The sequence below is a fragment of the Ensifer sp. genome (genome assembly GCF_031989085.1).
Classification (GTDB): Bacteria; Pseudomonadota; Alphaproteobacteria; order Rhizobiales; family Rhizobiaceae; genus Ensifer.
This window is the reverse complement of record NZ_DALZXU010000005.1, coordinates 112937-168164: the sequence shown is the minus strand read 5'-3', so window position 1 is coordinate 168164 and position 55228 is coordinate 112937. Positions and strand designations below refer to the sequence as shown.

General features: G+C 62.4%; 57 protein-coding genes and 1 tRNA gene (2 of these 58 cut by a window edge). 27 read left to right on the top strand and 31 right to left on the bottom strand.

Going from position 1 to position 55228, the window contains the following annotated elements; all coding sequences use genetic code 11:
- From araD1 to chvE, 4 genes are all read right to left on the bottom strand, one after another.
- On the bottom strand, nucleotides 1-663 hold the 5' portion of the coding sequence (gene araD1, locus RTP54_RS21355) for an AraD1 family protein (RefSeq protein ID WP_312365721.1). Its footprint begins 333 nt before the window's first position; the window shows 663 of its 996 coding nt (coding positions 1-663); it begins with the start codon at nucleotides 661-663; its stop codon lies beyond the left edge, outside the window.
- Nucleotides 664-835: 172 nt separating this feature from the next.
- Entirely contained in the window at nucleotides 836-2044 is a 1209-nt protein-coding gene (gene mmsB / locus RTP54_RS21350) for a multiple monosaccharide ABC transporter permease (protein WP_112810678.1), read from the bottom strand.
- Nucleotides 2044-3579 carry a multiple monosaccharide ABC transporter ATP-binding protein gene (gene mmsA / locus RTP54_RS21345; RefSeq protein ID WP_112810677.1) on the bottom strand — a complete coding sequence of 512 codons (1536 nt, stop codon included), beginning with the start codon at nucleotides 3577-3579 and terminating at the stop codon, nucleotides 2044-2046. Before mmsA ends, mmsB begins: the two co-directional genes overlap by 1 nt.
- A gap of 97 nt (nucleotides 3580-3676) precedes the next feature.
- Entirely contained in the window at nucleotides 3677-4744 is a 1068-nt protein-coding gene (gene chvE, locus RTP54_RS21340) for a multiple monosaccharide ABC transporter substrate-binding protein (protein WP_112810676.1), read from the bottom strand.
- 278 nt (nucleotides 4745-5022) lie between these two features.
- On the opposite strand from chvE, the gene RTP54_RS21335 reads away from it, so the two are divergent.
- Both RTP54_RS21335 and RTP54_RS21330 read left to right on the top strand, forming a co-directional pair.
- Nucleotides 5023-6006: a LysR family transcriptional regulator gene (locus RTP54_RS21335; RefSeq protein ID WP_112810704.1), complete on the top strand. Its 984-nt coding sequence runs from the start codon at nucleotides 5023-5025 to the stop codon at nucleotides 6004-6006.
- 63 nt (nucleotides 6007-6069) lie between these two features.
- Nucleotides 6070-6504 (top strand): hypothetical protein, encoded by a 435-nt coding sequence (locus tag RTP54_RS21330; RefSeq protein ID WP_312365720.1) that lies wholly within the window; start codon nucleotides 6070-6072, stop codon nucleotides 6502-6504.
- A 7-nt stretch (nucleotides 6505-6511) separates the two neighbouring features.
- On the opposite strand, the gene RTP54_RS21325 is transcribed toward RTP54_RS21330, so the two are convergent.
- Nucleotides 6512-6766: a hypothetical protein gene (locus tag RTP54_RS21325; protein WP_312365719.1), complete on the bottom strand. Its 255-nt coding sequence runs from the start codon at nucleotides 6764-6766 to the stop codon at nucleotides 6512-6514.
- A gap of 349 nt (nucleotides 6767-7115) precedes the next feature.
- Between RTP54_RS21325 and iolG the strand changes: the two genes are divergently transcribed.
- Entirely contained in the window at nucleotides 7116-8108 is a 993-nt protein-coding gene (gene iolG, locus RTP54_RS21320; protein WP_312365718.1) for an inositol 2-dehydrogenase, read from the top strand.
- Between the two features lie 77 nt (nucleotides 8109-8185).
- Here iolG and RTP54_RS21315 read toward each other — a convergent pair whose 3' ends face one another.
- Both RTP54_RS21315 and RTP54_RS21310 read right to left on the bottom strand, forming a co-directional pair.
- On the bottom strand, nucleotides 8186-10552 hold the full coding sequence (locus RTP54_RS21315; protein ID WP_112810703.1) for an EAL domain-containing protein: 2367 nt from the start codon (nucleotides 10550-10552) through the stop codon (nucleotides 8186-8188).
- A gap of 103 nt (nucleotides 10553-10655) precedes the next feature.
- Nucleotides 10656-11876: an ROK family transcriptional regulator gene (locus tag RTP54_RS21310; RefSeq protein WP_112810702.1), complete on the bottom strand. Its 1221-nt coding sequence runs from the start codon at nucleotides 11874-11876 to the stop codon at nucleotides 10656-10658.
- Between the two features lie 574 nt (nucleotides 11877-12450).
- On the opposite strand from RTP54_RS21310, the gene xylF reads away from it, so the two are divergent.
- The 4 genes from xylF to RTP54_RS21290 all read left to right on the top strand — a co-directional run bounded on the left by xylF (nucleotide 12451) and on the right by RTP54_RS21290 (nucleotide 16304).
- A complete protein-coding gene (gene xylF / locus RTP54_RS21305) occupies nucleotides 12451-13488 on the top strand; it encodes a D-xylose ABC transporter substrate-binding protein (RefSeq protein ID WP_112810672.1) in 1038 nt (345 codons plus the stop codon).
- Between the two features lie 238 nt (nucleotides 13489-13726).
- Entirely contained in the window at nucleotides 13727-15055 is a 1329-nt protein-coding gene (locus RTP54_RS21300; protein ID WP_112810671.1) for a sugar ABC transporter permease, read from the top strand.
- A 15-nt stretch (nucleotides 15056-15070) separates the two neighbouring features.
- A complete protein-coding gene (locus RTP54_RS21295; protein ID WP_025428054.1) occupies nucleotides 15071-15856 on the top strand; it encodes an ATP-binding cassette domain-containing protein in 786 nt (261 codons plus the stop codon).
- Nucleotides 15857-16227: 371 nt separating this feature from the next.
- A tRNA-Arg gene (locus RTP54_RS21290) sits at nucleotides 16228-16304 on the top strand.
- Between the two features lie 195 nt (nucleotides 16305-16499).
- Here RTP54_RS21290 and RTP54_RS21285 read toward each other — a convergent pair.
- Nucleotides 16500-17399, bottom strand: coding sequence for a LysR family transcriptional regulator (locus RTP54_RS21285; RefSeq protein WP_312365717.1), 900 nt, complete (start codon nucleotides 17397-17399; stop codon nucleotides 16500-16502).
- A 102-nt stretch (nucleotides 17400-17501) separates the two neighbouring features.
- Here RTP54_RS21285 and RTP54_RS21280 point away from each other — a divergent pair, with 102 nt between their 5' ends.
- The gene (locus RTP54_RS21280) at nucleotides 17502-17888 is read left to right on the top strand and encodes a VOC family protein (RefSeq protein WP_312365716.1); all 387 of its coding nucleotides are present in this window, start codon (nucleotides 17502-17504) and stop codon (nucleotides 17886-17888) included.
- Between the two features lie 3 nt (nucleotides 17889-17891).
- A complete protein-coding gene (locus RTP54_RS21275; RefSeq protein ID WP_312365715.1) occupies nucleotides 17892-18578 on the top strand; it encodes a glutathione S-transferase family protein in 687 nt (228 codons plus the stop codon).
- A 165-nt stretch (nucleotides 18579-18743) separates the two neighbouring features.
- On the opposite strand, the gene RTP54_RS21270 is transcribed toward RTP54_RS21275, so the two are convergent.
- Complete coding sequence (locus RTP54_RS21270; RefSeq protein ID WP_312365714.1) at nucleotides 18744-20210, bottom strand: MFS transporter; 1467 nt, start codon at nucleotides 20208-20210, stop codon at nucleotides 18744-18746.
- Nucleotides 20211-20340: 130 nt separating this feature from the next.
- Between RTP54_RS21270 and RTP54_RS21265 the strand changes: the two genes are divergently transcribed.
- A complete protein-coding gene (locus RTP54_RS21265) occupies nucleotides 20341-20970 on the top strand; it encodes a TetR/AcrR family transcriptional regulator (protein WP_312365713.1) in 630 nt (209 codons plus the stop codon).
- A gap of 32 nt (nucleotides 20971-21002) precedes the next feature.
- Here the strand turns inward: RTP54_RS21265 and RTP54_RS21260 are convergent, their stop codons facing one another.
- The gene (locus tag RTP54_RS21260) at nucleotides 21003-21908 is read right to left on the bottom strand and encodes an AraC family transcriptional regulator (RefSeq protein ID WP_312365712.1); all 906 of its coding nucleotides are present in this window, start codon (nucleotides 21906-21908) and stop codon (nucleotides 21003-21005) included.
- A 97-nt stretch (nucleotides 21909-22005) separates the two neighbouring features.
- On the opposite strand from RTP54_RS21260, the gene RTP54_RS21255 reads away from it, so the two are divergent.
- The gene (locus RTP54_RS21255; protein WP_312365711.1) at nucleotides 22006-22749 is read left to right on the top strand and encodes an SDR family oxidoreductase; all 744 of its coding nucleotides are present in this window, start codon (nucleotides 22006-22008) and stop codon (nucleotides 22747-22749) included.
- 15 nt (nucleotides 22750-22764) lie between these two features.
- Here the strand turns inward: RTP54_RS21255 and RTP54_RS21250 are convergent, their stop codons facing one another.
- Nucleotides 22765-24477, bottom strand: coding sequence for an adenylate/guanylate cyclase domain-containing protein (locus RTP54_RS21250; protein ID WP_312365710.1), 1713 nt, complete (start codon nucleotides 24475-24477; stop codon nucleotides 22765-22767).
- A gap of 369 nt (nucleotides 24478-24846) precedes the next feature.
- Here RTP54_RS21250 and gmd point away from each other — a divergent pair, with 369 nt between their 5' ends.
- Genes gmd through RTP54_RS21235 form a run of 3 tightly spaced genes read left to right on the top strand, consistent with a single transcriptional unit; the run spans nucleotide 24847 to nucleotide 28040 of the window.
- Nucleotides 24847-25899, top strand: a complete 1053-nt coding sequence (gmd, locus tag RTP54_RS21245; protein ID WP_112810663.1) for a GDP-mannose 4,6-dehydratase — start codon at nucleotides 24847-24849, stop codon at nucleotides 25897-25899.
- 40 nt (nucleotides 25900-25939) lie between these two features.
- Nucleotides 25940-26863: a GDP-L-fucose synthase gene (locus RTP54_RS21240; RefSeq protein ID WP_312365708.1), complete on the top strand. Its 924-nt coding sequence runs from the start codon at nucleotides 25940-25942 to the stop codon at nucleotides 26861-26863.
- A 1-nt stretch (nucleotide 26864) separates the two neighbouring features.
- The gene (locus RTP54_RS21235) at nucleotides 26865-28040 is read left to right on the top strand and encodes a DegT/DnrJ/EryC1/StrS family aminotransferase (RefSeq protein ID WP_312365706.1); all 1176 of its coding nucleotides are present in this window, start codon (nucleotides 26865-26867) and stop codon (nucleotides 28038-28040) included.
- A 201-nt stretch (nucleotides 28041-28241) separates the two neighbouring features.
- Here RTP54_RS21235 and RTP54_RS21230 read toward each other — a convergent pair whose 3' ends face one another.
- Nucleotides 28242-29108, bottom strand: coding sequence for an alpha-1,2-fucosyltransferase (locus RTP54_RS21230; RefSeq protein WP_312365704.1), 867 nt, complete (start codon nucleotides 29106-29108; stop codon nucleotides 28242-28244).
- Nucleotides 29109-29167: 59 nt separating this feature from the next.
- The gene (locus RTP54_RS21225) at nucleotides 29168-29950 is read right to left on the bottom strand and encodes a glycosyltransferase family 25 protein (RefSeq protein ID WP_312365703.1); all 783 of its coding nucleotides are present in this window, start codon (nucleotides 29948-29950) and stop codon (nucleotides 29168-29170) included.
- A gap of 415 nt (nucleotides 29951-30365) precedes the next feature.
- On the opposite strand from RTP54_RS21225, the gene RTP54_RS21220 reads away from it, so the two are divergent.
- Nucleotides 30366-31103 (top strand): hypothetical protein, encoded by a 738-nt coding sequence (locus RTP54_RS21220; protein WP_312365701.1) that lies wholly within the window; start codon nucleotides 30366-30368, stop codon nucleotides 31101-31103.
- Between the two features lie 160 nt (nucleotides 31104-31263).
- Here RTP54_RS21220 and RTP54_RS21215 read toward each other — a convergent pair whose 3' ends face one another.
- The 6 genes from RTP54_RS21215 to RTP54_RS21190 are packed head-to-tail and all read right to left on the bottom strand — an operon-like array spanning nucleotide 31264 to nucleotide 37616.
- Nucleotides 31264-32028, bottom strand: coding sequence for an ABC transporter ATP-binding protein (locus RTP54_RS21215; protein ID WP_112810656.1), 765 nt, complete (start codon nucleotides 32026-32028; stop codon nucleotides 31264-31266).
- Nucleotides 32025-32858 (bottom strand): ABC transporter ATP-binding protein, encoded by an 834-nt coding sequence (locus tag RTP54_RS21210; RefSeq protein ID WP_112810655.1) that lies wholly within the window; start codon nucleotides 32856-32858, stop codon nucleotides 32025-32027. The genes RTP54_RS21215 and RTP54_RS21210 overlap by 4 nt, the downstream gene beginning before the upstream one ends.
- Nucleotides 32855-33787 (bottom strand): nickel transporter permease, encoded by a 933-nt coding sequence (gene nikC / locus RTP54_RS21205; RefSeq protein ID WP_112810654.1) that lies wholly within the window; start codon nucleotides 33785-33787, stop codon nucleotides 32855-32857. Before nikC ends, RTP54_RS21210 begins: the two co-directional genes overlap by 4 nt.
- Nucleotides 33784-34827: an ABC transporter permease gene (locus RTP54_RS21200; RefSeq protein ID WP_112810653.1), complete on the bottom strand. Its 1044-nt coding sequence runs from the start codon at nucleotides 34825-34827 to the stop codon at nucleotides 33784-33786. The genes nikC and RTP54_RS21200 overlap by 4 nt, the downstream gene beginning before the upstream one ends.
- A 42-nt stretch (nucleotides 34828-34869) precedes the next feature.
- On the bottom strand, nucleotides 34870-36510 hold the full coding sequence (locus RTP54_RS21195) for an ABC transporter substrate-binding protein (protein WP_112810652.1): 1641 nt from the start codon (nucleotides 36508-36510) through the stop codon (nucleotides 34870-34872).
- A gap of 50 nt (nucleotides 36511-36560) precedes the next feature.
- Nucleotides 36561-37616, bottom strand: a complete 1056-nt coding sequence (locus RTP54_RS21190) for a dipeptidase (RefSeq protein WP_112817626.1) — start codon at nucleotides 37614-37616, stop codon at nucleotides 36561-36563.
- 335 nt (nucleotides 37617-37951) lie between these two features.
- Here RTP54_RS21190 and RTP54_RS21185 point away from each other — a divergent pair, with 335 nt between their 5' ends.
- Together RTP54_RS21185 and RTP54_RS21180 are read left to right on the top strand one after the other, a co-directional pair.
- On the top strand, nucleotides 37952-39175 hold the full coding sequence (locus RTP54_RS21185) for an alpha/beta hydrolase (RefSeq protein ID WP_162703593.1): 1224 nt from the start codon (nucleotides 37952-37954) through the stop codon (nucleotides 39173-39175).
- 65 nt (nucleotides 39176-39240) lie between these two features.
- Nucleotides 39241-40257 carry a substrate-binding domain-containing protein gene (locus tag RTP54_RS21180; RefSeq protein WP_112817625.1) on the top strand — a complete coding sequence of 339 codons (1017 nt, stop codon included), beginning with the start codon at nucleotides 39241-39243 and terminating at the stop codon, nucleotides 40255-40257.
- A gap of 7 nt (nucleotides 40258-40264) precedes the next feature.
- Here the strand turns inward: RTP54_RS21180 and RTP54_RS21175 are convergent, their stop codons facing one another.
- The 4 genes from RTP54_RS21175 to RTP54_RS21160 form a co-directional block, all read right to left on the bottom strand.
- Nucleotides 40265-41308 carry a Gfo/Idh/MocA family oxidoreductase gene (locus RTP54_RS21175; protein WP_312365694.1) on the bottom strand — a complete coding sequence of 348 codons (1044 nt, stop codon included), beginning with the start codon at nucleotides 41306-41308 and terminating at the stop codon, nucleotides 40265-40267.
- A gap of 5 nt (nucleotides 41309-41313) precedes the next feature.
- Complete coding sequence (locus RTP54_RS21170) at nucleotides 41314-42099, bottom strand: ThuA domain-containing protein (RefSeq protein ID WP_312365692.1); 786 nt, start codon at nucleotides 42097-42099, stop codon at nucleotides 41314-41316.
- A gap of 134 nt (nucleotides 42100-42233) precedes the next feature.
- Complete coding sequence (locus RTP54_RS21165; RefSeq protein ID WP_112810649.1) at nucleotides 42234-42575, bottom strand: DMT family transporter; 342 nt, start codon at nucleotides 42573-42575, stop codon at nucleotides 42234-42236.
- Between the two features lie 16 nt (nucleotides 42576-42591).
- Nucleotides 42592-43152, bottom strand: coding sequence for a TetR family transcriptional regulator (locus RTP54_RS21160; protein WP_312365689.1), 561 nt, complete (start codon nucleotides 43150-43152; stop codon nucleotides 42592-42594).
- A gap of 140 nt (nucleotides 43153-43292) precedes the next feature.
- On the opposite strand from RTP54_RS21160, the gene RTP54_RS21155 reads away from it, so the two are divergent.
- Nucleotides 43293-43685, top strand: coding sequence for a globin (locus RTP54_RS21155; RefSeq protein ID WP_112810647.1), 393 nt, complete (start codon nucleotides 43293-43295; stop codon nucleotides 43683-43685).
- Nucleotides 43686-43687: 2 nt separating this feature from the next.
- On the top strand, nucleotides 43688-44056 hold the full coding sequence (locus RTP54_RS21150; RefSeq protein ID WP_112817623.1) for a DUF423 domain-containing protein: 369 nt from the start codon (nucleotides 43688-43690) through the stop codon (nucleotides 44054-44056).
- A 31-nt stretch (nucleotides 44057-44087) separates the two neighbouring features.
- On the opposite strand, the gene RTP54_RS21145 is transcribed toward RTP54_RS21150, so the two are convergent.
- The 5 genes from RTP54_RS21145 to RTP54_RS21125 all read right to left on the bottom strand — a co-directional run bounded on the left by RTP54_RS21145 (nucleotide 44088) and on the right by RTP54_RS21125 (nucleotide 46779).
- Nucleotides 44088-44402, bottom strand: a complete 315-nt coding sequence (locus tag RTP54_RS21145; protein WP_112817622.1) for an antibiotic biosynthesis monooxygenase family protein — start codon at nucleotides 44400-44402, stop codon at nucleotides 44088-44090.
- An 11-nt stretch (nucleotides 44403-44413) separates the two neighbouring features.
- Nucleotides 44414-44683, bottom strand: coding sequence for a hypothetical protein (locus RTP54_RS21140; protein ID WP_112817621.1), 270 nt, complete (start codon nucleotides 44681-44683; stop codon nucleotides 44414-44416).
- A gap of 65 nt (nucleotides 44684-44748) precedes the next feature.
- Complete coding sequence (locus RTP54_RS21135; protein WP_112810643.1) at nucleotides 44749-45159, bottom strand: DUF2325 domain-containing protein; 411 nt, start codon at nucleotides 45157-45159, stop codon at nucleotides 44749-44751.
- Nucleotides 45160-45391: 232 nt separating this feature from the next.
- The gene (locus RTP54_RS21130) at nucleotides 45392-46309 is read right to left on the bottom strand and encodes an energy transducer TonB (RefSeq protein ID WP_112810642.1); all 918 of its coding nucleotides are present in this window, start codon (nucleotides 46307-46309) and stop codon (nucleotides 45392-45394) included.
- 62 nt (nucleotides 46310-46371) lie between these two features.
- On the bottom strand, nucleotides 46372-46779 hold the full coding sequence (locus tag RTP54_RS21125; protein WP_312365683.1) for a hypothetical protein: 408 nt from the start codon (nucleotides 46777-46779) through the stop codon (nucleotides 46372-46374).
- Nucleotides 46780-46974: 195 nt separating this feature from the next.
- Between RTP54_RS21125 and hemP the strand changes: the two genes are divergently transcribed.
- The 7 genes from hemP (at nucleotide 46975) to RTP54_RS21090 (ending at nucleotide 52193) form a co-directional block, all read left to right on the top strand.
- Nucleotides 46975-47202, top strand: a complete 228-nt coding sequence (hemP, locus tag RTP54_RS21120) for a hemin uptake protein HemP (protein WP_312365681.1) — start codon at nucleotides 46975-46977, stop codon at nucleotides 47200-47202.
- A 10-nt stretch (nucleotides 47203-47212) separates the two neighbouring features.
- Complete coding sequence (locus tag RTP54_RS21115; protein WP_312365679.1) at nucleotides 47213-48274, top strand: ChuX/HutX family heme-like substrate-binding protein; 1062 nt, start codon at nucleotides 47213-47215, stop codon at nucleotides 48272-48274.
- A gap of 10 nt (nucleotides 48275-48284) precedes the next feature.
- Nucleotides 48285-49235, top strand: coding sequence for a hemin ABC transporter substrate-binding protein (locus RTP54_RS21110; RefSeq protein WP_312365677.1), 951 nt, complete (start codon nucleotides 48285-48287; stop codon nucleotides 49233-49235).
- Nucleotides 49222-50346: a FecCD family ABC transporter permease gene (locus tag RTP54_RS21105; RefSeq protein ID WP_112810638.1), complete on the top strand. Its 1125-nt coding sequence runs from the start codon at nucleotides 49222-49224 to the stop codon at nucleotides 50344-50346. Before RTP54_RS21110 ends, RTP54_RS21105 begins: the two co-directional genes overlap by 14 nt.
- A 9-nt stretch (nucleotides 50347-50355) precedes the next feature.
- The gene (locus RTP54_RS21100; protein WP_312365675.1) at nucleotides 50356-51147 is read left to right on the top strand and encodes a heme ABC transporter ATP-binding protein; all 792 of its coding nucleotides are present in this window, start codon (nucleotides 50356-50358) and stop codon (nucleotides 51145-51147) included.
- Nucleotides 51148-51314: 167 nt separating this feature from the next.
- On the top strand, nucleotides 51315-51683 hold the full coding sequence (locus RTP54_RS21095) for a DUF883 family protein (protein WP_112810636.1): 369 nt from the start codon (nucleotides 51315-51317) through the stop codon (nucleotides 51681-51683).
- 78 nt (nucleotides 51684-51761) lie between these two features.
- Nucleotides 51762-52193 (top strand): hypothetical protein, encoded by a 432-nt coding sequence (locus tag RTP54_RS21090; protein ID WP_312365669.1) that lies wholly within the window; start codon nucleotides 51762-51764, stop codon nucleotides 52191-52193.
- 84 nt (nucleotides 52194-52277) lie between these two features.
- On the opposite strand, the gene RTP54_RS21085 is transcribed toward RTP54_RS21090, so the two are convergent.
- The 3 genes from RTP54_RS21085 to RTP54_RS21075 all read right to left on the bottom strand — a co-directional run bounded on the left by RTP54_RS21085 (nucleotide 52278) and on the right by RTP54_RS21075 (nucleotide 54690).
- Complete coding sequence (locus RTP54_RS21085) at nucleotides 52278-53786, bottom strand: sensor histidine kinase (RefSeq protein ID WP_312365663.1); 1509 nt, start codon at nucleotides 53784-53786, stop codon at nucleotides 52278-52280.
- A 146-nt stretch (nucleotides 53787-53932) separates the two neighbouring features.
- Nucleotides 53933-54487, bottom strand: a complete 555-nt coding sequence (locus tag RTP54_RS21080) for an RNA polymerase sigma factor (RefSeq protein ID WP_077503295.1) — start codon at nucleotides 54485-54487, stop codon at nucleotides 53933-53935.
- A gap of 8 nt (nucleotides 54488-54495) precedes the next feature.
- Complete coding sequence (locus tag RTP54_RS21075) at nucleotides 54496-54690, bottom strand: NepR family anti-sigma factor (protein ID WP_077503294.1); 195 nt, start codon at nucleotides 54688-54690, stop codon at nucleotides 54496-54498.
- Nucleotides 54691-54825: 135 nt separating this feature from the next.
- On the opposite strand from RTP54_RS21075, the gene RTP54_RS21070 reads away from it, so the two are divergent.
- Nucleotides 54826-55228 carry the 5' portion of a response regulator gene (locus tag RTP54_RS21070; protein WP_112810633.1) on the top strand. The gene runs 392 nt beyond the window's last position, so only the first 403 of its 795 coding nucleotides appear in the window; it begins with the start codon at nucleotides 54826-54828; its stop codon lies beyond the right edge, outside the window.

Sequence of the window (55228 nt, the reverse complement as noted above, 5' to 3'; positions counted from 1 at the left end):
CTCCGGTCCGAAGCTCGCCTGGCGCAGTTTCGAATGGGCGAGCCAGAGATAGTTGACCCGCTCTGTCTTGTGGTCGGAAAACTCGTTGGCGACGGCAAAGCCGATGCGGAACGGCACGCCCTTGTCGGAGATCACGTAGATGCCGGCCATCTCCGGCTCCTCGCCGCCATCCTCAGCGAAGGCAGGCGAGACCAGCGCCGAACCGGGCGCGACGGCAGACGTACCGTTACCCTTGTAGAACCATTCGGGCTGGGCGCCGATTTCGCCTTGTTTCGGCTTGCCGCCCTCGAGCCCCATGCGGAACATCTTCATCGAGTCGGTCAGCGTCTCCTCGGCCGTCTCGTTCGCCTTCTTGTGCATGGCGTCGCGGGTGGCGGCAGAGCCCAGATGCGTAAGCCCCGTGCCGGTCAGATGCAGATGGGCCGGATCGGCATGGGTGATCGGCGGCAGCAGGCGGCCGTCGTTATATGCCTGCTCGAGATCGATCGGAGCGCCAAGCCCCCTGGCCTCGATCGTCTCCTTGAGGCTGCGCCCGGCATTGGCCGCTTCCATCGCAAGCGTGTAGACGCTCGCCGCGCCGTTGACGGCACGAGCGGTTTCGCCCGCAGCACGCACGGCCACCGTTATCGATCCGTCTTCGTTTCTGACCTGAGAAATCAGCACGATCCTGTCCTTCCTTGCATCCAATGGGCCTGTTGCTTTGCCCGATCCCAGGCAAACCGCCGCCCCTCGGGTGGCTCACGCCACCCAATCCTGACAGTCCGGGCTGTCACTCCCGGCAGCCGGAGCTGCCCTTTCAATGGTACTGGTTCGATCCGGGCCGTTCGGTCGTTCGTCAGCCCTTGTTCTTGTTGTAGACGTCGAAGAATACGGCCGCGAGCAGCACCAGCCCCTTGATCAGCTGCTGGTAGTCAATGCCGATGCCCATGATCGACATGCCGTTGTTCATCACGCCCATGATGAAGGCGCCGATGACCGCGCCGGTGATCTTGCCGACACCACCCGAGGCCGAGGCGCCGCCAATGAAGCAGGCGGCGATGACGTCGAGCTCGAAGCCGACACCGGCCTTCGGCGTCGCCGAGTTCAAGCGCGCGGTGATGATCATACCGGCAAGTGCCGCCAGAACACCCATGTTGATGAAGGTGTAGAAGGTCAGCCGCTCGGTGTTGATACCCGACAGCTTCGCCGCCTTGACGTTGCCGCCCATGGCATAGATGCGACGGCCGACCGTCGAGCGCGTGGTCACGAACGTATAGAGCGCGATCAGCACGCCCATGGCGATCAGCACGTTGGGCAGACCGCGATAGGTCGAAAGCTGGTAGCCTATGAACAGCGCGACGACGGCGATCACCGCCATCTGGATGGCGAAGAAGACGAAGGGCTCGTTTTCGCTACCGTGCTGCTCGTTGACACGGCGATTGCGCACACCGGCATAGACGGCGTAGGCGACGAGAGCCAGTACCGCCACCAGAGCCACCATGTTCTGGATCAGGTCAGGCTTGGGATTGAGGAAGTAGAGAAAATCCGGGACGAAGCCAGTCGAAAGCAGCTGGAATTCCTTGGGGAACGGTCCGATCGGACGGCCGCCGAGCACCACATAGGTCAATCCGCGGAAGACGAGCATGCCGGCGAGCGTGACGATGAAGGACGGAATCTTCTGGTAGGCGACCCAGTAGCCCTGTGCCGCCCCCATGATACCGCCGACCACAAGACAGGCGGGAATGACGATGATCGCCGGCAGGCCCCACTTGACCAGCATGATCGCCGATATCGCACCGATGAAGGCGACGATCGATCCGACCGAAAGGTCGATATGCCCGGCGACGATGATCAAGAGCATGCCCAGCGCCATGATGACGATGAACGAGTTCTGCAGCACCAGATTGGTGATGTTGACCGGACGGAACAGCACGCCATTGGTGACGAACTGGAAGAACAGCATGATGACCACCAGCGCGACCAGCAGGCCGTATTCGCGGATGTTGTTCTTCAGATAGTCCCCGATCGAGGGTTTGTTGGGTTGGGTGCTCGTATCGGCGACCATTAGTGTTTCTCCCCTGAACGCATGATGGCACGCATGATGGACTCCTGGCTCGCTTCCGCCTTCGAAAGCTCGGCGACGATGCGGCCCTCATTCATGACGTAGATGCGGTCGCAGGTTCCAAGCAGCTCCGGCATCTCCGATGAAATCATCAGGATGCCTTTGCCCTCGGCTGCAAGCTGGTTGATGATGGTGTAGATCTCATACTTGGCGCCGATATCGATACCGCGTGTCGGCTCGTCGAGAATGAGGACTTCCGGATTGGTGAACAGCCACTTCGACAGCACCACCTTCTGCTGGTTGCCGCCGGAAAGGTTGACCGTTTCCTGATAGATCGAGTGCGAACGGATGCGCAGCTTCGAACGATAATCGGAGGCGACCTTGACCTCCTTGCGATCGTCGATGACGCCGTTTTTGGCCACCGCCTTCAGGTTGGAAAGCGTGGTGTTCTCCTTGATGTTGTTGATCAGCACGAGACCCAGTTGCTTGCGGTCCTCGGTGACATAGGCAAGGCCGGCGTCGATGGCGCGCGGGATGGTGCTGACATCGACCGGCTTGCCGCGCATCAGCACGTCGCCGGTAATCTTGTGGCCCCAGGACTTGCCGAAGATGCTCATCGCCGTCTCGGTGCGCCCTGCCCCCATCAGCCCGGCAATGCCGACGACTTCGCCGGCGCGCACCGTGAAATTGACGTTGTGGAGGAACTGCCGGTCGCGGTGATGCTGGTGGAAGACGTTCCAGTTCTTCACTTCCAGCAGCGTCTCGCCGATCTTGGGCTCGCGCGGCGGATAACGGTCTTCCATGGCGCGGCCGACCATTCCCTTGATGATCCTGTCCTCGCCGACATCCTCGGTCTGACAGTCGAGCGTCTCGACGGTGCCGCCATCGCGCAGGATGGTGATCTGGTCAGCGACCTTGCGGATCTCGTTCAGCTTGTGGGAAATGATGATCGACGTCATGCCCTGGGTGCGAAACTCCATCAGGAGCTTCAGAAGCGCGTCGGAATCGTTCTCGTTGAGCGACGCTGTCGGCTCGTCGAGGATCAGAAGGCGCACCTTCTTCGACAGCGCCTTGGCGATCTCGACCAGCTGCTGCTTGCCGACGCCGATGTCGGTGATCAGCGTCGCCGGCGGCTCGCTGAGGCCAACCTTCTTCAGGAGTTCCTGGGTGCGGGCAAAGGTCTGCGGCCAGTGGATCACGCCATTGGTGGCAATCTCGTTGCCGAGAAAGATGTTTTCGGCGATCGACAGCAGCGGCACCAGCGCCAGCTCCTGGTGGATGATGATGATACCAAGATGTTCGCTGTCGGAGATGGTCGAGAAGCGGCGTGGCTCGCCGTCGTAATAGATCTCGCCGTCATAGGTGCCGGCGGGATAGACGCCGCTCAGGACCTTCATCAGCGTCGACTTGCCGGCGCCGTTTTCGCCGACCAGCGCGTGGATCTCGCCTTCGCGAACCTTGAAGCTGACATTGTCCAGCGCCTTGACGCCCGGAAACGTCTTGGTGATGCCACGCATTTCGAGAATGATATTGTCCATGATCAGTCATTCCAGCGGCAGGCGGCAAGAGAATACAGGCTCCCTCACCCGGATAAAAGGGCCCGCGACGGATCGCGGACCCCGATGCTTGGCCTGATCAGTTGTTGATCTGGTCTTCGGTGTAGTAACCGGACGAGACGAGCACATCCTTGATGTTGGACTTGTCGACGGCAACCGGCTTCAGGAGGTAGGACGGAACGACCTTGACGCCGTTGTCGTAGGTCTTGGTGTCGTTCACTTCCGGCTCCTTGCCTTCCATGATCGCGTTGACCATGCCGACGGTGACCTTGGCGAGTTCGCGCGTGTCCTTGAAGATCGACGAGTACTGTTCGCCGGCAAGGATCGACTTGACCGACGGCAGCTCGGCGTCCTGGCCGGTGACGGCAGGCATAGCCATGTCGCCCGAGCCGTAGCCGACGCCCTTCAGCGCCGAGATGATGCCGATCGAAAGGCCATCATAGGGCGACAGAACGCCATCGACCTTGGCGTCGGTGTAGTTCGACGACAAGAGGTTCTCCATGCGGGCCTGGGCAACGGCACCGTCCCAGCGCAGCGTACCGACCTGATCCATGCCCTTCTGGCCGGACTTGACGACGATCTTATTGCTGTCGATCAGCGGCTGCAGAACCGACATCGCGCCATCGTAGAAGAAGAAGGCGTTGTTATCGTCAGGCGAACCGCCGAACAGCTCGATGTTCTTCGGCTCGGTCGCGCCGTCGAGCTTCAGGCCCTGAACCAGCGAGGTTGCCTGCTGCACGCCGACCTGGAAGTTGTCGAAGGTGGCGTAGTAGTCGACATTGCCCGAATCGCGGATCAGGCGGTCATAGGCAATGACCTTGACGCCGGCGTCGTGGGCCTTCTGAAGGATGTCCGACAGCGTCGTGCCGTCGATGGCGCCGATGACCAGAACCTTGGCGCCCTTGGTCACCATGTTTTCGATCTGGGCGAGCTGGTTCGGGATGTCATCGTCGGCAAACTGCAGGTCCGGCGTGTAACCGGCTTCCTTGAACAGCTTCTCCATGGTCTCGCCATCGGAGATCCAGCGGGTCGATGTCTTCGTCGGCATCGAGATGCCGACCGTGCCCTTGTCCTGCGCGAAGACAGGCGCCGCAAACGAAGCGACGGAGATCGCAGCCGCTGCGAGAAGCGAGGTAATTAGTTTCATCAGGTCTCTCCCAAATGTGTTGAAGCCGGCAGGCCCGCAGCCTCCCCGTCCTATGCGCAGCGATCCACCGGCCCGGAGCTCTTGGTCTCCGGCGGTAGATCCAGGTGAAGGAAATCCTCCCCGCCCGCATGCTCCCACATGCACTGGCATATGAGCAAAAACTGGAATCAAAACCCATAACTGTCAAATACAATAACGCTTTGCTTGCATACCATTATTGATATAATACTCAAAAACAGTGTGATTTTTGAAACATTCTGAAAACGGGATTGGGAATGATGCTGAAGGACGCAAAGCCCGGCGCGACAGGGATTGCCGGCGAAGAGTTCGACAGCGGGCTGTTTCGTTCGGGGCTGAAGATCAATCACCTCCGGCTGATCCTGGCGATCGACGATCATCGTCGCATCAGCGCAGCCGCCGAGACGCTCGGCATCTCGCAGCCCGCCGCCTCACGCATGCTGGCCGAGATCGAGACGATCCTGAAGGCGCCGATCTGCGAGCGGGTGGCGCGCGGGGTCGAGCTGACGCGCTATGGCCAGGCGCTGGCGCGGCGTGCGCGCACGATCTTTCTGGAGCTGCGTGAAGCCTCGCGCGAGATCAGCGAGCTGAAGACCGGCAGCGGCGGCTCGGTGTCGATCGGCTCGGTGACCGGTCCGGCGATCAACCTCGCCGTGCCGGCGATCCGCCAGGTCATCACCGCCTATCCCGGCATCGAGATCAATATCCAGATCGAAAACAGCAACGTGCTGACGCGCGAACTGCTCGCCGCCCGCCACGACTTCGTCGTCGGACGCATCCCTGACGACCTCAACCCGAGGCTCTTCAACATGGTCGAGATCGGCTATGAGGAGGTCTGCCTGATCGTGCGCGACGGCCACCCCCTGCTCGAAAAGCCTGTGGTCGATGCCGAGGATCTGCCTGCCTATGACTGGGTGTTCCAGCCGCCGGGTACGCTGCTGCGCCGCGCCGTCGAGGACAGCTTCATCTCCGCCGGCGTCCGTCTGCCGGCGACCGTCATCAACACGTCCTCAATCATCCTGACGTTGTCCATCGTGCGCAACACCAATGCGATCGCGCCGGTGGCGCTCGACGTCGCCAACCTCATCGCCGGCAACGGCACGCCGGCAGGCGAGATCCGTATCCTCAAGACCGAGATCCCGATCCGCATCAAGCCCTACGGATTGATTACCGCCGAGGGCCGCGCCTTGCCGCCAAGCGCCAAGCTGCTCTACGACCTCATCCTGAAGCAGGGGCGAGCATGATGTGGATGATCAGCCCGGCATAATCTCCATCCGGCATTTTGCGCCGGGAAAAAGGGGGGCTGCATGTTCGCAATGTCGGTGTTTCAGTCGGTTCTCGAACGGCTGAAGACGGAGGAAGAAGAGACCGTTGTGACGGACGTCGCAACGACCCTGCACGTGCCTTCGTTCGCAAGCCCGTTCATCGCCCGTGCCAATGAGCGTGCGTCCGCTGCCCGCAGCACCGTCGAGCGCGCCTATTTCGATGCATCCTTCATCGAGCCACCGCCGGTAGAGCCGATGCCGGCGTTTCTCAATCGCATCAGCCTTGAGGAGGTTGCCGAGGAGCTGGACCTCGATGAACGGGAAACGCTGGCGACGCTTGCCGCCAAGCGGCGAAGCTTCGCCGCCACGAACCATCCCGACCGGCTGCCGCAGGACTACCGCGCCAATGCCACCGTGCGCATGAAGCTCGCCAACATGCTGATCGACGAGGCATCGCGCATCGTGCAGGCCGCCTGAGCGCCGCTCACGCGTCGTTGTCGGCCTTCGGGGGCTCGTCCTTTGATGCCGATCCGTCGACGGTCGCGGCCTTGTCGCTCGGCTTGTAGAACAGCAGGAGCGAGGAGCCGACATAGGCGGCGATCGCAAGCGCAATGATGCTGAAGAAGGGCTGGTCGTGATAGAACTCGAGCGCCGCCCAGCCGGCGCAGACCAGGAATATCAGGATCCGGCGCCACAGCGGTCGGTAAAAGGCGTGGTCCGGGTCGATGAGTTTGATCATCCTGTCCTCTGGCTGCTGGCGCTGGTAATCTCAAGAGCATGTCTTGTAGGGGCGATTCGCCTGCCGCCGCAAGCCCGCGACCATCTCACGCTCTTGACGGACAGCCAGAAAATAGAATAAAAATTCCGAAATTGATTTCATCGACCATTTCATTCCGAACGATGGTACTGAGCGCATCGGTGGGGGAAAGGTCGAGCAGGGAGAGGAAAGCGCGCGGCATCCGCCGGCGCAGCATGCCAACACACCCATCAACCGATTCGCGGAATTGCCGTCCGCGGCGCCTTTGCGCGATGAGCGCCGATCATCACGCCCCTTCCCGGTCGCGTACCGGAATTCGAGAGAAACTGAGATGACAGTGAGATTTGGTCTTCTGGGCGCCGGACGCATCGGCAAGGTTCACGCAAAGGCCGTCAGCGCCAACCCCGACGCCGTGCTCGTCGCCGTGGCCGACGCCTTCCCGGCGGCCGCCGACGCCATCGCCAAGGCCTATGGCTGCGAAGTTCGCACCATCGAGGCGATCGAGAAATCGGCCGACATCGACGCCGTCGTCATCTGCACCCCGACCGATACCCATGCCGACCTGATCGAGCGTTTCGCCCGTGCCGGCAAGGCAATCTTCTGCGAAAAGCCGATCGATCTCGATGTCGACCGCGTCCGGGCCTGCATGAAGGTGGTGGCCGAGACCAAGGGCAAGCTGATGGTCGGCTTCAACCGCCGCTTCGACCCGCATTTCATGGCCGTCAAGAAGGCGATCGACGCCGGCAAGATCGGCGATGTCGAGATGGTGACGATCACCTCCCGAGACCCGGGCGCGCCGCCGGTCGACTACATCAAACGTTCGGGCGGCATCTTCCGCGACATGACCATCCATGACTTCGACATGGCGCGCTTCCTGCTCGGCGAAGAGCCGGTCTCGGTCACCGCGACCGCAGCCGTGCTCGTCGACAAGGCGATCGGCGAAGCCGGCGACTACGACAGCGTCTCGGTCATCCTGCAGACCGCATCGGGCAGGCAGGCGATCATCTCCAACTCGCGCCGCGCCACCTACGGCTACGACCAGCGCATCGAGGTGCACGGCTCCAAGGGCGTCGTCTCGGCCGAAAACCAGCGTCCGGTCTCGATCGAGATCGCCAATGGTGACGGTTACACCCGCCCGCCGCTGCACGATTTCTTCATGACCCGTTACACCGAAGCCTATGCCAACGAGATCGAGAGCTTCATCTCCGCGATCGAAAAGGGCACGGAAATCAGCCCGTCGGGCAAGGATGGCCTCGCGGCGCTGGCACTCGCCGACGCCGCCGTGAAGTCGGTTGTGGAAAAGCGCCAGATCAGCGTCGGCTGACCTTCAGCCGAACACATCGGGAAACCAGCGACCGGGTGCCCTGCGCCCGGCCGTTTGCATTTTGAGGGTCGATACCGTCAGCCGTCGGCGCGCAGTGGCGTCCTTGCCCACTCGCCCGTCTGTTCCTCCTGCCCCGTGCTCGGCGCCACGCCGGGCCGGCCGGTCAGGAACCCCTGAACCTGCAGGCAGCCCTCGTCGACCAGGATCTGCCGTTGGCGCTCCGTTTCCACGCCTTCCGTGACCACGGGCAGGTTGAGGCTGTTGCCGAGCGCGATGATCGCCCTGACGATCGCGTGTGCGGAGGGGTCCTTGTCGATGACTGAGGTGAAGCTGCAGTCGATCTTGAGCTTGTCGAACGGGAAAGTCTGCAGGTTGCTGAGCGAGGAATGCCCGGTGCCGAAATCGTCCATGACGATGCGCACGCCGTGGATCCGCAATCGTCCGAGCGTCGCGAGCACGTCCTCGCGATTGTGCAGCAGCGCCGCCTCGGTGATTTCGAGCTCCAGCCTGCGCGGCTCGAGACCCGTGCGCCTGAGGGTGCTGAAGATCTGGTCGAACAGGTTGGGAAGCAGGAACTGCACCGGCGAGATATTGACCGAGACCGGCAGCGGCTCGTTCCATTTCGTCGCCTCGCGGCAGGCCTCTTCCAGCACCCATTCGCCGATCTGGATGATCGAGCCGCTTTGCTCGGCGATCGGGATGAAGACATCGGGGCTGATCAGGCCGCGCTCCGGATGCATCCACCGAAGCAGCGCCTCGTAACCGAGGATCCGGTCGCCGCGCAGGTCGACCAGCGGCTGGTATTCGAGGAAGAACTGACGGCGCACCACGGCATGGCGCAGGTCGTTTTCGATCTGCCGGCGCGTGCGGACGGCCTCGTCCATCTCCGTGTTGAAGAAGCAGGCGATCCCCTTGCCCGACTGTTTCGCCCTGTAGAGAGCCGTGTCGGCATTGTTGCGCAGCCGATCCGCCGTGTCGCCGTCGGCAGGGTAGATCGCAGCGCCGATGCTGACGCCGACGGCGGTCGGATCGCGGTTCGTGTCCATCTCGGCGGCGAAATACGTCAGGATGCGGTCCGACAGGTGGCGTGCCGCCTCCGGCTGAGCGCCGCCCACCTGGAGAATAGCAAATTCGTCGCCCCCCAGCCGGGAGACGGTATCACCCTCGCCGGCCGCCTTGCGCAGGATGTCGGCGACCTTTTTCAGGATGCGATCGCCCTCGCCATGGCCGAAGATGTCGTTGACCGCCTTGAAGCGGTCCAGGTCGAGGCAAAGGATGGCGATCTGCTCATTCTTCGCCGCCGCGGCAGCCATCACCTGGGTCAGCCGACGGTCGAAGAAACCGCGATTGGGAAGGTCGGTCAGCGCGTCGTGGTGTGCCAGATGTTCAATCGTGCGTTCGGCCTCCTTGCGCGCGCTGAGATCGCGCACGAAGATCACCTCGCATTCGCGGCCGCGATACTCGATGGTGCGGCCCATGAACTCCACGGGAACGCTTTGCCCCGTCCGGTTGGAAAGCTCGATCTCCTTGGGCGCATCGCCACGCTGACGGTTTTCCGGGCCCTGCTCGCCGAATTCGAGAATCTCCGCCGGATCGCGGCCGACCAGCTCGGAGACCTTCCACCCGGCCAGCCGCGCGAAACGCTCGTTGGCATCGATGATACGGCCCTCGTGAACGATGGCCATGCCCTCCAGCGACGCGTTGGCAAGCCCGCGCAGGTCCGTCAGATGACGATCGACGAACAGGGCGCCGAACGCCAGGATGATCAGCACTGTCGAGGCCACGATGACCCCGCCGGCAAGCCAGGCCGGATGGATGACGTCCGTGGCCGGAATGTCCGGCGCCGGCACCAGCGTGATGCCGCTCATCGAGGTGAAATGCAGGACGCAGATGGCAACGACCAGAAGCAGCGTCGAGACGACAAGCCGGCGGGCATTGCGCAGCACCTGGAATGCGTGGAGCGCCGCGACGGCGAGCATGGTGCCCGCAACGATGGCGACGACCGTGAACCTGGCATCGTAGATGATATGACCGGGCATCTCGAGCGCCTGCATGCCGGTAAAGTGCATGGCGGCGATGCCGGCGCCCAGGATGACGCCGCTTGCGGCGAGCGCGTGCGGAGATCGTGCGCCGAGCCCGACGGTGAACGCAACCCAGGCGGCGGCGATCGCAAGCACGATCGACAGCGCGGTGCCCGATGCGCCATAGGAAATGGTCATCCCGCCGTCATAGGCGAGCATCGCAATGAAATGCGTCGACCAGACGCCGATGCCGCAGGCAAAACCGCAGGCCGCGATCCACAGGCCGCGCTGGCTGCCTTCGCTGCGCTGGGCGCGCAGCAGCATCAGCATGGTTGCGACACAACCGGCCAGGCAAACCACGGCCGCAACCAGCACCAGGCGCCAATCGTGGTCGTCGCGTATGCATGCAATCACTGAAAACATGATCGTCTCCCGCGTCAACGTCACTTTGACAAGGAGTTGCTAAATAACTGTAAATTGCATTGAGAGCATTGTTCGCCTTTGACACACGCGGCACGCGCGCGGCTTACGAGGCGCCGGCCGTGGCGATCTCGCTGTCGATCACCCCTAGCGCGCGCTCGAGGTGCCCGTCGAAAACCAGCCGCTGCTCGTCGAGCACGACGGCGATGTCGGGTGCACCCTGCAGCCTCAGTTGCAGGGATTGCGATACCCCCTCCTGGAGGCCGCCTTGCAGCAGGTCGAAATAGCGCGTGCCCGGGCCGGTGACGTAGATCGGCATGCGCTCGTAGAGACTGAGCATGCGCGAAATGCCATTGCCGAGCGCGATGCCTGCCTGACGAAAGGCGTAGCCGGACATGCGGTGGCCCTGACGGGCGCTTGCCGCGATCTTGTCCATCTCGGCGATCGGCACGAACTTCGCCGGGATCGTGTCCGGCGGCACTTCGAAGGCGGCCCTCAGGATGCCGTAAAAGCCGGCAGCCGCCTCGATGCAGCCATAGGCGCCGCAGCGGCAGAGACCCGCCGAGGGCGCGTGCAGCATGTGGCCGAAATTCGGGGCCGCCACGTCGATCTCGCCGAACCGGCCCTTGCGCGCGACACCGAGACCGATGCTGTGTCCGAGCGAAATGGCCGCAAGCGAGCGGAAGCCACCAGCCTGCGTGCGCTCCGCCTCTACCGCCAGCGCCTGCGCAACCAGCAGCGTCTCGTTGTTGAGCGTCACCCTTGCGCGCCACTCCGGCGCAAGAAGGGCTGCGAAATCAAGCGGCTCGCTGCCGAACACCGGCGACCAGAGCAGCCGCGCCGTGTCGTTCTCCGTGTCGACGAGCCCCTTGCTGCTGATCGAGACGGCCAGCACCCGGTCTCGCGTCAGGCGCGAGCGCTGCAGCAGGCGCTCCAGCGCCTCGACGAAGACCTGCGCGAAAGCGGTGGTGCCGCGCTGGTCGTGATTGCGGCTCTCCTCGAACCGGTCGAGCAGCGTGCCGCCGTAATCGGTCAGCGAATATTGCACCACATCGGACGAGATGCGCACGACGATGACATAACCGCAGTCGCGCCGCGGCGTGAACAGCACACGCGGGCGCCCTCGCCCGCCCTGCACCTGCTGCTCGGCCTTGGCGATAACCCCCACCCGCTCGAGCTCGGCCGTGATCGCCGACACGGTCGCCGACGCCAACCCGGTGGCGGCGGAAATTTCGGTATGGGAAAGATTACGGGCGCGCCGGAGCGCGGCAAGCACGAGAGCGCTGTTTTGCTGACGCACGATCTCAGTGCTGGACTTGGTCAGCATCATACGTCCTTGCCGGTGGCGGATCCTTCGAACACATGCCCTCCCAAAGCATCTGTTGCGCGGCGAGGCAAGGCGAAGACGACCTTGTCGAGAGCCTTGCCAATCTCTGCCATCGATTTTCTCGACTGTCGAGAAATAATCCACAGGTGATTTCGGACACGCTCGATTGGCAACGGCGTTTCGCGGGGTGTGCCGCCAATGCGATCGCCGCCGGTAAGCGCGAGGCTCCTGATCTTGCCCCGGCAAGCCCAAGTCCAGCGCCGTCCGACACGCCATCGACCGCGATGCCAACACGATTGAAATGCAAAGACAATCTCCTGCAGGTCCTCGCCGCGCCCGTCGGCGCCGTCCCATGGAAGCGGTAAAAAGCCTTGCGAACGGGTGTCTCAACAGACCGCACGCCACCGTTGCGGCCGTGTTGACAGGCTCCGGATTCTCTGACATTCATTTTCTCGACTGTCGAGAAAATAAAGCCGGGAGAATTTTACGGTGGCATTTCGACAGCGTTGCAAGACTGGCCGAGGATGGTGCGGGAGGTTCGCACGCTCAGCCGGTCGCCACTCGGGAGGATAATATGAAATCCGTTTTGAAGCTGATGGCCGGGGCTGCCATCATCGCGTCGATGCATTCCGCAGCCATCGCCAAGGATCTGGTGGTCGGCGTTTCCTGGTCGAACTTCCAGGAAGAGCGCTGGAAAACCGACGAAGCCGCCATCAAGGCAGCGCTTGAAGCATCCGGCGACAAGTACATTTCCGCAGACGCCCAGTCTTCCGCTGCCAAGCAGCTGACCGACGTCGAATCGCTGATCGCCCAGGGCGCCAACGCGCTGATCGTGCTCGCCCAGGACAGCGACGCCATCGGCCCGGCCATTGAAAAGGCTGCCGCCGAAGGCATTCCGGTCGTCGGCTACGACCGCCTGATCGAAAATCCGGCCGCCTTCTACATCACTTTCGACAACAAGGAAGTGGGCCGCATGCAGGCTCGCGAAGTGTTCAAGGTCAAGCCGGAAGGCAACTATGTCTTCATCAAGGGCTCGTCTGCCGACCCGAACGCCGACTTCCTCTTCTCCGGACAGATGGAAGTGCTGAAGGAAGCCGTCGACGCCGGCAAGATCAAGAATGTCGGTGAAGCCTATACCGACGGCTGGAAGCCGGAAAATGCCCAGAAGAACATGGAGCAGTTCCTGACCGCCAACGACAACAAGGTCGATGCGGTCGTCGCCTCCAACGACGGCACCGCCGGCGGCGCAATCGCTGCCCTCGACGCCCAGGGCCTCGCCGGTTCCGTGCCGGTCTCCGGCCAGGACGCCGACAAGGCGGCGCTGAACCGCGTGGCACTCGGCACCCAGACCGTGTCGGTCTGGAAGGACTCGCGTGAACTTGGCAAGCGCGCGGCTGAAATCGCGGCCGAACTCGCCAGCGGCAAGAAGATGGAAGAAATCGCCGGCGTCACTGCCTTCAACGGCGGCCCGAAGGGCGTTTCCATGCAGTCGGTCTTCCTCGCACCGCTTCCGATCACCAAGGAGAACCTCAACGTCGTCATCGACGCCGGCTGGATCTCCAAGGACGAAGCCTGCCAGGGCGTCAAGGGCGACGTCGCTGCGTGCAAATAAGCCGCCCGGACAGGGTTGAGCTCTGACCTCGAAACAAGCGCCGCAACGCACCCCGTTGCGGCGCTTGCGCAAGGTGCGGCCGGGGCGGACAATGCGGCAAGACCTTCGGGCACGCATTGGCACCGACGAGAGAAGCGCTCGACAGCTGTCTTCATCATCAGACTTGTCGCGTCCCACCCGGCCATTGACGCCGGCAGACGCGATGACATCAACGAAAGAGTGGGGGGAAGGCACGTCCATGGCCGACATCACACAGGGCAACCAGACACAAAGAACCCAGGCCAACCGGGCCCGTAACGCCGACGAGAACCCGGTGAAGCGCTTTTTCCGCGCCACCGAGATCGACACCCGCCTGCTCGGCATGGTCGGCGCGCTGGCCATCATCTGGATCGGCTTCGAGATCATGACCGGCGGCCTGTTTCTGACGCCGCGCAACCTCTGGAACCTGACGGTTCAGACCTCGTCCGTCGCCGTCATGGCCACCGGCATGGTGCTGATCATCGTCACCCGCAACATCGATCTGTCCGTCGGCTCCGTGCTCGGCTTCTGCGGCATGATCATGGCGGTGATGCAGGTGAAGGTCCTGCCACAATATCTAGGCCTCGAGCATCCCGCCATCTGGATCATCACGCTGGCCTGCGGCATCGCCGTCGGTGCTGCGATCGGCGCGCTCCAGGGCTCGATCATCGCCTTTCTCAACGTGCCGGCCTTCATCGTCACGCTCGGCGGCCTGCTCGTCTGGCGCGGCGCCACCTGGTTCGTCACCAGCGGCCAGACAGTGGCACCGATGAACTCCACCTTCCGCCTGATGGGCGGTGGCACCGAAGGTTCGATCGGCGCGACGGCCAGCTGGATCGTTGGCGTCATCGCCTGCATCGCCATCGTCGGCGCCATTCTCAACTCGCGCAAGCAGCGCAAGCGCTTCGGCTTTCCGCTGCGGCCTGTCTGGGCCGAATATTTCCTCGGTATCCTCGGCTGCGTCCTGGTGCTGGGCGCGGTCGCGATCGCCAACAACTACTACTGGCCGGTCAACATCGCCCGCAAATATGCCGATGCCAACGGCATCGCCTGGCCGGACGGCGGCCTGATGATCTCGCACGGCATCGCCATCCCCGTGCTGGTCGCCATCGCCGTCGGCATCGTCATGACCTTCATCGCCACCCGCCTGCGCTTCGGCCGCTACGTCTTTGCGCTCGGCGGCAACCCCGAGGCAGCCGAACTTGCGGGCATCAAGACCCGCTGGGTCACCGTCAAGATCTTCATGCTCATGGGCGTGCTCTGCGCCATCGCAGCGGCGATCTCGACCGCCCGCCTCAATGCCGCCACCAACGCGCAAGGCGAGCTCGACGAGCTCTACACGATCGCGGCCGCGGTCATCGGCGGCACGTCGCTTGCCGGCGGCGTCGGCACGATCGCCGGCGCGATGATCGGTGCCCTCGTCATGCAATCGCTGCAGTCTGGCATGGTGCTGCTCGGGATCGATAGTCCGTTCCAGCGCATCGTTGTCGGCGTGGTTCTTGTCGTCGCCGTCTGGCTCGACACGATCTACCGCGCCCGTGCCAAGTAAGAAGGAGTCCGACCAATGAAAGACCAACGCACTCCGCTCGTGGAAATGAAGAACATTTCCATCTCCTTCGGCGGCATCCACGCGGTCGACAACGCCTCCGTCGACCTCTACCCCGGCGAGGTGGTGGCGCTTCTCGGCCATAACGGCGCCGGCAAGTCGACGCTGATCAAGATCCTGTCGGGCGCCTACAAGCGCGACGGCGGCGAAATCCTGATCAATGGCGAAGCCGCCGACATTAGCAATCCGCGCGACGCCAAGAAATACGGCATCGAGACGATCTACCAGACGCTCGCCGTCGCCGACAACGTCGATGCGGCCGCCAACCTCTATCTCGGCCGCGAGCTGAGAACCCCCTGGGGCACGCTCGACGACGTGGCGATGGAGGCCAAGGCCCGCGAGGTCATGGGGCGCCTCAACCCCAACTTCCAGCGCTTCAAGGAGCCGGTAAAGGCGCTTTCGGGCGGCCAGCGGCAATCGGTGGCAATCGCCCGCGCCATCCTGTTCGACGCCCGGATCCTGATCATGGACGAGCCGACGGCAGCACTCGGACCGCAGGAAACCGCCCAGGTCGGCGAGCTGATCAAGCAGCTGAAGCGCGAAGGCATCGGCATCTTCCTCATCAGCCATGACATCCACGACGTCTTCGACCTCGCCGACCGGGTGTCGGTGATGAAGAACGGCCAGGTCGTCGGCCAGGCCCGCACCGAGGATGTCACCAAGGACGAGGTGCTCGGCATGATCATCATGGGCAAGGTCCCGCCCAAGGCGATCCCCGGCCCCGGTGCCATGCAGACCGCCTGATCGCAGACACCGAATGGCCCGGCAAACGCCGGGCCATTTTTTTAAGGCATGGGTGGCTGCGCCTTGGGACAAGGACGCGCCATAGGACGATATGACGGGCAAGCGCCGGCGATGTCCCTGCTGATTTTCTGGATTTGCGACATTCCCCCTCGCCCAGACAGCCAGTTGGACCACGCCGTTTGCCCCGTCTTGCTCCTCGCGGCTCCCCCGGAAGCTTGTTGCAAAAGCCCATTCGACGGGCTGCCTTGGCGGCAATTTTTACGCCGCTCGCAAATTCCCCTGCGAACTCCGTCATTTCACCATTGAAGCGACGCGCAAGCTAAGCTATGAACCGCTCACAGCCCGCTTCGGCGGCCTCGCTGCAAACGGATGCACCCGTAGCTCAGCTGGATAGAGTGTTGGATTCCGATTCCAAAGGTCACAGGTTCGAATCCTGTCGGGTGCGCCAAAATTACACCAATCCGCAACGATACTGCGCACCGAAGTCCGCAATCGGCTCCCAAAGTCGAAAACTGATTGCTGTAGGTGATATTGCAGCTTTGCGCGTTCATTTCGGATGTTCAAGGTTCATGATTGAACTCTGAAAGCGGAAATTCGTTGCAGTGGGACTAAACGACAGCTTAGCCTTGAACTTGAAGATCTATTATTCGTCGATGAGATTTTCAGCGGTCCGCATCCAATAGGGATCTCGAACGAACTCTTTGGCAAGAAATCCCATCAGCAGCGATATTCTGTGTACGCCCCGAAGGTCTGGATGGGTGAGCACCCAGAGCGGGTTCGCGGGTGCCGTGTGATAGGTGAAACACCGCTTCAGGTCTGAACGGCGCAAATCGTCAGGCAAGAGCGCAACACCGCAGCCCTCCGCTGCCAGACGCGCCATGGCGGTGAGATCATCGCATGCGATTGCCGTCACAGGCTGCTTTTCATTCAACACGTCACGAAAAGCCGGATGACGCAGCAAGTGTCCGGCCGGTGTGGCCAATTTATGTTGTGAAAGGTCGGATGGACCGTCCAGCCGCGCAGCAGTCTTGAGGTAGGAGGGGGCCGCGTAGACAGCCCAATCGATATTGAGAACACGCCGCCCCCAAAGATGGTCAGGCGGATTATGGGCGACTCGCAAGGCGACGTCCGCGCCACGGTCGGACATGTTCATTTCCTGGTTCGAAACCAGAAGTTCCACCCGAACGTTGGGATGCGCCTCGCTGAAATTCATCAGATAACGCGGCAACACGGTGTCGGCAAAACTGCGCGGCGCGGTAAGGCGCACAATGCCCTCGGCATTTCCGTCCCTGCCGCTTACACGACGGTCGATCGCCTCGAAAGAGCGGGCGATGCCGAGACCTATCTCGCGCATTTCATTGCCCGCGTCCGTCAACACAAACCGGCCTTTGACACGATCGAACAAACGCGTGCCCGTCTGTTCTTCAAGCAGGGCAATGTGCCGGAAGACCGTCGCATGGCTCAGTCCGGCAAGCCTGGCGGCACGAACCTGAGAGCCCGTTTCGCAAACCGCGAGAAACACTTTGACGAGGTTCCAGTCCAAATTCTGGCCAACTTTATTTCAAAATTGCAATAGTCGACCTCAGAAATGCATATATCCGTCTCTTCTGCAACAGCATATCCTCAGCGCATATCGACAACGGCAATGAAGGACATGGATATGATTGGATACACTTCGCTTGGCACGGCCAACCTTTCCCGCGCGGAAAGCTTCTATGACGCATTATTGGCGGAGTTCGGCGCAAAACAGGTGATGCACATGGATGATTTCATCGTCTGGGCAGTCGAAAATGGCGGCGCTGCCTTTTCAATTCATGTTCCTGAAAACGGAAAAGAATATTCGGTCGGCAACGGCGTAATGATTGCGCTCGCGGCATCCGGCCAGACACAGGTTAACTTGGTGCATGAGAAGGCTTTGAAATTGGGAGGCGTCGATGAAGGCAAGCCCGGATTTCGCGCCGAGGGCTTTTACGCCGCCTATTTCCGCGATCTGGACGGCAACAAACTCAATGTCCACTGCATGGTCAGTTGAGCCATGCCGTTGGAACCCTACAAGATCGTAGGGCACAGATTGTGCCCCTATGTGCAAAGGGTCGTTATCGTCATGATCGAAAAAGGCATTGACTTTGAACGGATCGATATCGACCTCGACAATAAGCCCGCCTGGCTCGGCGATATATCGCCGGGTCGTCAGGTGCCGGTATTTTGGGCTGGGCGCGACGAATGGCTATTCGAATCCGGCGTTATTGCCCGTTACCTGGATCAGGTGACAGAGGGAAGCCTGATGCCCAGCGATCCTTGGCCGCGCGCTTGTCATGAAGCCTGGATGGCCTATGCGGATGGCATGCTGAATATCGTCGCCCGCATTATCTACCGCGATGTCGACGCATCCGCTTTCGCAATCTCGTTGCGAGAGCTTGAGGAGCGACTTCGGATTGTCGATGACCGTTTTCAGCCGCAAAAATACTTCGCGGGCGATGCCTTCGGCCTTGTCGACGCGGTGTTTGCAACACTTTTCCGGTATTTTTCTGTTTTCGATAGAGTGTCGGAAAGGAAACTGAATGACTCGCTTCCACAAAAACTCACAGAATGGTGGGCTCTTGTAAGCAGTCATAAATCGGTGAAAGACGCGGTACCGCCAGCCTATGAGGCTGAACTTATTCAGTTCATCGCCCAAAAGGAAAGCCATGCCGCTCGGGTGCTAGGCACGGCATGTGGATAGAACTGTTGCTGGCGCGCCGTCGTCTGCTTTTCGCTAACGCGATCGGCGCTTCATAAATTGTATGGGGCCACAATGACATAGTGGTCCCCAGCTTCGTCGTATTCGGCGCGCCACTGCCTCCCCCCCAAAAACCACCTACGCCATCCCGTCGACCACGTCTCTTCTCTACTCCGGCAACGTCTTCGGCAGCCAGAGCCAGGCGATGATGCCAGCCACCAGCATCAGCAGCCCGCCGGTGCCGACGGCGATGTGGAGGCCGGTAAGGAAGGCTTGGTTGGCTTGTGCGATCACGTCAGGTGCGAGGGCGGGGTGATCGAGGGTTTCGTCGAGGGTGCCGGCGATGCCGGGGCCGAGAAGGCGGAACGACAGGGCCGATAGGGATCCGAGCAGGGTAATGCCGAGTGCGTTGCCCAGTTCGTTGCTGGTCTCGGCGATCGAGCCGGCGGCACCGGCGCGCTCAGCAGGCACGGCCGATACGGCGACCTCGGCCACCAGGCTGAAGGACAGGCCGTATCCGATGCCGGCGACCACAGTGGAGGCGATGAAGATGGCAGCGCCCGCCTCGGTGCTCGTCAGCAGCAAAAGGAGAACGCCTGCGCTGATCAGCAGATAGGTGGCAATAAGGGCGGACCTGCGGCCGATCCGCTCGACGATCCGCGCCGTGCCGACACAGGTGGCGGTGAGGACGACAGCACCCGGCAGGGTCAGCAAGGCGGTCGTGAAGACATCGAAGCCGAGCACCGACTGCAGATAGATGCCGGCGAGGTAGCTTGCGGCCGACCAGACGACCAGAGACAGAAGCCCCGTCAGGATGGCGATCGAAAAGATGCGATCGCGGAAGAGGCTGAGGTCGAGCAGCGGATAGTCGATCCGCATCTGCCGGCGCAGGAACAGCGCGACGGCGACAATGCCGATCGCACCGGCCAGGGATTGCGGCATCGAGAAGCCTTCGGCCGCCGCCGTCTTCAGCGACCAGGTAAAGAGCAGGATGCCGATGAAGGACAGCGCGAGGCTCGGCAGGTCGATCCGGCCATAGGTCGTTGAGCGGACTTCGCCAAGCAGGATCGGCGCTGCAACCAGGAACGCCAGCACGACCGGAACATTGATGAGGAAGACGACGCCCCACTCGAAGTGCCGCAGCAGCATGCCGCCGATCAGCGGGCCGATGGCAAAGCCGGCGGCGAAAGTCGCCGCGAAGATGCCGATCGCCCGCGCCCGCAGCCGCGGATCAGGAAACAACGCGCTGACGATCGCAAGCCCTGATGGCAGCAACGTCGCACCGCCCAGCCCCATCAGCGCCCGCGCCGCGATCAGGCCGAGCGGCGTTTGCGCATAGGCAGCACCGAGCGAGCCTGCGCCGAACACCACCGCGCCCACCATGATGAGCCTCAGCCGACCGTAACGATCGCCGATATTGCCGAAGGCGATCAGCAACGATCCGACGACGAAACCATAGATATCGAGGATCCACAGCGCCTGGTCGGCAGTCGGCCTCAGGCTGGAGGTCACATGCGGCATGGCAAGATAAAGGATAGAACCGTCCATGGCGACGAGCAGGACCAAGGGCAGCACCGCCATGAGGCTTAGCCATGCCCTTCGATCTGCGGACTGCGAAAGTGTCGTATCGGTCATCGGGCAAATTTCCTCTGCGTACGGCACACGCAGGCGTGCCGCTTCGGCCGGCGGCGGGGTTGCCGTCGGATGGTTGCGATCAATGGGTTTCATCTATATACTTAAGGTAAGTTACTTTTGGTATATAGCGATGTCAAGCACACATGAAGAAATCCGGGCCGCCGGCAAACGCGTGCGCCTGAGCCGTGAGCAGCGGCTGCGCCAACTGCTGGACGTGGCGTGGCGGCTTGCGCGTGAGGAAGGCACCGATGTGCTGACGCTGCCGCGCCTTGCCGACGAGGCTGGCGTCACCAAGCCGGTGATCTATGATCATTTCGGTACGCGCAACGGCCTGCTGACTGCGCTCTATAAGGATTTCGACGCCCAGCAGACGGCGCTGATCGACGTGGCACTCGCGGCCCGCGGCCCGACATTGCAGGAGACGGCCAGGGTCATCGCATCCTCCTATGTCGACTGCGTGCTGGCGCAGGGCCGGGAGATCCCCGGCGTGCTCGCGGGCCTTGCCGGCTCTCCGGAGCTGGAGGCGGTCAGGCGCGACTATCAACTGGTCTTCATCGGTAAATGCCGCGGGGTACTTACCCCATTCGCCGGTCCGGCAGGGATCGCGCAGTCCGGCTTCTGGGCGATGCTCGGCGCCGCCGACGCGCTCTCCCATGCCGCCGCGACCGCGGAAATCACCGAAAGCGAGGCCCGGGCCGAACTTTTCGAGATCATCGTGGCGATGGTCGACAGGACCCATCGTCTTTCCGCGGGGCCCTGAGGCCTGGCGCAGCGCAGCGCTGCCACCCTGCCCTACCCCTCGGCCGCCGTGCGCGCATAGCGCCCCGGCGGCTGGCCGACGTGACGGCTGAAGGCGGTGCTGAAGGTGCTGGCGGAGCCGTAGCCGACCGTCTCGGCGACATCGGCAATGTCGGCGTTGCGATTGCGCAGCAGATCCTTTGCCAGTGCCATGCGCCAGGCGAGCAGATACTCCATCGGTGCCACTCCGACATTGCGGGTGAAGCGATCGAAAAAGGCGGAGCGCGAGAGCCCGGCCGCCTTGGCAAGTTCGGCGACCGTCCAGGACCGCGCCGGCTGGCCGTGCATCGCCCTGATCGCTTCGGCCAGCCGCGTGTCGGCAAGCCCGCGCAGCAATCCGGGTGTAGCATCCGGCCGCTGCGTCAACCTCAGCGCCTCGATCAGCAACACCTCGATGAGGCGCGCCAGCACAAGATCGCGCCCGGCCCGCCGCTCGGCGGCCTCCTCAGTCAGCAGCCGGACCAGGATTGAAAGCCGCTCGGCACCGCGCACATGCACCTGCGCCGGCAGCAATGACACCAGCAAGCCGGCATCGACAGTTGCAAAGGCGAAATAGCCGCCGAGCAGTCGCACGCTTGGCGGGCCATCGGGGTCGCCGTGGCGAACCTCGTCAACGGGATCGGGTGCGGATTTCGGATCGATGAATGTCGGCGTCACCGGCTCGAACCCCGTCATGGTGAAACCGGGTGTCGTCGGCAACAGGACGAAATCGCCGGCCACAAGCACCAGCGGCTCCTGTCCGTCGACCGCCAACCGGCACGACCCTTCAAGCACGGTACAGAAGCCCGGATGGCCGAAGTCGGAATAGCGCACGCCCCAGCGGCCGGCGCCGCTGATGCCTTTCGCAAACACCGCACTGGGCCTGAGCAGCGTGATGATTTCAGAGAGCGGATCGATCATTTCAGGACTATTACAAATCAAATTTGGATTTTCAATTATATATCGTCCTGAAAGCGCCCGGTATGATCCAGCCATCAGAACCAACCAGGGATATGTCATGAAAACCGTATTGATCACCGGCTGCTCGTCCGGCTATGGCCTCGAAACCGCACGCCACTTCCACGCCAAGGGATGGAGCGTGATTGCCACCATGCGCACGCCGCACGAGGATATTCTCCCGCGCTCGCCGCATATGCGTGTCGTGCAACTGGATGTGACCGACCCCGACAGCATCGCGGCTGCGCTTGCGGCGAGCGGACCGATCGACGCGCTGGTCAACAATGCCGGCATCGGCGTCGTCGGCGCCTTCGAGGCGACGCCGATGGCGCATGTGCGCAAGATCTTCGACACCAACACGTTCGGCGTCATGGCGATGACGCAGGCGGTGATCCCGCAGTTCCGCGCCAGGAGATCCGGCGTCGTCGTCAACGTCACCTCCAGCGTCACCCTTGCCGCGATGCCACTTGCCGCCGCCTATACCGCCAGCAAGACGGCGATCGAGGGGTTTACCGGCTCACTTGCCCACGAACTTGCCGCCTTCGGCGTGCGCGCCAAGCTGGTCGAGCCCGGCTATGCGCCGAGCACGCGGTTTGCGCACAATGCCGGCATCGACATCGCCGACCTGATCCCCGAGACCTATGCCGCATTCGCCGGTCCGATCTTCGAAGCCTTTGCCAACCCGCCGCTGATCACCAGGGAAGGCGATGTGGCCGACGCGGTCTGGCAGGCCGCCAATGATCTGTCGGGACAGCTGCACTTTCCGGCCGGAGCCGACGCCGTGGCACTGGCGCGCGCGGGCTGACGGTGCCTTGGTCGATCACGCCAGCGGCAAACCCGCTGCATGCACGGTGTTGACGAGCGCGTCGGTGACCGTCCGGTCCCTGAAGAACTCCTGGGTGCGAATGTAACCGGCCGACAGCTTCGGATCGAGCGCCTTCGCCTGCGCGACCAGTTGGCGCGCGCGGTCCGTATCGCCCCGCGCCATCCGCGCAGCGATACGGTAGATCAACGTGCGCCGCGTCTGATAGGGCAGTGCCCGCGCCACGGCGAAGAGCTCGTCGTGGCGGCCGAGCATATAGAGCGAGGCGACCCGTTCCTCGACGATCCACACCGGCAGGAACGGGTCCAGCGCCTCGGCGCGGTCGAGCAACGCCAACGCCCGCTCCGCTTCGTTCGCATAGGTGTAGAAGGCAGCGCATCGCCCGGCGATATAGGCATCGTTCGGCGCCAGCTCGATCGCCCGCTCGTGATGATGCCGCGAGGCGACGAAGTCGCCCTCCATGCATTTGATCGCGCCCATGATACGGTGGGAGTCCGGATCCGTGGGATCGAGATCGAGCGCGTGCGCGACCTGCCTTTCGCCGGCCGACAGGTCGAAATCCGGCAGGTTGCTCCAGGCGCAGACATGCATGGCGACCGGCCGGCCGAAAGAAGGGTCGGCATCCATCGATCGTTCGAACCAGCGCATGGCTTCGCCGATGTGCCGGTCGGCCACCCCGATCAGGCGGTGATGGTCGAGCCCGAGCAGGTAATATTCGTAGGCCGACATGTTGTCCGGCCGCTTCAGCCGGGCGGCGACCAACTCCGCTTGCTCGATCCGCCCGGCAACCGTCGCGGCAATCCGGGCCGTCACTTCGTCGATCACGGCAAGCAGTTCCTCGAACGGGCGCTCGATCCGGTCCGACCAGACGAGATGCCCGTTCGCCGTCTCCGACAATGACACATTGAGCCGCACGGCGCCTGCGAGCTTGCGCACCGAGCCCGAGACGACATAGCGCACGCCCAGCGCCCGTCCGACCTCGACGGGATCGCGAGTGGAAAGCGCTACCGAGGCAGAGCGCGAGCTGACGAACAGGCTCTTCAGCCGACCGAGCTCCAGGGTAAGGTCATCGGTCAGCCCTTCGGTCAGGAAGGACTGCTCATCCGGACTGGCCGCAAACGCCACGAAAGGGGTGACGATGACCGAATTCGGACGCATTGCCGCCGGCGGCGCCTCGCGCGTCGGTGCCGAGAGAAATCGGTGCCGGTCGATGTTCGTGCCGACCCGGTAGACACGGATCGGATCGGTGACCCCCTTGAACCGGCGCTCGCCGATTTCCTCGAAGGCACAGGGTGATGCCCGGCGGACTTGCTGATACAGAGCTTCGGACACCTCGATCGCTCCGGCGGCAGCCTCCGATTGCAGCCTTGCGGCGAGATTGACTCCATTGCCCTTCAAATCGTCGCCGACGGCAAAGACATCGGCCAGGTGCAACCCGAAGCGCATGTGGTTCGGCGTCGCATCGGGGATTGTTGCAAGCGAACTGCGCGCCTCCATGGCAGCACGAAGGGCGTTGACCGGGCTCCCGAACTCGGCAAGCACAGCATCGCCGGCGGTGTTGAACACCCGGCCATCATGACGCACGACCGTATCGCCCACCGCCCTCAGGCAGGCGGAGACGCATTCCACCGCTTCTTCCTCATGGCTCTCCATCGCCGCGGTCGATCCGACGAAATCCGCCACCATGATCGCAACCAGCTTGCGCTGCATTTCCATCGCCTCGCCGACACACGGGTCGTGAGCGCGCAACAATAGCACAACGCAAGGAATCAGGCAGCAATGGCTACTTTAGCAAATATCAAAGCAAAGCACTGCGCAGTGTGACACCGGCATCCGGGCGACAGGCAAGGGCCAGCTTCATCGCTTCTTCTCCGTTGCCTGGAACGTCCCGGTTCGACGTTTCGAGAAGACTGGTAGAGCTGTACTCAGGTGGTTTATTGAGCGTCCGTTTTCGTATACAGGCTGCGACGTGTGAGTGTGCAGATTTGATGGTCGAGCTACTGGCGACAGAAACGGCGCCGTTCCGCGTGGCTCTCATTCGCTGGCACAAGTTTATAGCTAACCATGGGACAGGTTCGTATGGCTGAGAAATCTAAGGTAGCCCTCGTCACTGGCGTTACGGGACAGGATGGTGCCTACCTTGCACAATTCCTGTTGGACAAGGGTTACATCGTACACGGCATCAAGCGCCGGTCCTCATCATTCAATACCGGCAGGATCGACCATATCTACCAGGATCCTCACGAGAAGAATGCGCGCTTCTTCCTGCATTATGGCGACATGACGGACGCAACCAACCTCATCCGGATCATGCAGGAAACGCAGCCGGATGAAATCTACAACCTGGCCGCACAAAGCCATGTCCAGGTTTCGTTCGAAACGCCGGAATACACTGCCAACTCGGATGCGCTTGGAACGTTGCGACTGCTGGAAGCCATTCGCATCCTCGGACTGACCGACAAGGCGCGGTTCTACCAGGCATCGACATCCGAACTCTATGGCCTGGTTCAGGAAGTTCCTCAGCGCGAAACAACGCCATTCTATCCCCGCAGCCCCTATGCCGCGGCGAAACTCTACGCGTACTGGATCGTCGTGAACTATCGCGAAGCATACGGCATGCACGCTTCAAACGGCATTCTCTTCAACCACGAAAGCCCGCTGCGCGGAGAGACGTTCGTCACGAGGAAGATCACGCGCGCGGCCGCAGCCATCAAGCTCGGCAAGCAGGACAAACTCTACCTTGGCAATCTCGACGCCAAACGAGACTGGGGTCACGCGCGCGAGTACGTCCGCGGAATGTGGCTGATGATGCAGCAGGACAAGGCCGACGACTACGTACTCGCCACCGGGAAAACCACCGAGGTGCGGACATTCGTCGAATGGGCTTTCGCCGATGTGGGCATCAACCTGCGCTGGCAGGGTAGCGGCGTGGAGGAAACAGGTATCGATGACGCGACCGGCCAGGTGCTCGTCGAAGTCGACCCACGCTATTTCCGGCCGACGGAAGTCGACCTCTTGATTGGCGATCCGTCCAAGGCCCTGGAGAAACTCGGCTGGTCGCATGAGATCGGCGTTCGAGATCTCGTCAGGGAGATGGTGGAATACGACCTGCGCGAAATGGAAAGCCAGTAACGCTGCCGTCCCCGCACGAATTGCAAAGCGAGATACGAGAATGACGAAAATTCTGCTGACAGGTGGAGGCGGCATGGTTGGGCGCAACCTGCTATCGCTTTGCCGCACCGCCGGGATCGACATTGTCGCCCCTGGCAGACGCGAACTCGACCTCTTGGATTTCAACCAGACACAGGATGCCCTCAAGCAACTGAGCCCCGATGTGGTGATCCATGCCGCGGGCGTGGTTGGCGGCATTCAGGTCAACATAAAAGAGCCGGTGCGGTTTCTGTCCGACAACTGGACCATGGGAAACAACATCGTCCTTGCTGCCCGCTCGGCCGGCGTGCCGCGGTTGCTCAACTTGGGCAGTTCTTGCATGTATCCTCGAAACAGCGAGGATCCGTTGCGTGAGGAACAGGTTCTGAGCGGCACGCTCGAGCCGACCAATGAAGGATACGCCCTGGCCAAATGCGCTGTCGCGCGCTTGTGCGAATATGTGACGAGGGAGAGCCCGCAACACAGCTACAAGACGGTCATTCCATGCAATTTGTACGGCCCGTTTGACAAATTCGACCCGGGCGTCTCGCATCTCATACCCGCGATCATTCACAAGCTGCACGTCGCCAAGACGCGCGGCGAGAAATCGGTCGAGATTTGGGGGGATGGCTCAGCACGGCGCGAATTCATGTTCGCCGGAGATCTCGCGGATGCGATCGTCTTCGCCATCGCCAACTTCGATTCCATGCCGAGCTTGCTGAATATCGGCCTGGGCGACGATTTTAGTGTGAACGAATACTACCAGGTCGCTGCGGATGTGATCGGCTACGACGGCGCCTTTGCCCATGACATCTCAAAACCGGTCGGAATGAAACGCAAGCTGCTGGATGTAACAAAACAGACGACGCTGGGCTGGGCGCCACGCACGACGCTTCGCGACGGTATCCGAGAAACCTACGAATACTACCTTTCAATGGAAGCCTGATATGCCTTATCCGTTAGCCAATTCCACTTGGGATGAAGAAGAATACGAGGCCCTCCAGACCGTCATCAAGTCTGGCATGTTTACGATGGGCGAGAAGGTTTCGCAGTTCGAGAGAGCCTTTGCGGACTATGTCGGCAGCAAATATTGCGTCATGGTCAATTCCGGCTCCTCCGCCAACCTCCTGATGGTCGCCGCCTTGCGGTATCGCTCGGCCTCACCTCTTCTGCCGGGAGCGGAAGTCATCGTGCCGGCGGTGTCGTGGAGCACGACCTACTACCCGCTTCATCAGTATGGGCTGAAGCTTCGTTTTGTCGACATCGACGCGGAGACATTGAATTTCGATCTCGATCAACTGTCTCAGGCAATAACGCCGGATACAAGAGCGATCATGGCCGTGAACCTTCTCGGCAATCCCAATGACTTTGGCCGCATCAAGGCCATCATCGGCGATCGCGACATCGCCCTCATCGAAGACAATTGCGAGTCGATGGGCGCCCTGTACGAAGGCCGGCAGGCTGGCACTTTCGGACTGATGGGTTCGTTCAGCTCCTTCTTCAGCCATCACATATCGACGATGGAAGGTGGGCTTGTCGTGACCGACGACGAGGAGCTGTTCCACGTCATGCTGTCCTTGCGCGCCCATGGCTGGACAAGGAACCTGCCGAAGGTCAATCGCGTGACGACCGAGAAGAGCGATGACCCGTTTACGGAATCGTTCCGGTTCGTGCTGCCCGGCTACAATCTGCGCCCACTCGAAATGAGCGGCGCGCTGGGATTGACCCAGCTCCGCAAGCTGCCCAAGATCGTCGGAGAGCGCCGAAAAAACGCCGAGAAATTCCTTGAGCTGATGCGCGACTATCCGTTCCTGCGGGTCCAGCGCGAAATTGGCCAAAGCAGCTGGTTTGGCTTCAGCCTGATTGTCGAACCGGACTCCGGCGTGACGCGGGAAAACATGCTTCACTTGCTCACCGAAGCACAGGTCGATGTCCGGCCGATCGTCGCGGGCAACTTTGCCAAGAACGAAGTTCTGAAATGGTTCGACTATTCCGTTGCCGGCGACCTGAGCAACGCTGATACGGCCGACAAACACGGCTTCTTTATCGGCAACCATCACTACCCGCTTGAACAGGAATTCGAACTGCTGCGCTCGGTGTTCGGCAAGACGAATTGGAAGTAATGTGACGGCGGCCCGTTGACGCGACGGGCCCGAATTCGAGTGGTGCCGGCAGCAAACTGCCTGCCGCGCACCACGCCTATATGCGAGGGTTTCGTACTTGATTAGGGCGGTCAGCGGCCAATCCTAACAGGAGCTCTTTCTATCGCCCATTGCATGGCTCGTTGACGTGTTCTAACCCGCGGTTTCTGAAGTCGTCGTTTTCTACAGACCCTGCCACGTCGCAGGCAGGATATCGCTGGCATCGTGATCCTTCGAGCGAAACCACTGTGCTGGCGCAATTACGTGCTTATCCATTCTCGGATTGAGCCACGCCCCCCACCAGCTGAATGTGCTGTTGGCGATAATGTGCGCGCGGCATGCCGCCATCAGGTGCATGTCCTCGCCGTCCCGACCATCCGCCTGAGGCTCCACGAAGGTCATCGACGGCCAGGAAGGAAGATTGGCGCGCGCCCAGGCCGGATCATCGGAGAACACAAAGAAGGACGGATTGTCGAAGCGTACAGCCATCTGGCGCATTGCCTCGGCATACCACTCCGGTTCGCATGTCCCGTGAATGGAGTTGGCCGAGGGATTGCTGACATAGTCACCGCGGCGAACATGGACAGAGACGGGCGCGTCGGCAGCGCGCACCTGCCGCAAGACCTCTTGCCTTGCAGCGCTGAAGGGCGCCCTAAGTCCGAATTCCTTGCGGATGACATCTGCCACCGAGGCGAAGTACTTCTCGGTCTGCCAGTAGCCCTGGAGATGCACCGGGCCACGCAAGTCGAGGATCGCCGCGTCAAACGTATTGGCTCGCTCCTTGGCGATGAGACAGGGCGATGTCTTGGGCAGAAGCCGCGACTTTACCTTGTTGAAGAGCCCCCTGCCCGGCTTCGCCGGAACCTCTTCCGGGCGTGCGCGCTCGGCTTCAATCGCAAACTGCTCCAACCCGAAAGCCCAGGTCTTGTAGCGTTGCATTTCCGTCAGATCCAGCTTCAGCCTTTGCCCGCTTGCCGACGCCAGCGACCGACCGGCCGCATACTGAAACATCTGGTTGCCGAGACCACCAAGGATACGCGTAATGATCAAGAGTTTACCTTCGATTGTTGGGTTGCTTCAGTATGTTCTGACCATCTTGCCAAGGGCTGTCAGGCCCCTTCCGGCTCTTTCCATCGCCCCGTATAAGGCAGATTGCTCAGGAAGCGACCGATATCGTCACGCGCGCGGTAGATCGCCCGCAATCGCCGGAAGCGCCGCGACTTCTTTGCACGCTGGCCTCCTTGCCAGATCTCCGACTGCTCGGGCGTTTCGGCCGCATGCGTGACAGGCAACGGCGAGATCCCATAGGACCCGACCCCGTGGGTCCAGAACCGATCCAGGTGGCAATCGACCGGCTCGAACCAGATCGCGGCCTTGGCCAAAAGCTTGGATGCCGCCTTCGGCGACACCGCATAGCACGACGTCCCGTGCGGTCCACGCTCGAAGCGAACAATGCGCATCGCGTCGTTCAGGCGCTCGCATGTCGCCCATTGGCGCCGCTTGTGCCCGGAGAACCGCAAGAGCCCGTAGCGTTCGATCTTGCGGGCGGCGAAGTGATAGGCTTCCGCAAAATTGTCGTTGAGAACGACGTCGTCTTCGAAGATGAGAAGCGGCTTGTTCTCTCGCACGCAACGCTCCCAGAGAAGATAGTGGCTGGCGAAGCACCCAAGTTCACCTGCATTGAGAATGAACCCTCTGCGAACTTCAGCAAGATGCTCGTCAAAATGGTCAAACGACGAATGCCGCCCCTTTCGCCCGTCGACCGCATCGAAAAAGCTGTAGGGCAATCCGAGCGGTTCAAGCAGGCGTACCATGTCCTCGCGTCGCTCGACGGAACGTTCAAGATTAACCACGACAATCTCGAGCGCAGTATCCTTCACTTTATCGATCATCCCTGTGTCACTCGATCATCACGTTTCGCAAGGTTTCTGGGCCAACTGGAGCGAACTTGTCAATCCGCCACCGCTGCCCGGTGTCGCCATATTGGTGTTGTCCGCTTCAAGGCACGTTGAATACGCGGCGGCGGAGCGCGGCCGTCCGCTCATCCAGTCTCAGGTCGATGCGAAGGCAGGTAGACCGTTGCCAAGGATTGCCGTGACGGGTTTCCGTCGGAAAATATCGCATGGAAGTCCAAGGCTGCACAATTGCGCAAGATCGTGGCTTGGTCTAAGCGAAGACCTTCATTGGCAGCGATACTGTGGCCGTTGTGGCACGCCCTACCAGCGCCTTCCAACCTCCCGTGCACTCCGCCGGGGAGCGACCGCGCGAAAGGCAGGCAGCAAGCCGCCGCATCGATCAGGAAGTGCAATGCCTCAGATTGACCTTTGCATCGTTGCCACCCGGCGGCCCGAACTGCTTGCGCAAACCCTTGCGAGTTTTCGCGAGAAGGTGCTTTGCCATCTTGATATGGGATCGACCTATCTCAATCTCGATCCGGCCTTCGGCACGCCCGAAGACCATGCCGCCTGCATCCAGGTCATGCGTGGGCACTTCCCCGATGCGGTGATTTTCGAGCCGGAGCAACCCGGCTTTTGCGCCGCGGTCGAAAGGGTCTGGTCGGCAAGCAAGTCGGACTATGTCTTCCACCTGGAAGACGACTGGATTTCGCTTAGGGAGATGGGCAAGGAACTCTTCGAGCCCTTCGCCGATGCCTCGGTCATGCAGGTCTCGTTTCATACCGCCGACCAGAACTGGGACATTGCCCGCAAGGGCCATTTCCACCAGCGCAACGAATATGCGCGGCTGCTCGGCATCAAGATCCCACTCTTCCGCACCTTCCCGAAGTTCACCACTTCGCCATCGATCCTGCGCGGCAGCTTCGCGCGCCACTGCGCCAGCCTGATGGATCTCAGCCGCGATCCGGAAAAACAGTTCTATTCCGGGGTCAACCCGGCCATGGAAGCTTACGTGGCGGGCCATCGCAACTACATCTTCTCGCCGGAGCAAAAGCCGGTCATTCGCGACATGGGCCGGGAATGGCGGGACCAGCGCAACATCCGCAAGGTGATCACCAACTCCACCTCGACCTGGGAAAACGGCAGCTGAGCCCGGAGCATCACACCTTCCAGTGAAGGTCCCGAGCGCGAATAGCATGCTCCAGAATCGGATTTCTGGAGCGCCGGTGTTCGTCCTTGCCCTTGCTTCCGCAGCACACACGCATTGACCAGCCGACGCCCATTTCGGCACGACGGCTGGTGCGCCGATGTCAGGCGGCAGCGCCCTTGCGCTGAAAGCCCTTGCTCGCGACCATCAGGTTGCGCGTGTACTCTTCACCGATCCGCCCCGCGACGAGATCCGCCGAAGACAGCCGCTCGACCACGCGGCCGTTCTGCATCACCGCCAGCCGGTCGCACATATGCGTGACGACACCGAGGTCGTGGCTGACCATGATGAAGGTCAGCTTGCGGTCGCGCCGGACCTGTTCGAGCAGGTTCAGCACCTCCGCCTGCACCGAGGCGTCGAGCGCCGAGGTCGGCTCGTCGAGAAGCAGGATTGACGGTTCGAGGATCAGTGCGCGGGCAATCGCGATACGCTGACGCTGGCCGCCCGAAAGCTGGTGCGGGTAGCGAAAACGGAAGCCCGAGCCGAGGCCGACTTCGTCGAGCGCCTTCAAGATTCGGCGCTCGCCGTCGGCGACGCCGTGAATGGCGAGAGGTTCGAGCAACTGCCGATCGATCGTCTGGCGCGGATGCAGCGAACCGTAGGGGTCCTGAAACACCATCTGCACGTCGCGATAGAAGGCCTTGTCCCGTCGGCTGCCGACAAGAACACGGTCATGCACGCGGATCTTGCCTGAGGTAACAGGCGCAAGGCCGGCGACCGCCCGCAGCAGGGTCGATTTGCCGGAGCCGGACTCGCCGACGAGCCCGAAGGATTCGCCGGGCGCAACATCGATGCTGACATCGTCCAGCGCCTTGAACTCGTCATAGGTGACGACAAGATTTTCGGCGGATACGGTGGCGGTCGTCATAGTGCCCACTCCGGTTTGCGATCGAGAACGGGCAGCGGGTGGCGATCGGAGCCGATCGCCGGCATGCAGTTCAACAGGCCCTGGGTATAGGGATGCTTGGCGTTTGCGAGGTCGGACGCGGCAAGCTCCTCGACGATCTTGCCGGCATACATGACGATGACGCGGTCGCAGAACGACGACACCAGCCTCAAGTCGTGCGAGACGAAAATCAGACCCATGCCGCGGTCGGAAACCAGCTTGTCAAGGATACCAAGCACTTCGAGCTGAACCGTCACATCGAGCGCAGACGTCGGTTCGTCGGCGATCAGCAGCTCGGGTCCCGCCACGAGCATCATCGCGATCATCGCGCGCTGCCCCATGCCGCCCGAAACCTCGTGCGGATAGAGGTCAAAAACGCGGCCCGGATCGCGGATCTGCACCGCCTCCAGCATATCGAGCGCCCGCTCGCGCGCTTCCGCGCGGCCGACGTTTTCGTGGCGCGTCAATGTTTCGACGATCTGACGGCCGATGCTCATCACCGGGTTCAGCGAGTATTTCGGATCCTGCAGGATCATGGCGATCCGCTTGCCCCTGAGGTCCCGCCGCACCTTAGGCGCGGCCGAAAGCAGGTCGATGCCTTCGAAGGAAAGCGTTTTCGCCGTCACCCGCGCATGCGCCGGCGTCAGGCCCATGATCGCCCGGCCGGTCTGCGACTTGCCGGACCCGCTCTCGCCCACGATGCCGAGCCGCTCGCGCCCGAGCGTGAAGGAGACCCCGCGCACGGCTTCGACCACCCCGGTGCGGGTCGGAAACGAAACCTTGAGATCATCAACGGTCAGAAGCGGGTTCATTGTCCGCTCTCCCGCGGGTCGAGCGCATCGCGCAGGCCGTCACCCAGCAGGTTGAAGCCGAGGCTGACGATCAGGATCGCCACGCCGGGCATGGTGGCAACCCACCACTGGTCGAGGATGAAACGGCGACCCGACGCAATCATCGCGCCCCACTCTGGCAGCGGCGGCTGGGCGCCGAGGCCGAGGAAGCCGAGACCGGCGGCTGTCAGGATGATGCCGGCCATGTCGAGAGTGACGCGCACGATCAGCGACGACATGCACATCGGCATCACGTGCCTGAAGACGATGCGCGTCGGCGACGCGCCCATCAGTTGCACGGCGGCGATATAGTCGGAGTTGCGCACCGTCAGCGTTTCGGCGCGCGCAATGCGGGCATAGGGCGGCCAGGAGGTGATTGCGATGGCGATGACGGCATTCTCGATGCCGGGACCAAGCGCCGCCACGAAGGCGAGCGCCAGAACCAGCTTCGGGAACGCGAGGAAGATGTCGGTGATGCGCATCAGCACCGCATCGACCCAGCCCCCGGCGTAACCGGCAACCGCGCCGACGATGAGCCCGACGGGAGCCGCGATAATGGCGACAAGGAGCACGACGGCAAGCGTCAGCCGCGAGCCGTGGATCAGCCGGGAGAGAATGTCGCGGCCGAGGTCGTCGGTGCCGAGCAGGTAGCCCGGCGTGCCGGGCGGCAGCAGGCGGGCATTGGCGAGATCGCCGATATAGGGCGAGTGCGGCGCCAGCACGTTGGCAAAGGCCGCAATGAACACCAGCGCCAGCAGAATGAGCAGGCCGAGAACGGCCAGCTTGTTGGCGGAAAAGCGCTGCCAGGTCATGTAGGCGCGGCCGAGGCGCGCCTGCGTACGCGACTGCGGCCGGTCGGACAACAGCCATTCGCGGCGCGTCATCGGGCGGGTTTCTGTGACGGTGCTCATCGCTGGCGCGTCCTTGGGTCAAGCGTCCGGTAGAGAAGGTCGGACAGGAGATTGATGCCGATAAAGACCGAACCGATGACGATGGTGCCACCGAGAACGGCGTTCATGTCGGCATTCTGCAGCGAATTGGTGATGTAGAGGCCAAGGCCCGGCCAGGCGAAGACGGTTTCGGTCAACACCGAACCCTCAAGCAGACCGGCATAGGAAAGCGCAATCACGGTAACGAGCGGCACGGCGGCATTGCGCAGCGCATGGCCCCAGATGATGCGGGTTTCCGAAAGGCCCTTGGCGCGGGCGGCAACGATATATTCCTGCTGCAGTTCGTTCAGCATGAAGCTGCGCGTCATGCGGCTGATATAGGCCAGCGAGAAATAACCGAGCAGCGAAGCCGGCAGGATGATGTGGCGGAACACGTCCCAGAGCACATCCCACTGCCGCTGCCAGAGCGCGTCGAACAGGTAGAAGCCGGTGATCGGCGTGAACGTGTATTCGAAGACGATGTCGATGCGGCCGGGATAGGCGACCCATTTCAGCCGGGCGTAGAACACCAGGAGCGACAGGAGCGCCAGCCAGAAGATCGGCACGGAATAGCCGACAAGGCCGATGACGCGCACGATCTGGTCGGCGATGCTGCCGCGCTTGACGGCGGCAAGAACCCCGAGCGGCACGCCGAAGATGGCCCCGATCAGGGTGCCGAGCGTGGCAAGCTCCATGGTCGCCGGAAAGACGCGGCGGATATCGGTCATCACGGGATTGGTCGTCAGCACCGAGATGCCGAAGTCGCCGGTCAGCGCCTGGCGGACATAGATGAAGAACTGTTGATAGAGGGGCAGGTTCAGCCCCATCGCCTCGCGCGTCCTTTCGACGACATGCGTCGGCGCCCGGTCGCCGAGAACGGCGAGCACCGGGTCGATCGGGATGACCCGGCCGATGAAGAAGGTCACGGCCAGAAGGCCGAGATAGGTGGTGACGACGATCACCAGGAACCGCAAGACGGCGCCCATGATCTTCGCCGGACGGGCGCGTCGGCGCCCGCCCATCCGTTCTGTTCCGCTCATGCTCAAGGGAACTGTCCTTTCGGGTTATTCCTTCGAGATGCCGGCGACGAAGTTGGTGTCGAAGCTCGGGCCGAGCTTCAGGCCCTTGACGTTGCCGCGGTAGCCGGCAACTTCGGTCTGCTGGAAGATGATGACGAACGGGCTTTCGCCCAGCACCGTCTTCTGCAGTTCCTTGTAGGTTTCCGCACGCTTGGCGCTGTCGCGCTCAAGCAGCGCATCCTTGGTCTTCTTCGTCAGCTCCGGAACGTCCCAGGCATTGCGCCAGGCAAGGGTCTTGTTCTTGCCTTCGTCGGAGTTGTCGGGGTTGGCCGTGAAGGTTTCGGCATTCGAGTTCGGGTCGAAATAGTCCATGCCCCACTGACCGATATACATGTCGTGGTTACGGGCACGGTACTTCGTCAGCGTCTGCTTGCCGTCGCCGGGGATGATCTCCAGCTTCACGCCGGCCTGGCCGAGCGTCTGCTGGAAGGATTCGGCAATGCCGGTGACCGGCTGGCCGTTGCGCACGTCCATGGTGACGGTGAAGCCGTCGGCGAGGCCGGCCTTGGCCAGGAGTTCCTTCGCCTTTGCGACGTCGAACTTGTAGGGGTTCTCGTCAAGCGCGCCCAGAACGCCCTTCGGCAGGAAGCTCTGGTGGATTTCGCCGATGCCCTTGATCAGCGTCGAGCCGATCGCATCGTAATCGACCAGGTACTTGAACGCTTCACGCACTTCGGGCTTGGCGAGGTTGGCGTTCTTCTGGTTGAGGCTGATGTAGTAGACGGTGCCCTTCGGCGCGTTCGTCGTGGCAAGGTCGGCGTTCTTCGAAACGGCGTCGAAGTCACCCGGCTCCAGGTTGCGCGCGACGTCGATGTCGCCGGCTTCCAGCGCCAGGCGCTGGCCAGAGCTTTCTTTCATGTGGCGATAGATGACGCGGGCGAGCTTCGCCTGTTCGCCATAGTAGTTTTCGTTGCGCTCGAGGACGATGACTTCGTTGGCGCGCCACTCGCGCAGCTTGAACGGGCCCGAACCGGCATAGCCGGTCTTCAGCCATTCGTTGCCGAAGTCGTTGTCGAACTTGTACTCGTCCGTCGGCGTCACCGGCTTGACGTTTTCAAGCACCAGCTTCTTGTCGAGCACGGCACCGACCGTTGCCGTCAGGCAGTTGAGCACGAAGCTCGGCGCATAGGGCTGATCGACGGTGAAGACGAAAGTGGTATCGTCGGTGGCCTTGGCCTTTTCCGTCACGTTCTCGCCGTTAAGGCCGAACTGGGTGAGGATGAAGGCCGGGCTCTTGTCGAGCTTGACGGCACGCTCGAACGACCAGGCGACGTCGGCAGCCGTCACCGGGTTGCCGGAGGCAAACTTCAGGCCGGGCTTCAGCTTGAACGTATAGGTCAGGCCGTCGTCGGACACGGTCCAGCTGTCGGCGAGATCACCGACGACCTTGGTGGTGTCGTTGATATCGAGGCGCACCAGCATGCTGTAGGTGTTGCCGGTGATTTCAGCCGCGGTCAGCTCGAAAGCTTCGCCCGGATCCATGGAGATGACATCGTCGATCGCAAAGGCTTCGACCAGCGTGTCCTTCGGCGTTTCGGCAAAGGCCGGTGCGGTCGCGGCCATTACCATGGCGAGCGCTGCCGAAGCGGTCAGAAGACGTAGACGTCCATTGAGCTTGTGCATCATTTTTTGCAGTTCCCTCGTTTGTGCCCTTGTTCGGGGCTCTTCTTCATGGATCAGGCGGCCTCGTGCCAAGCCTGCCCCAGAACTCTCAGCCAGTTCTCCCGGCATATCTTTGCCAGTTCGGCGTCACCATATCCGGCGCTCTTAAGCGCGGCAACGAGCTTCTGGCTGCCGGCCGCATCGCCGATATCTTCCGGTATCGTCGCTCCATCGAAGTCGGAGCCGAGACCGACACAATCGATCCCCATGCGCTCGACCATGTAATCGATGTGACGGACCATGTCCGACAGCGGTGTCGCCGCATTCTCCTGCGCATCGGCGCGCAGCATCGTGGTCGCGTAGTTGAGGCCGACCAGGCCCTTGCTTTCGCTGACGGCATCGAGCTGCTTGTCGGTGAGGTTGCGGGCAACCGCCGTCAACGCATGGGCATTCGAATGGCTGACGACCAGCGGCTGGTCGCTCGTTTTCGCCACATCCCAGAAGCCCTTTTCGGTGATATGGGCAAGATCGATGAGGATGCCGAGACGGTTGCAGGCCTTGACCAGCTCGAAGCCGGCCTCGGTCAGGCCCGGCGCCGTATCGGGCGACATCGGGAAGGCGAAAGGCACGCCGTGGGCAAAGGCGTTGTGGCGGCTCCAGACCGGACCGAGCGTGCGCAGGCCCGCGGCATAGAAGGTTTCGAGCGCCGACAGATCGGCGCCAATGGCCTCGCAGCCTTCCATGTGCAGAACGGAGGCGAAAATGCCCTGCCCGATCGCCTCGCGGATTTCGGCGGTCGAGCGGCACAGCTTCCAGGCGCCGGCACGATCGAGGCGCACGGCGATATCGGCCATCTCGACGGCGACGCGAAGCGACGGCAGATGCTCGATCGGGGCCGAGAGCGGCGTGGCGTAATGTCCATTCGCGTCAGGGCCGGCCAGCACAAGGTCGCCCGAGGGAACGTAGATCGCGCAGAGACCGCCGACGAGGCCGCCCTTTTTCGACCGTGGCGCATCGATATGGCCCTGATCGGTGCCAGTGACGAACTCGCCTACCGGGTCGCTTCCCTTGCGTGCGTTCTGCCACAGCCGCAGGAGCACGTCATTGTGGCCATCGAAAACCGCCTGCATTCCCAATTTCCTTATGTTTTCAGGGAGATCGGATGTGGCATGCAATGCCGCACCGAAGGAGGAAAGATCGGATGCTATTGAAAGGTCGAAGCGTTTTCAATTGATATCAAGGGGTTTTACCCAGTGCCCGCTGTCGCGAAATGTTGCATGTTTGCCGCATGCGCACCGCCAGAAGGACCGCGAACCGGCCGAAAAGCTATGATGAGGGCAGAATTTCTGCCATTTCTAGGGCATGAGACTTGCCGGATCCGGGGTTATGGATCGGCACGCCGCATGATGCGGCATTGGGGGTTTTGTTGCTGCGTTTGTTTTCTTGGGCTGGCCGACCGGGCCAAGTGGGCCGCATCGCCACCGTTCTGCTCCTGGCATCCGTTCTCGCAGCCTGCGCCAGCCGGCCCGTCGGCGTGCTCGTCCCATCGGGAACGGCCGGAGGCGCTTCTGAAGTCGACCTGCTGGTCGCCACCACCCGCGCGCCGTCCGCCGAGCCGGGCGTGCTATTCAGCGGCGAGCGCGCCGACGAATTGTCGCTCACGGAAATTGTCGTCTCCATCCCACCGGAAAAGAGCCGCACGGTCGGTCAGGTGCAGTGGCCGAAAAAGTTGCCAGCCAATCCGGAACGCGAATTTTCGACCGTCAGCGTGACGCCGTTGAAGGGCAAGGATGATGCGCAATCCTGGCTGAAGGGCAACCTGCCGAAAAGCCGGCGCGTGCTGATCTTCGTCCACGGCTTCAACAACCGTTATGAGGACGCGGTCTATCGCTACGCCCAGATCGTGCACGATTCAGGCACCGACGTCGCCCCGGTGATTTTCACCTGGCCCTCCCGCGCCAGTGTCTTCGACTACAATTACGACAAGGAAAGCACCAACTACTCCCGCGACGCGCTTGAAGACCTGCTGCGCCGGGCGTCGCGCGACCCGAAGGTCGGCGATATCACGGTCATGGCCCACTCGATGGGATCCTGGGTGACGGTCGAGGCGCTCAGACAAATGGCAATCCGCGACGGACGCGTGACGCCGAAAATCACCGATGTCATCCTTGCGTCGCCCGATCTCGACGTCGACGTCTTCGGCAAGCAGATCCAGGCGATGGGCAAGGCGCGGCCGAAATTCACGCTGTTCGTGTCGCGCGACGACCGCGCGCTCAATCTCTCCCGCCGCATCTCCGGCAACATCGACCGTCTCGGCCAGATCGACCCGACGGTCGAGCCCTATCGGACCCAGCTGGAGACCGCCGGCATCACCGTTCTCGACCTGACGGCACTGAAAGGTGGCGACAAGCTGAACCACGGAAAATTTGCAGAAAGTCCCGAAGTCGTGCAACTGCTCGGCAATCGCCTGATCGCCGGACAGACGGTCACCGATTCCGATGTCGGTCTCGGCGAGCGCGTCGGCGCGGTGGCGCTCGGCACCGCCCAGACCGTCGGTAGCGCCGCAAGCGTTGCCGTATCGACGCCGATCATGATCTTCGATCCGCGCACCCGCGCCAACTACGGTAATCAGGTCCGCCGCCTTGGGCAGTCGGTCGAAAACACAGTCGGCTCGACCGTCGCACCTTAAGGGCGCTTCTGGTTGCACGGTGAAAGCCCGGCGGTCTATAATCGGCCGGGCAACGGGAAAATGAAATGAATCTCAAGGAGTTCGCGGGCCGGCTGGGACTGTCGCAGACGACGGTCAGCCGGGCGCTCAGCGGCTATCCGGAAGTCAAGAAGGCAACGCGCGAACGGGTGCTGAAGGCGGCTGCCGAACTCGGCTATCGGCCGAACACCAGCGCGCTCGGGCTTGCGACCGGACGGGTCGGCACCATCGGCATCGTCTTTCGCGGCGGCGGCGATTTCGGCCCGCATACCAGCGAATTCATGGGAGGCCTCGGCAGCCGGCTGCAGCGGGCCGACGTCGACATTCTGCTTTCGACGGTGGACACGCGGGAAGCGGAGCTTGCGACCTACCGCCGGCTGGCCGCGAGCAAACGCGTCGATGCGGTGATCCTGCATTCGCCTGCGGTCGATGATCCGCGCATCGCGCTTCTGACGGAGCTGCGGCTGCCCTTCGTTCTGCACGGACGAACCGAAACGGCAGGCGATTTCGCCTATCTCGACATCGATAATTTCGGCGCGATCCGCCAGGCGACCGAGCTCCTGACGGCGCTCGGACATCGCCGCATCGCGCTCGTCAACGGGCATCGCGGCTATACCTTCACCGAGCATCGCCAGGACGGCTACGCGACAGCGCTCGGCTCGCGCGGCATCGATATCGATCCCAACCTGCTCGGCAATGGCGATTTTACCGACGAGATGGGCTTCCGGCTAATGCAGGGGTTTCTAAGCCAGGAGAACTGTCCGACGGCGGTGCTGGCGGGCTCGATGATGTCGGCGCTCGGCGCCATGCGGGCAATCCGCAGTGCCGGATTGACCGTCGGCGAGCACATTTCGCTGATCGCCCATGACGACGTCTTTCCCTATCTCAGTCCCGAAAACCTGATCCCGACGCTTACCACGACCCGGTCATCGATCCGCGCTGCGGGAACGCGGATCGCCGAGATGGTCCTGGATCTGCTCCAGGGCACGCCGGCGAGCGACCTGCGCGAGGTCTGGCCGGTGGAGCTGGTCATGCGCAACTCCACCGCCCCCCCCCCGGGCTGAGGCCTAATCAGACAGCAAGCTCGCGCCGCTCGGCCTCGGTCTCCATTGCGAGGTCGAGCACCTTCTGCAGGTTGGCCGCATGGCGGAACCCGGGCTCGACCGTCTTTGCATCCTTAACCGCCGCCGCAAAGCGCTGGTAGTTGGTCGGCACAGTACCGGCATCGACATCGCGCCAGGTCGCCGTCTCGACATCAGCGCCGAGGCAGGCGCGAAGCGTCGAGCCGTCGGGCGTGTGAACCACGTCAAGCGCGCCCTTGTCGCCGTGCAGGCGCAGGCGCAACTCGTTGAGATGGCCGGTCGCCCAGCGGCTGGCATGGATCACGCCCATGGCGCCGTTGCCGAACTCGGCGGTCATGACGAAGCTGTCATTGGCGTCGAGGTCATATTCGCTGATGCGGTTTCCCGGCGCCTTGTCGAAGGTTTTCAGACGGGCGAAGACCCGCTCCGCGTCCGTGCCGGCGCCATAACCGGCAAAATCGAGGATATGGATGCCGACATCGCCGAGCACGCCGTTCGAACCATGTTTGGTCGACAGCCGCCAGAGCCATTGCGATTCCGTCGCCCAGTCGCCCCAGGCCTTGGAGACCAGCCAGCTCTGCAGATAGGACGCTTCGAGGTGGCGCAGCCTGCCGACATCGCCGGCGAGCACCATCGCCCTTGCCTTTTGCAGTGGCGCCACATTGCGATAGGTCAGGTTGACCATGGTAACGAGGCCGGAGCGCTCGGCAGCGTCAGCCATCTCCGCGGCCTTGGCGTAGTTTTCCGCCAGCGGCTTTTCGCACAGCACGTGCTTGCCCGCGGCAAGCAACGCCAGCGTCGTCGGGTGATGCGCCTTGTCAGGCGTCACGTTCGTCGCCGCGTCGAACTTGCCCCAGGCGATCGCCGCGTCGAGCGAGGTGAACGTATTGGCGATGCCGTGCTTTTCGGCAAAATCCTTGGCGCGCTTGGGGTCGACGTCCACAGCCCCGACCATTTCAACACCTTCGATCGCGGCGAAGGCTTCGGCATGGCTGTTGGCCATGCCGCCGGTTCCAACAACGAGAAGACGCATGGCGCTCACCTGTAGCCGGCTTCGCCGGCCTCGTGCAGCTTCGGCCCACGCTCGACGATCGGCTCCAGCGCGTTTTCGACCGGCACGTTCGGTGCGTCATGGATGGCGGTATAGCGGTTGTCGGCGTTGTAGGCCCACTTCACCGAGTTGCGCAGCACCTTCTGGACATTGCCGTCATGATAGGTCGGGTAGGTCTCGTGACCCGGACGGAAATAGAAGATGTTGCCGGCACCGCGGCGCCACGTCAGGCCAGAGCGAAACACCTCGCCGCCGGCAAACCATGAGATGAACACGGTCTCCAGCGGCTCCGGCACCGAAAACTGCTCGCCGTACATCTCCTCGTTTTCCAGGACGAAGTTCTCGCCGATGCCCTCGGCAATCGGGTGGCGCGGATTGATCGCCCAGACGCGCTCGCGCTCGCCCGCCTCGCGCCACTTGAGCGCGCAGGGCGTGCCCATCAGCCGCTTGAAGATCTTGGAGAAGTGGCCGGAATGCAGAACGATCAGGCCCATGCCTTCCCAGACGCGCCTGGCGACGCGCTCGACCACTTCGTCGCTGACGGCGCCATGATCCTTGTGCCCCCACCACAGAAGAACATCGGTTTTCGCCAGCCGCTCCTCGCTCAGGCCATGTTCCGGCTCCTGCAGCGTCGCCGTCGTCGCCTTGATCGAGACGTCGGTGTTCAGCGCCGCCGCGATCGTGTTGTGCATACCGTTCGGATAGATGCTTTTGACGACATCATTGGTCTGTTCGTGAATGTTCTCGCCCCACACGACTGTCCGGATCGACATCGGCAAACTCCCGTTTATGCGCATCGGTTTAAATTGAAAGCGGTTTCAATTGCTAGAACTAGTCACGCGCGAAGGTCATTGCAAGCGCTTTTTGCCTTGCCCGATGCCGGTACCCGGATGTCAGCCGGCAGGCGTCAATGGAACGTGGATTTGGAAAAGACGTTGAGCACGACGACGCCGGCGATGATCAGCCCGAGCCCGAGCATGGCAGCAAGATCGAGCTTCTGGCCGAAGGCGAAATAGCCGACGAGGGAAATCAACACGATGCCGAGACCGCTCCACACCGCATACGCAATACCAACCGGAATGTAGCGCAGCGTGTAGGACAGGAAGAAGAAGGCGATCGCGTAGCAAACGACCATCGTGACCGTCGGCACCAGCCGGGTGAAGTGCTGGGCTGCCTGCATCGCCGAGGTGCCGAGGACCTCGAAGACGATGGCGACAACCAGAACGGCATAGAGCATGGCGGGGTTCATCTGGACCTCCTTCGGCCTATCGCGCCGAAAGCGCTTTGAGATTGTCCGCCAGGGCGAGGCGTGCCACGGCATCGAGATCATGGCTCTGCATCAGGTCGGCAAGCCAGAGGCCATCGGCGGCAAGGCGGGCGAGCACGCAGTTGGGCGAAGCATCGGTGTCAGCGAACTCCTGCGCGCGGCAGCTGACCCATTCACGCCAGCGACCCTTCAGGTTCGGCTCGGCGATCATCGCGATCGTCAGCATCCGCCAGCCCGGAACGTCGGCGTCCGGATCGAGCTTGGAGCAGACATCGACATAGGCGCGGGTAAAGCGCCCCTGCGCCACGGGATCTGCGGCCATCGCCTCTTCGATCGCCGCATCGAACCGGGCGACGAGATCGTCGAACAAGCCGTCGAGCAGCGCCTGCTTGTTGGGGAAATGATGCAACAGCCCACCCTTGCTGACGCCGGCGGCCTGCGACACCGCATCGAGCGTGATGCCTGCGACCCCCTGCTCGTGCGACAGGCGTGCGGCCACCTCCAGCAATTGCTGGCGGACCTGTTCGGGCTGTTTCTTGCGGCGATGGGCTTCTGTCATGCCGGCATAAAGATACCGTCTGGACGGTTTGTCAAGACACAGGGCTATCAACCGCGCCGAAACGCCGCAAAGTCACCCGGGCAAAAGCCGTTGTTCGCCAGGTTTCGACGGGCTAGGACAGGATCAAGAAGGAACGAGCCATGTCAGAACAGGAAACGACGACACTTTACGAGGCGATCGGCGGCGACCCGACTGTGCGCGCACTGACCCGTCGTTTTTACGAGCTGATGGACACGCTGCCGGAAGCTGCGCGTTGTCGCGCGGTTCATCCGCCGGACCTCTCCGGCAGCGAGGAAAAATTCTACGAATACCTGACTGGCTGGCTTGGCGGTCCGCCGATCTATGTGGAAAAGCGTGGTCACCCCATGCTGCGGCGCCGGCATTTCGTCGCCGAAATCGGGCCGCAGGAGCGCGACGAGTGGCTGCTCTGCTTTACGCGCGCGCTGGAAGAAACGGTAACCCATCCGAAGCTGCGGCAGATCATCCTCGATCCGATCACCCGCCTCGCTTTGCACATGCAGAACAAGGAATGACCATGCAGACCAATGGATTGCGCTCCACGACCCTGTTTGTCGCCGGATTGATGGGGCTAGCCGGCGTGGTCAGCGCCGCCGGCGCATCGCATGGGTCCGACCCCAGGTTGCTTGCCGGGATCTCGGCCATGTGCCTCGCACATGCGCCGGCGCTCGTCGCGCTATACGCGGCCTGGCCGAGCTTCCGCACGGCGCCTGCCGCTGCCTTGCTGATCGCTTTCGGAACGGCGCTGTTTTCCGCCGACCTCGCCATGCGCCACATGACGGGTCAGGGCCTGTTCCCGATGTCGGCGCCGCTCGGCGGCACCACGATCATGGCCGGATGGCTGGCCATTTCCATCGGCGCCTTCCTGCCGAAAAAGGCGTCGTGACGCTCATCACGCCCGAGCGCGGCGCCTGAAATCAGGCGCCTTCGACGACGGAGAAGCCTTCGAACTTCGGCGGCCCGAGATACATCGCGCGGTTGTCGCCGGCGTTCTTGTGCGCTGCCCGGAAGTTTTCCGACTTCGTCCAGGCCGAAAAGGCATCCTTGTCCTTCCAGGTCGAATTCGACACGAACAGCGTATAGCCTTCATCCGGCACGCTTTCGCCTCTCAAAAGATGAAACGAGAGGAAGCCCGGCATTTCCGCAAGACTGGAATCACGCCCCTTCCACACAGCCTCGAAGGCCTCTTCATGGCCGATGGCGATACGAAAACGGTTCATTGCGTAGAACATAGCCTGCCTCTTCACGCGCTGTCTTTTTTGCGAGCCGGTTCGTTCGCGGCCCTCGGGAAGGCCACAATAGTGCCCTCCTGCGGCTCCGCAAGCCCAAAGGGATCGCGGCCAGGTCGGCGCGTTTCCCACGACGGAAACTCCGTGACGTTGGGGTTCTCCTCGAGCATGCGCGAGCGCCGCGTCAGCAATTCGTAAAGCTCGGGCACGAGCCCATCGCCGTTCTGCGCTGCCAGTTTGTGCAGGCCGATCATCATGCACTTGTCCGGACGGTCTTCAATCATGTCGAGAAATCTCCAGGCGCGCGCGCAGCCTCACGCCGTCGCCGCGCGTCCTATCGTGGCTGAACCTAGTCGTTGCGGCTGTTGGTGAGATCCTGCAGGGCCCGCTCCAGGCTCGATTTCGAACCGTTGCGCAAGGGCACGAAGGCCTTGCCCCACTTCTTGCAGCCGGTCTTCACGCGAAGACAAGCATCGTGGCTGATGCAGTCGATCGGGCAGAACACACAGTCGACCGAAGGAAGGACGCGGTCGATGCGCGATACCGCCTCGCGCAGGCCGCCATCGTGGTGAAGCAGTTCCGCACCGAAGGAACTGGCGATTTCGCGCAAGTGCGCCACCTGGCAGTCGCGCCCGCCGACGTAAAGAAAGCTGCGGCCTTCGAGTGTCGTCTTGGCTGGCTCTTCGCGGACCTCCGCCCGCTCGGAACCGGAACGACCCTTGCCGTTCTTGGCCGCATTGTGATGACGCTTGCCGCGCATGCAATCTTCTCCGCCTCATTGCTGCGCCGTCCGCCATTATGGCAACCGATCGCATCGGATGTACGCACACCGCTCGGTTGCGTCATGGCGGCAACTTATTAAACTTGATTATCAGAGTAAAGTATAAACATGAGTTTTCTAATCATATTTATTCAAGGCGCGCCTGCAGCTGTAGATCCGGCATGGCGGGCCCGCCGCCGGCAACGGCGGCGAGTTGCCCTTGGGCAGGTTTTCAGCCCGGATTGTAGGCGATCGGCAGGCTGAAGGTCCAGCTGCTGCGACCGGCATCGGCCGGGATCCGCGGGAACGGCGCTGCACGCCGCACGGTCTCCAGTGCCGCCTGGTCGAGAACCGGCGACCCGGAACTTCCAGCCAGCCGAAGACCAGAAAGCCCGCCATCCGCCGACACGACAAAGCTTACGGTTGCAGTACCGGTTATGCCCTGGCGCCTGGCCTGGGCCGGGTAACGATGCTTCCTCATGACCTTGACGCGCACCTTGCCCTTGTAATTGTCAAAGGAGGCATTGCCCTCGGCCGACGAAACCTTGCCTTGTCCGGATGCCGTCGCAGCCTTTGCGTTCTCCAGGCCGTCCGCCTTGCCCTTGACCTGGCTCTGCGCCTGCTCGCCCTTGTCGCCCGACTTCTTGCGGGTGACCTTCTTCTTCTTGACCGGGTCCTTCTTCGGTTCGGGCTTCTCGACCTTCTCCTTCTTCGGCTCCTCGATCACGGGCTTTTCTTCCGGCACGATCGTCTCGACCGGCGCGACGCTGGCCGTCACCACTGCTTCGGCAACCTGTAGCGTGGGGATCTCTTCTGCCGGCAGGATCACGTCGGCTTCCGTGGCGATCAGGTCATGCGGCTGCTCGGCGACGATCTCGGGCGTGGTCGACGTCACCTCCTCCACCGGCTCGATCTCCTCCGGCTTCATCTCGTCGGGAGTGTCTTCGGTCGGCTCGACGATTTCGGAGGGGTCGCCGGCCTGCAGCGTTTCATCGAAGGCATCGCCGAGAAGCGCGACTTCGGTCGCCACGCCGCCCATCACCAAAGCCTGCTCGTCATGCGGCTCGGATGGCGCAAACAACATTGCGCCGCTGGCATGAGCCACGAGAGAGAAGGCGATCGCGCCGATCCATTTGATGGTATGCTTCATCTTAGCCTAACCTTCGCCGCGAACCGCGACGCAAACGCAGTACTCAATGCGAAAACCCGACATCAGCCCTTGAGTTCGACCGGCGACTTCGAGCCGGTCTTGAGCGCCTTCATGCAAGCGTCGCCCTGAACGCCATCGCCGACACAGGCGGGCGCGTCATTGATCAAGAGGCTCTTCACCGCCTCGCAATTGGTGCCCGGCAGATCGAACTGTCGCACCTTGGTCTTGCCTGCGGGCAGGTCGCGGAAATCGAGCACCGCCATCCGTTCGACCAGACCCTTCTGGTCGAAAATCACGAACTCGAAGGAAACCTTGCTCAGGTTCTGCTCGAATGCGTTGCCGGCGACGAAGGTGAGCTTGCAGCCCTTCTGCGACGGCGCAACCTCGTTGAGCTCGATGTTGAGAGCGCCGGCGGGCGCCGCCTCCTGAGCTGCAGCGCCACCGGCTGCAAGCGCGAATGCGAGGGCCATGGGAACAATCATACGGTGAAGGTGCATCATTCTAAATACCACTCGCGATGGGCGCTCCTTGCGGCGGAGCGTTGAAGTCGTCGCCATCTTTCCACAAGCGCTGAACATCTAACTTGAGTATGGCAATCCGGTATTGCGTCCATAAAGAAATATGAGTAATGAAGTCAAGATAGTAAACGAATTGCGCGGCAGGAAATGCGGGAAAAACACCGCCTCCCGCCATCTAGAGACGACCGAACCGTGGCAGCCGACGACACCGATCATGCGCGACTTTCGCAACCTGTTGCCGCGGCGCAGCGTCTCCAGCGGACCATCGAAAGCCGCGACCTGTTTCGCGGCGACAACGAGATCCTCATTTCCCACGACGGGGCGATCTACCGCATGAAGATCACCCGCCAAGGCAAACTGATCCTGAACAAATAGGCAAATGACAATGACCGAGAGCCTCCGCCCTACCCCGTCCGAAATCCGCGCCTACCGCGCCGAAAACCCGAAGATGCGCGAGCGCGACATCGCCGCTCAGCTCGGCGTCTCGGAAGCAGCGCTCGTCGCTGCCGAATGTGGTCTGACGGCCGTGCGCATCGATGCGGATGCCAACCGCTTCCTGCTGCGGGCCGAGGAGCTGGGCGAGGTCATGGCGTTGACCCGCAACGAGAGCGCCGTCCATGAAAAGATCGGCGTCTACGAAAAGATCACCACCGGCGAGATGGCCAGCATCGTACTCGGCGAGCAGATCGACCTGCGCGTGTTCCCGAGCGCCTGGGCGCATGCCTTCGCCGTCACCAAGACCGACGACAACGGCGATGCGCGCAAGAGCCTGCAATTCTTCGACAAGTGGGGCAATGCGGTCCACAAGCTGCACCTGCGCCCAGCCTCCAATGCCGCCGCCTATGACAAGATCGTCGAAGATTTCCGCCTCGACGACCAGTCCCAGACCTTTGTTGCCGACGCCAGCACGCCCGCTGCCGACGACAAGCCTGAAAACGTCGTCGACGTTACCGAGCTGCGCGACCGCTGGTCCAAGATGACCGACACGCACCAGTTCCATGGTCTCTTGCGCAAGCTGAAGATCGGCCGCCGCCAGGCGCTGCAGCACATCGGCGACGACTTCGCCTGGCGCCTCGACCCGTCGAGCGTCGAGACGATGATGCGCCAAAGCGCCGAGGTCGAACTGCCGATCATGTGCTTCGTGGGCAACCGCGGCATGATCCAGATCCATTCCGGCCCGATCGAAAAGATCGCTCCGATGGGCCCCTGGCTCAACGTCATGGATCCGACCTTCCACCTGCACCTGCGCACCGATCACATCGCCGAGCTTTGGGCCGTGCGCAAGCCGACCGCCGATGGTCACGTCACCTCGATCGAGGCGCTCGACGCCAAGGGCGAGATGATCATCCAGTTCTTCGGCAAGCGTAAGGAAGGCTTTGCCGAGCGTCCCGAATGGCGCGACATCGCCGAAGGCCTCGCACGCCTCAACACCACCGTCGCAGCTTAAGGACAGCGTGATGATCAACGGTCTCGACTTCCGCCGCCTTCGCCGCTGGGAGCTGGCTCTGGCCGCATTTGCGGTTTCGGCTCCCTTCCTGTTGCCCGTCGTGGCGCCGGGAGCACCGTCGTTCGTTCGCCCTGCCATGGCGCAGAGCATCGAACAGCCGGACGTCTCGCGCGTCGTTTCGGTCGGCGGCGCGGTCACCGAGATCATCTACGCGCTCGGCGAGGAAGGCCGGCTTGTCGGCCGCGACTCGACCAGCACCTATCCGGAAGCGGCAACCAAGCTGCCCGACGTCGGTTACATGCGGGCGCTTGCCCCTGAAGGCATCATCGCGGTCAATCCGACCGCGATCGTTGCCGTCGAGGGCAGCGGCCCACCGGAGGCACTCGCGATCCTGAAGGATGCGAAGATCGCCTTTGCCAGCGTGCCGGAAACCTACGACAGGGCCAGCATTCCTGCAAAGATCCGCACCGTCGGTACCTTCCTCAATGTGTCCGAAAAGGCCGAAACGTTGGCAAAGTCGGTGGAAACCGACCTTGATGCGGCGATCGCCGATGGCGCCAAGCGCCCGCAAGGCGAGCGCAAGCGTGTCCTTTTCATCCTGAGCACCCAGGGTGGAAAGATCCAGGCTTCCGGCATCGGCACCGCCGCCAACGGCATCATCGAGCTTTCCGGCGCAATCAATGCCGCCGGCCAGTTCCCCGGCTACAAGGCCCTTTCCGACGAGGCGATCATCGAGGCCAAGCCCGATGTCATCCTGATGATGGATCGCGGCGGCGAGCACAGCGCCAAGGCGGCCGAACTCTTCGCCCTCCCGGCGCTGAGCCTGACGCCTGCGGCCAAGACCCAGTCCCTGATCCGCATGGACGGCCTGCATCTGCTCGGCTTCGGTCCACGCACGGCAAGCGCCATCCGCGAACTCAATGCCGCCATCTATGGGAAGAAGGCCAATGCCTCGCAGTGAGGCGTTGGCTCGCGGCATGCGCCTGACCGCTCTTGCAGCCGATATCCGGGCCGAATGGCGGTCCGGCAATCGGGCGCGGCTCGCCCGCGTCGTCATCGTGCTGCTCGTGATCCTTGCCGCAGCCACCTTCGTCGGCTCGATCATGACCGGTGCTGCCGACGCGTCGCTGTCGAACGTCGTGGCCTGGCTCTTCGGCGCAAGCGATGCCGACCAGGTCTTCAGCGTTCGCGACCGCATCATCATTCTCGACATCCGGCTGCCGCGCGCCGTGCTCGGCATGCTCGTCGGCGCATCGCTTGCCGTTTCCGGCGTCGTCATGCAGGGGCTGTTCCGCAACCCGCTGGCCGATCCGGGCCTCGTTGGCGTTTCCTCCGGCGCAAGCCTCGGTGCGGTTCTCCTGATCGTGCTCGGCTCTGCGGTCTTCGGGCCGCTGTTTGCGCTGTTCGGCTTTTACGCCCTGCCTGTCGCCGCCTTCATCGGTGGCCTCGTCACCACGCTCCTGCTCTACCGCATCGCAACGCGCGGCGGACAGACCTCGATTGCGACGCTGCTACTCGCCGGCATCGCGCTCGGCGCACTGGCCGGCGCGTTCACCGGCGTGCTGATTTTCATGGCCGATGACAAGCAGTTGCGCGACGTCACCTTCTGGGGGCTCGGTTCTCTTGCCGGCGCCAACTGGACAAAGATTGCCGCAGCAGCGCCCATCATTCTGCTGTCGCTCGCAGTCACGCCTTTTCTGGCCCGTGGCCTCAACGCCATCACGCTCGGTGAAGCAGCGGCATTCCACATGGGCATTCCGGTGCAGCGCATGAAGAACATTGCCATCGTCAGCGTCGCGGCGGCGACGGGCGCTTCGGTCGCGGTCAGTGGCGGCATCGGCTTCGTCGGTATCGTCGTTCCGCATCTGCTGCGTCTCGTCATCGGTCCGGATCACCGCTATCTCATACCGGCCTCGGCGCTTCTGGGCGGTACCCTGCTCATTCTCGCCGACATGATCGCCCGCACGATCGCCTCGCCGGCCGAGCTGCCGATCGGCATCGTAACCGCTTTTATCGGTGCACCGTTCTTCCTCTGGATCCTGCTGCGCGGCCGCACGACGATGGGACTGTGAGACGAAACCATGATCAGCGTATCCAACCTCTCCGTCCGGCTCGGCGGCCGTGTTGTCATCCATGGCATCTCGTTTGAGGCGGCGCCCGGCGAACTGACCGCGATCGTTGGTCCCAACGGTTGCGGCAAGACGACGACGCTGAAGGCGATCTCCGGCGAGCTGCCGGCAGAAACAGGCTCGGTCAGCATCAATGGCCGCAACCTCAAGGGTCTGAAGCCCTGGGAGCTGGCGCTGAAGCGCGGCGTGCTGCCGCAATCGACCGTGATTTCGTTTCCCTTCACGGTGCGCGAAGTCGTCCGGCTCGGCCTGACCGCGGGCGCGACGTCGGATCCGAGAGCCAATGACCGCATTGCCGCCGATGCGCTCGACGCCGTCGATCTCGGTGGCTTTGCCGGGCGCTTCTACCAGGAGCTTTCGGGTGGCGAGCAGCAGCGCGTCCAGCTCGCCCGCGTGCTTTGCCAGATCTCCGACCCGGTCGCCGACGGCGAGCCGCGCTATCTCCTGCTCGACGAGCCGGTGTCGAGCCTCGATATCCGCCACCAGCTGACAATCATGCAGCTGGCGCGCAAGTTTTGCGAACGCGGCGGTGGCGTCATCGCCGTCATGCACGACCTCAACCTTACAGCCATGTTCGCCGACCGGATGATCATGATGAAGGCGGGCAAGATCCGGGCAAGCGGCGCGCCGGGCGATGTGCTGACGGACGAGACCATGGAGGCTGTGTTCGGTTGCCGCATGCAGGTCAGCGCCATGCCGGCCGCCGGCGTTCCCTTTGTGCTGCCGCAGACGGCGACGCTTTAAGCACCACTCGGCAAATCGCGCCAACTTCAAGATTTATCGAAACAATTTGCGCACTCGTGCGTTGTTGTCCCTGAAGGGCCGGACGTTGCGGATTGATCGCCGCGCCTGGTTCGTGAAAATCGCGCCGGTCGCCCATGGCCGGCGTTGCAGCGAAAGGGAGACCCATCATGGCTTCAGGCCTCTTCTCAGGTTCCAGTTCACGCTCGAGCAAGCGCAACGGCGTGCTCGCCGACAGTTCCATCGAGGACCAGATCAGCGAGCTGCGCGGCGACATGGCAGCGCTGGTGGCGTTGCTGGCCGATCGCGGCGCTGACGCGTCGAAACAGGCACGCAGCAAGGCGCACGACGTGCGCGACCAGGCCGAGGCTGGCATCCAGGACCTGCTTGCATCAGGCGAAGAGCTGTTGGGTGACCTCAGGGACCGTTATGCCGGAACCGAAAAGCAGTTGCGCAATGCGGTGCGGGAGCACCCCTTCGCGACCCTTGGGACCGCAGCGCTGATCGGCCTGATCGCCGCCGCCCTTCTGCGGCGCTAGGCAGCGACGGGATTGTAACGTGGTGGGCTCGTGAAACACGGCCCACCCGTTTTGACGTGTTACCGGGAGTAAAAGTGCATGGGACCATTCGGGGTTGCCCTGTCCGCCTTGCTGGCCGCCGACATTGGCGCGACGACCTCACGCATCAAGCGCAACGCAGCGCTCTGCGCCGTCGTCGCCGTGCTGCTCGTCACCGCCTATATTTTTGCACTGATCGCGATCGCGCTCTATCTCAGCGCCGCCTATTCGCCCGTGGTCGCCGCCGCATCGATCGCGGCAGCCCTGATCCTGACCGCTCTTATACTGATCATCGTCATGATCGCCCTGCAGGGACGGGATAGAAAGCTGGCGGAAGAGCGCCGCCGCCGGTCGATGGTGCGAACCAACCTGACGATGCTTGCCGCAACCAGCATTCTGCGCAAACAGCCGCTGATCGCAGTCGGCACGGCCCTCGCCATCGGTGCTTTGCTCGGAACCGGCAAGAGGCGTCGGCCGAACCGGGATAACTGATGCTAGCATCGGAGCGTTCCGGAAAGGTGCGGAGCGCCTTCCCTCAGAAAATCGGTCCGTGTTTCCGATGAACCCGAAGTGGCCCTACAGCGGCAGGCGGATCAGGGCGGTGACGCCCGCTGCCATGTATTCGACCTTTACCGAGCTGCCGAGAACCTTGTCGAGGCTGCGTTCGATCAGGATGGAGCCGAAGCCGCGACGCTTGGGTTCGCGCACCGGCGGCCCTCCGACCTCTGTCCAGGTCAAATGCAGCACCGCCTCGCCTTCCTCCACGACATTGCGGGCCGTCAGCACCACCTTGCCAGTCGGCACCGACAGCGAACCGTATTTCACGGCGTTGGTGGCAAGCTCGTGCAGAACGAGCCCGAGGCCGACCGCCTGGTCGGGACCGAGCAGCACTTCGTCCTTGTGCAACTCGATCTGGTCGGCATAGACGCTGACATGCGGCATCAATTGCTTGGAAATCAGGTCCGCGAGCCGGATCGTGCCCCATTCGTGGTCCGACAGGAGCCCATGCGCCTCCGAGATTGCCTGCAAGCGTCCGGCAAAGGCAGTCATGAATTCGGCGGGATCGCTGGTCTGGCGCAGCGTCTGACGGGCAAGAGACTGCAGCATGGCCAGCGTGTTCTTGACCCGATGGTTCAGCTCCTTCAGCAGCAGCCGCGTGCGCTGGACGGATGTCTGCTGGTCGGTGACATCGATGGTGACGCCGATAAAGGTCAGCGGATTGCCCTTGGCATCCCGCTCATGCACCCGCCCGCGGCCGAGCAGCCAGCGGCCGGTATTGCCGACGCGAAACATGCCATCATATTCCTCGTCCGCCTTCATCGCCTGGCGAAGCTTGGCAAAGGTGGCGCCGCGATCGTCGGGATGGATGGCGCCGAACACCTCGCGCGCGCCGAACGTATGGTCTGCCGGAAACCCGAACATGCGCATCATGGCGCTGTTGCCGGCAATCACGCCGGAGCGGACATCCCAGAGCCAGCTGCCGATATTGGCGGCTTCGAGCGCCATGGCATGGCGCTGCTCCTCGCGGGAAAGTGCCGCCTCCTTGATGGCGCGGCGGCGCGCCTCGTCCTTGAGCTTGAACAGGGACGCCGCAAGCTCTGCGAGCCGGCTCAGCTGCTCCATCAGGTGTGGCGCCACCGAACTGCGCGGCGCGACATCGAGAACACAGACCGTGCCGACCGGCTGCCCGTCGAGAACGATCGCCGCGCCGGCGTAGAACCGCAGGAAGGGCGGGCCGACGACAAGCGGACGGTTGCGAAAGCGCGGATCCGAGGACGCGTCGAGAACGACGAGGCCTGCGCCCGCATCGCCTGCCGCCGCATGCACGCAGAACGAATCTTCCGATGAGGCCCGCGGCTGCGACGTTCCGACTGCCGCCTTGAACCATTGCCACTCGCGGTCGAGCAAGCTGACGAGAGCGATCGGCGCGTCGAAGAGGCGGGCAGCGATTTCGGTGATACCGTCGAAGTCGGTGTCGGGGACCGCCATATCCGGCACCGTCGCATGCAGCACCCGCAGGCGTTCGGGTGCGTCGAGCAAGGATATCTCCATCGAGGCGGTCTGTTCTTCTCTTTTGTCTTGCATCCGGCCTCAGCTCCAAACTGCCGCACCGAACCGCCTGCGCCGATCAATCGGCGCAGGGCGATGCGATGCACAGGTATTCTGGCCGCCAGTGAAAGCAGGGCTGCAGTCGATTTGCAACGCTCTGGCGGCCAAAAAGAACCCCTGAGTCAGGAAACGAATGCCCTGGAGGTGATGGGAGCGGAGGTTTCGTCCGGACCGTAGTCGTTTTCGCCTTGCACCTGGAGAATATCCTGGAGGCGTTGGCGCGCACGGTTCACACGGCTCTTGATGGTGCCGAGCGCACAGCCGCAGATCGTCGCCGCTTCTTCATAGGAAAAGCCGGACGCACCGACGAGAATGATCGCTTCGCGCTGATCGGGAGGCAAAGTTTCGAGCGCCCGGCGAAAATCCTGCAGGTCGAGCGAACCGTACTGCTCGGGATGATGGGCGAGCGACTCGGTGAAGTGGCCGTCGCTGTCCTGCACCTCGCGTCCGCGCTTGCGCATCTGGCTATAGAGTTCGTTGCGCAGGATCGTGAAGAGCCAGGCCTTCATGTTCGTGCCCATCTGGAAATGGTCCTGCTTGGCCCAGGCTTTCATGATCGTGTCCTGGACAAGATCGTCGGCCCGGTCGTGGCGACCGATGAGCGACATGGCAAAGGCGCGAAGGCTCGGCAGGGCCGCGAGCATCTCCCGCTTGAAATCATTCTTTTCAGACGACATTCCGGCGCTCACTCCCTACCCTGCAGAACGGACTGCTGTTCGGCTGCATCGAGTTTCTCCAGAAGATCGAGAAAACGCGAGGGTATCGCCTCCTCCTGAACGGACTGATAGAGGGCCTTCAGCTTGGCCGCTATCTGCGCATTTGGGTCTTCGGTCCATGAGGTCGTACCGGAAGTGCGCCCCGCCCCTGTTTTATACTTCATTGTCAATCTGTCGCCTTGTGGTGTTCATTACCGCCTTAACGCGTCTGAAAAATGAAATGTTCCCTCCCGGAACTTTTTTTTGCGTGAAGCGTTTTGGCACGTCACTGCAAGATTACATTCTCGAGGGAGTTCCCCATGACATTGTCCACACGGATCGCGCCGCTTCTGCCCTATCTGCGCCGCTACTCGCGCGCATTGACTGGCTCGCAGACATCAGGCGACGCCTATGTGGCCGCCGTACTCGAAGCCCTGATCGCCGATACCTCGATCTTCCCCGAGGCCAGCAACGATCGGGTCTCCCTGTTCCGCCTCTACACGTCGCTGTTCGTATCGTCCTCCGTGCTCGTGCCGGAGCCGGTTTCGCCCTTTGCCTGGGAGCAGCGCGCCTCGGTCAATCTGGCAAACGTATCGCCGCTTGCGCGCCAGGCGTTCCTGCTTGTCTCCGTGGAAGGGTTCAGGCCGGAAGAGGCCAGCGAAATCCTTGACGTCAGCGACGACAAGATCGGCTCCCTGCTCGACCGCGCCTCGCAGGAAATCT

Bases quoted from the DNA above. Each gene is read 5' to 3' on its own strand.
- mmsB (WP_112810678.1), bottom strand. From the start codon at position 2,044: ATGGTCGCCGATACGAGCACCCAACCCAACAAACCCTCGATCGGGGAC.
- mmsA (WP_112810677.1), bottom strand. From the start codon at position 3,579: ATGGACAATATCATTCTCGAAATGCGTGGCATCACCAAGACGTTTCCG.
- chvE (WP_112810676.1), bottom strand. From the start codon at position 4,744: ATGAAACTAATTACCTCGCTTCTCGCAGCGGCTGCGATCTCCGTCGCT.
- RTP54_RS21335 (WP_112810704.1), top strand. From the start codon at position 5,023: ATGCTGAAGGACGCAAAGCCCGGCGCGACAGGGATTGCCGGCGAAGAG.
- RTP54_RS21330 (WP_312365720.1), top strand. From the start codon at position 6,070: ATGTTCGCAATGTCGGTGTTTCAGTCGGTTCTCGAACGGCTGAAGACG.
- RTP54_RS21325 (WP_312365719.1), bottom strand. From the start codon at position 6,766: ATGATCAAACTCATCGACCCGGACCACGCCTTTTACCGACCGCTGTGG.
- iolG (WP_312365718.1), top strand. From the start codon at position 7,116: ATGACAGTGAGATTTGGTCTTCTGGGCGCCGGACGCATCGGCAAGGTT.
- RTP54_RS21315 (WP_112810703.1), bottom strand. From the start codon at position 10,552: ATGTTTTCAGTGATTGCATGCATACGCGACGACCACGATTGGCGCCTG.
- RTP54_RS21310 (WP_112810702.1), bottom strand. From the start codon at position 11,876: ATGCTGACCAAGTCCAGCACTGAGATCGTGCGTCAGCAAAACAGCGCT.
- xylF (WP_112810672.1), top strand. From the start codon at position 12,451: ATGAAATCCGTTTTGAAGCTGATGGCCGGGGCTGCCATCATCGCGTCG.
- RTP54_RS21300 (WP_112810671.1), top strand. From the start codon at position 13,727: ATGGCCGACATCACACAGGGCAACCAGACACAAAGAACCCAGGCCAAC.
- RTP54_RS21295 (WP_025428054.1), top strand. From the start codon at position 15,071: ATGAAAGACCAACGCACTCCGCTCGTGGAAATGAAGAACATTTCCATC.
- RTP54_RS21280 (WP_312365716.1), top strand. From the start codon at position 17,502: ATGAAGGACATGGATATGATTGGATACACTTCGCTTGGCACGGCCAAC.
- RTP54_RS21275 (WP_312365715.1), top strand. From the start codon at position 17,892: ATGCCGTTGGAACCCTACAAGATCGTAGGGCACAGATTGTGCCCCTAT.
- RTP54_RS21270 (WP_312365714.1), bottom strand. From the start codon at position 20,210: ATGACCGATACGACACTTTCGCAGTCCGCAGATCGAAGGGCATGGCTA.
- RTP54_RS21265 (WP_312365713.1), top strand. From the start codon at position 20,341: ATGTCAAGCACACATGAAGAAATCCGGGCCGCCGGCAAACGCGTGCGC.
- RTP54_RS21260 (WP_312365712.1), bottom strand. From the start codon at position 21,908: ATGATCGATCCGCTCTCTGAAATCATCACGCTGCTCAGGCCCAGTGCG.
- RTP54_RS21255 (WP_312365711.1), top strand. From the start codon at position 22,006: ATGAAAACCGTATTGATCACCGGCTGCTCGTCCGGCTATGGCCTCGAA.
- RTP54_RS21250 (WP_312365710.1), bottom strand. From the start codon at position 24,477: ATGCAGCGCAAGCTGGTTGCGATCATGGTGGCGGATTTCGTCGGATCG.
- gmd (WP_112810663.1), top strand. From the start codon at position 24,847: ATGGCTGAGAAATCTAAGGTAGCCCTCGTCACTGGCGTTACGGGACAG.
- RTP54_RS21240 (WP_312365708.1), top strand. From the start codon at position 25,940: ATGACGAAAATTCTGCTGACAGGTGGAGGCGGCATGGTTGGGCGCAAC.
- RTP54_RS21235 (WP_312365706.1), top strand. From the start codon at position 26,865: ATGCCTTATCCGTTAGCCAATTCCACTTGGGATGAAGAAGAATACGAG.
- RTP54_RS21225 (WP_312365703.1), bottom strand. From the start codon at position 29,950: ATGATCGATAAAGTGAAGGATACTGCGCTCGAGATTGTCGTGGTTAAT.
- RTP54_RS21220 (WP_312365701.1), top strand. From the start codon at position 30,366: ATGCCTCAGATTGACCTTTGCATCGTTGCCACCCGGCGGCCCGAACTG.
- RTP54_RS21215 (WP_112810656.1), bottom strand. From the start codon at position 32,028: ATGACGACCGCCACCGTATCCGCCGAAAATCTTGTCGTCACCTATGAC.
- RTP54_RS21210 (WP_112810655.1), bottom strand. From the start codon at position 32,858: ATGAACCCGCTTCTGACCGTTGATGATCTCAAGGTTTCGTTTCCGACC.
- nikC (WP_112810654.1), bottom strand. From the start codon at position 33,787: ATGAGCACCGTCACAGAAACCCGCCCGATGACGCGCCGCGAATGGCTG.
- RTP54_RS21200 (WP_112810653.1), bottom strand. From the start codon at position 34,827: ATGGGCGGGCGCCGACGCGCCCGTCCGGCGAAGATCATGGGCGCCGTC.
- RTP54_RS21195 (WP_112810652.1), bottom strand. From the start codon at position 36,510: ATGATGCACAAGCTCAATGGACGTCTACGTCTTCTGACCGCTTCGGCA.
- RTP54_RS21190 (WP_112817626.1), bottom strand. From the start codon at position 37,616: ATGCAGGCGGTTTTCGATGGCCACAATGACGTGCTCCTGCGGCTGTGG.
- RTP54_RS21180 (WP_112817625.1), top strand. From the start codon at position 39,241: ATGAATCTCAAGGAGTTCGCGGGCCGGCTGGGACTGTCGCAGACGACG.
- RTP54_RS21175 (WP_312365694.1), bottom strand. From the start codon at position 41,308: ATGCGTCTTCTCGTTGTTGGAACCGGCGGCATGGCCAACAGCCATGCC.
- RTP54_RS21170 (WP_312365692.1), bottom strand. From the start codon at position 42,099: ATGTCGATCCGGACAGTCGTGTGGGGCGAGAACATTCACGAACAGACC.
- RTP54_RS21165 (WP_112810649.1), bottom strand. From the start codon at position 42,575: ATGAACCCCGCCATGCTCTATGCCGTTCTGGTTGTCGCCATCGTCTTC.
- RTP54_RS21160 (WP_312365689.1), bottom strand. From the start codon at position 43,152: ATGACAGAAGCCCATCGCCGCAAGAAACAGCCCGAACAGGTCCGCCAG.
- RTP54_RS21155 (WP_112810647.1), top strand. From the start codon at position 43,293: ATGTCAGAACAGGAAACGACGACACTTTACGAGGCGATCGGCGGCGAC.
- RTP54_RS21150 (WP_112817623.1), top strand. From the start codon at position 43,688: ATGCAGACCAATGGATTGCGCTCCACGACCCTGTTTGTCGCCGGATTG.
- RTP54_RS21145 (WP_112817622.1), bottom strand. From the start codon at position 44,402: ATGTTCTACGCAATGAACCGTTTTCGTATCGCCATCGGCCATGAAGAG.
- RTP54_RS21140 (WP_112817621.1), bottom strand. From the start codon at position 44,683: ATGATTGAAGACCGTCCGGACAAGTGCATGATGATCGGCCTGCACAAA.
- RTP54_RS21135 (WP_112810643.1), bottom strand. From the start codon at position 45,159: ATGCGCGGCAAGCGTCATCACAATGCGGCCAAGAACGGCAAGGGTCGT.
- RTP54_RS21130 (WP_112810642.1), bottom strand. From the start codon at position 46,309: ATGAAGCATACCATCAAATGGATCGGCGCGATCGCCTTCTCTCTCGTG.
- RTP54_RS21125 (WP_312365683.1), bottom strand. From the start codon at position 46,779: ATGGCCCTCGCATTCGCGCTTGCAGCCGGTGGCGCTGCAGCTCAGGAG.
- hemP (WP_312365681.1), top strand. From the start codon at position 46,975: ATGCGGGAAAAACACCGCCTCCCGCCATCTAGAGACGACCGAACCGTG.
- RTP54_RS21115 (WP_312365679.1), top strand. From the start codon at position 47,213: ATGACCGAGAGCCTCCGCCCTACCCCGTCCGAAATCCGCGCCTACCGC.
- RTP54_RS21110 (WP_312365677.1), top strand. From the start codon at position 48,285: ATGATCAACGGTCTCGACTTCCGCCGCCTTCGCCGCTGGGAGCTGGCT.
- RTP54_RS21105 (WP_112810638.1), top strand. From the start codon at position 49,222: ATGCCTCGCAGTGAGGCGTTGGCTCGCGGCATGCGCCTGACCGCTCTT.
- RTP54_RS21100 (WP_312365675.1), top strand. From the start codon at position 50,356: ATGATCAGCGTATCCAACCTCTCCGTCCGGCTCGGCGGCCGTGTTGTC.
- RTP54_RS21095 (WP_112810636.1), top strand. From the start codon at position 51,315: ATGGCTTCAGGCCTCTTCTCAGGTTCCAGTTCACGCTCGAGCAAGCGC.
- RTP54_RS21090 (WP_312365669.1), top strand. From the start codon at position 51,762: ATGGGACCATTCGGGGTTGCCCTGTCCGCCTTGCTGGCCGCCGACATT.
- RTP54_RS21085 (WP_312365663.1), bottom strand. From the start codon at position 53,786: ATGCAAGACAAAAGAGAAGAACAGACCGCCTCGATGGAGATATCCTTG.
- RTP54_RS21080 (WP_077503295.1), bottom strand. From the start codon at position 54,487: ATGTCGTCTGAAAAGAATGATTTCAAGCGGGAGATGCTCGCGGCCCTG.
- RTP54_RS21075 (WP_077503294.1), bottom strand. From the start codon at position 54,690: ATGAAGTATAAAACAGGGGCGGGGCGCACTTCCGGTACGACCTCATGG.